The following is a 57106-nucleotide window of genomic DNA, read 5'->3' on the forward strand; positions in this document are numbered from 1 at the left end:
AGGCGCTGAAGTTCTTCGGTGAACTGTATGACGTCGAACGCGAGGTAGCCGAGGCCGACAGCGTCAGCAGACTAGAACTGCGACGACGACGATCAGGGCCGGCAGCCGATGCGCTGCATCAGTGGATGCGCCAGCAGCGACAGAGGATCCCCGATGGATCAGCGACTGCCAAGGCGATCGATTACAGCCTCAAGCGATGGGATGCGCTCACACGCTTCCTGGAAGACGGTGATCTGCCGATCGACAACAACTGGGTAGAAAACCGCATCCGACCGATCGCGCTCGGCCGACAGAACTGGCTGTTCGCCGGATCACTGCGCGCCGGCAAACGAGCCGCCGCTGTCATGAGCCTGATCCACTCGGCCAAGCTCAACGGGCACGACCCGTACGCATACATGCGTGACGTGCTCACCAAGTTGCCGTCACTCCCTGCCAGCCGTACCGAAGAGCTGCTGCCGCATCGCTGGCAGCAGGGCTGATCGCCGAACTCGCCGTCAAGGCGAGTTGCCCGGACGCTTACAGCGGGGCGCCAAAAAGGGGCCAGCAATTCGCCGACGACGCTCAGGTCGTCGCTTCCACGCGCAGCTGCCTTCGCAGAATCTTGCCAACGTTCGTCTTTGGCAGGCTGTCTCTGAATTCGATGTGCTTCGGCCGCTTGTAGCCGGTCAGTTGCTCGTTGCAATAGCGCATCACGGCCTCCTCGGTCAAAGTAGGGTCCTTGCGCACGACAAAGACCTTGATTGCCTCGCCCTGCTTCTCGTCTACGACGCCGATCGCCGCGCACTCGACCACCCCGGGGCACAACGAGATCACATTCTCAAGCTCGTTGGGAAACACGTTGAAGCCGCTCACAAGGATCATGTCCTTCTTGCGGTCGACGATCCGGCTGTAGCCGTCCTCCTGCATGATCGCGATGTCACCAGTCCGCATGAAGCCGTCGCTCGTGAAGGCCGCTGCAGTCTCTGCGGGCTGGTTGTAGTAGCCGACCATCACGTTAGGGCCTTTGATGCAGAGCTCGCCCGCCTGACCCGCCGGCAACGAACGACCTTCGTCGTCCTTGATTGCGATTTCGATGCTTGGCAGGGGCAGGCCAATGGTACCGGTGAAGGCCGTGTTCGAGACAGGATTGTTCGTGCCGATCGCGCAGGTCTCGCTCATGCCCCAGCCCTCGATCATCGGACAGCCCGTAGTCTCGAACCATTTGCGGGCCGTACCCTCAGACGCGGCCATCCCGCCCGCCTGGGAGACAAACAGGTTGGAGAAATCGACGCTCTTGAACTCCGGATGCACCAGGAGCGCATTGAACAAAGTGTTAACCGCCGGCAGCATATGGAAGGGCCGCTTCTTGAGCACGGCGATGAACTTGTCAAAGTCGCGTGGATTGGGGATGAGCGTGAGGTGCGAGCCCTGCCGAATGGCGAGCAAGCACAGCGTCAGCGCGAAGATGTGATAAAGCGGCAGTGCGGCGATGCTGTTGACCTTGGACAGATCGCCCGCCCGCTCCAAGGCCGGCGTGAACCAAGCCTCGGCCTGCATCGTTGCGGCGATGATATTGCGATGCGTCAGCACTGCACCCTTCGAGAGGCCTGTAGTGCCGCCGGTGTACTGCAGGAAGGCAATCGAATCCAGCGTGCTTGTATCCGGCCCGAGCGTTCTCCCTTTGCCTTCCGCGATCACCTTGGGAAAGGGCGTTACCGTGCGGCCCTTGTCGAGCGGAAGCTTGTAGGGCGGGACCATCTTCGCGAGGTGCCGCACTGCCAGCGTGATCCAGGTGCCGTAGAGTCCGCCGAGCAGGTCGCCCATCGATGCGATCACCACATGCTTGATCGGAGTCTGCTCGATCACCTGCTCTAACGTGGCGGCGAAGTTCTCGAGAATGATGATCGCCGTTGCACCGGAATCCTTCAATTGATGCTCGAGCTCGCGCGCCGTGTATAGCGGATTGACGTTGACACAGGTGTACCCCGCGCGCAGAACCCCCGCCATGGTGACGGCGAATTGCGGCACGTTGGGCAGCATGATGGCCACGCGCGCACCCGGCTCGAGAGCTTGCGACTGAAGCCAGGCGCCGAGCGCGCCGGACAGTTCGTCAAGCGCCGCGTAGTTCATCCACCGCTCCATGCATACCGAGAAAGGTCGATTCGCATAGCGCTGAAAGGACTCTTCGAACATGTGGCGCAGCGAACGGTACTGCTCGGGAAAAATCTCGTGCGGCACGCTGGCCGGATAGCTCTTCAAGACGGCTGATTGCATGCGATCTCCTTAGGCGCGGATTGTCGAAGCGAGCGCGGCCATGCCACCAGCGGGCTTGTCCTAGGGGCGCGCCCCGTCTGTCGCGTATGCGATAGTTGGCTGTATGGTCGCGCGTCTACAGCAATGCATCGTTCTGACTTGGCTGCTGGCGGCGATTGCCTGGACCAGCGCGTGGTGGACGCGCTCGCCCTACATGGCTGCGGGCGGATTGCTGGTCTTGGCCCTGGGCCATGCGGCCTTCCTTGCGCTGGAGTTCGTGGCCAGCTACCACGTCAACGGCCGAGACTCCCTGTGCCGCGCTCCTGCCATACAGTGTGTGCGGGCCTGGCTGGCGGAAAGCCGGGTGGCCCTGCAGGTCTTCTGCTGGCAGCAGCCATTTCGATCGCGCGCCGTGGCCGATCATTTGCCCCACGGCAGCCGCTGCCGGGGCGTGGTGCTGGTCCACGGCTTCCTCTGCAACAGGGGCTTCTGGAATCCTTGGATGCGCGAATTGCGCGCCAGGGATCATCCGTTCGTGGCCCCCAATCTGGAGCCGGTCTTCGGTTCGATCGATCAGTATGTGCAGTGCATCGAAGAAGCCATCACGCGCGTAAGCACAGTCACGGGGCGGCCTCCAGTGCTGGTCTGCCACAGCATGGGCGGCCTGGCAGCCCGCTCATGGCTGCGCGGCGCAGATGCGGCGCGCGTGCATCGCATCGTGACGATCGGCACGCCGCATCGGGGAACCTGGCTGGCACGCTTCAGTCGCACGGCCAACGGACGCCAGATGCGAATCGACGGCGATTGGCTGCGGCAGATGGAAATCGAAAACGGCAGCGCCGGCCGACCTCCCTTCACGTGCTGGTACTCGAATTGCGACAACGTCGTGTTCCCGGCCTCGACTGCGACCCTCTCCAACGCAGACAACCGACTTGCAGCGGGTCGCGGTCACGTCGAGCTGGCCTTCGTTCCAAGCCTTCGCCAGCAGACCCTTGCCCTGCTCGAGGACTGATTCAGCCCGCGCTCAGAGCGAGGTTTCCCCCGGCAGGAGCACGCCGGGCTCGATGTCTGGCCGCATGGCGAGCGCCTCGTAGAGCGGCGTGAAGTCTGGCGCCGTCATGTCGAACAGCTGCGCGAAGCTGTCGATCACGAAGTAGTTGGCCTGGTAGGTATCGATCTTGTAGCGCGTGCGCATGGCCCGCAGCAGATCGAGCGGCAAGCGCAGCGGCTCCGCGCTGCGCACTGCATGCCTGAGCTCGCCAACCGAGCTCAGGATGCCTGCGCCATACGCGCGCACGCCCTCTTGCTGGCGGATGAGGCCGAACTCGACCGTGTACCAGTACAGCCGCGCGAGCTTCTCTCCGGCGCCCAGATCATGGGCCTTGATGCCGCCCTGCCCGTAGCGTTGCACGTAATCCGCGAAAGTCGGATCGAAGAGCATCGGCACGTGGCCAAAAAGATCATGGAACACGTCGGGTTCGACGATGTAGTCGAACTCCTCAGGCTTCCGGATCCAGTCTGTGACCGGGAACTTGCGATTCGCCAGCAGCGTGAAGAAGGGCAGCTCCGGAATCAGCCCCGGCACCGCCACGATCTCCCAGCGCGTGGCCTTGTAGAGCCGCTCGTTGATCTCGTCGAAGCGCGGAATACGGTCCTTGACGCCGAGCAAGGGCAGCGACGCGATGAACGCGTCGCAGGCCAGCCCGGACAGTTGGGCGGCCTGCCGTTCATAGAGGCGCCGGTAGGTGTCATGGTCGGCCGGCGTGTAGCTGGCCCAGTCTTGCGGGCAGGTGTAGTCGGCCAGCACTGCGCCGCCGCGCGAATAATCGCCGCGCGGCGGCCGATCCGATTGGCCGTAGACGGCGGGCATGACCGCACCTGTAGGCGTCTCCATGAAAAGCTCCAAGAAGTTTTTACTTGAGCCAGCGGTCCATCACGCGCTGGAACTCGCCGCCGGCTTGTGCCAGGTGCAGCCACTGGTCGACGTAGGCCTTGAAGGCGATGTCGTCGCGCGGCAGCATCCAGGCCATTTCGCCGTACTGCAGCGGCTTTTCCGGATTGACCGCGCACAGTCCCGGTTTGAGCTTCTGCTGCGTGATCGCCTCCGCCGCTTCGGTCACGAAGACGTCGGCCCGATTGGCGAGGATCTCGTCGAAGATCGTCACGTTCTCCCCGTGCATCGTGAGCCTGGCGCGCTTGAAGTTGGCGCGCGCGAAGCGCTCGTTGCTGCCGCCGGGGTTGAAGATCACCCGCACCTCGGGCTTGTCGATCGCGGCCACGCTCTGGTACTTGGCGACGTCGGCGCAGCGCGCGACCGGCGTCTTGCCGTTGACCATATAGGGTGCGCTGAAGAATGCGCGCTTCTGCCGCTCGGTGGTCACGGAGACGCCGCCCACCGCGACATCGCACTTGCCCGCTGTGAGATCGGGCAGCAGGTTGGCCCAGGTTGTCTTGACCCATTCCGGCTTCGCATTGAGGGTGCCGCTGAAGCTCGTCATCAGATCGACGTCGATGCCTTCATAGCTCGCGTCGGCTTTCTGAAAGCTGAAGGGCTTGTAGTCGCCCGGCGTGCAGATGCGCAGCACGCCGGCCTTCTGCACTGCGTCGAGGTGCGACGCACTCGTCCCGTGCGGCGGCTGTTGTTGCGCATTCATCGCACAGCCGCCGAGAGCGAGGACCGCAGCCGCGATCGAGGACGAGCGAATCCAAAAGCCGAGAAGACGCATTCCTTACTCCTATGTGTGGTTGGAGCAACTATTGTGCGGCGCTCAAAACCCCGCGGCGCATCTGATCGAGTTCGATGCTTTCGAACAGCGCCTTGAAATTGCCGTTGCCGAAGCCGTCATCACCCTTGCGCTGGATGAACTCGAAGAAGATCGGGCCCAGCTGGTTCTCGCTGAAGATCTGCAGCAACAGCGCATCCTTCTTGCCATCGATGAGGATCTTTCGCTTCTGCAGCTCCTCGACGCTTTCGCCGTGGCCCGGGATGCGCTTGTCCACCAACTCGTAGTAGGTGTCGATGGTGTCGAGCAGCTTGACGCCGTTGGCGCGCAGCGCGTCGACGGTCTTGTAGAGGTTGTCCGAGCCCATTGCGATGTGCTGGATGCCTTCGCCGTGATAGAGATCCAGGTATTCCTGGATCTGACCCGCCTGCTCCTTGCCCTCCTCATTGATCGGGATGCGGATCTTGCCGCACGGGCTGGTCATGGCCTTGCTCTTCACCCCGGTCACCTGGCCTTCGATGTCGAAATACTTGATCTCGCGGAAGTTGAACAGGCGCTCGTAGAAGTCGGCCCATTCGTTCATGCGGCCGCGGTGGACGTTGTGCGTCAGGTGATCGATGTAGGTCAGGCCATTGCCTTCCGGGGCCAGCGCCTGCTGCGCCGTCAGTCCGGGCAGCGCCTCGAAGTCGACGTCGTAGAAGCCGATGTTGCCGATGTCCCCAGGCTGCGCGCCGTTCTTGCCGCGCCAGCGGTCGACCAGGTAGATCAAGCTGTCGCCGATGCCCTTGATAGCAGGGATGTTCAACTCACCGGGCCCGGCCTTGTCGGCAAAGCCCCAGGCCCCGAGGGAGGTGGCGCGCTCGTAAGCAGCCTTTGCGTCCTGGACCCGGAAGGCAATGGCGCAGACGCTGGGGCCATGCTGGCGCGCGAAGCGCTGGGCGAAGGAATCCGGCTCGGCGTTGACGATGAAGTTGATCGTGCCCTGGCGGTACAGGAGCACGTTCTTGTGGCGGTGCTTGGCCACCGCCTTGAAGCCCATGCGCTCGAACACCTGGCCCATGGCTGCCGGATCGGGCGCCGCATATTCGATGAATTCGAAGCCGTCAGTGCCCATGGGGTTGTCCCAAGGGGGGACGGCGGCGGAGTCGGCGGTGCTCATAGGTGTCTCCAAGGAAGGATTGCTGGGATGTTCAGCGTGGCCTCGAGGGTGCGCCGGCCACGCCTGGAACTGTAAGAGCGGCGACGCTCATGATTTCGGCGTTGTCAGCCTGATGTGACCTCGACACGCATGAAAACTGCGAAAATTCCGACATGGACGCACTTGACAAGCTGGACAGACTCATTTTGCGCACGCTGCAAAGCGATGGCCGCGCCACCTACGACCAACTGGCCGAGAAGGTCAGCCTCTCGCCCAGCGCAGTGCTGCGGCGTGTTCGCCGTCTGGAGGAAAGTGGCGTCATCGACCGCTACGTGGCCCTGGTCAAGCCCGAGGCGGTGGGCCTGGGACTGACGGCGTACCTCAATGTACGCCTCGAAAAGCACACGGAAACCCATAAGCGCAACCCCATGGACCTGTTCCGTGCCAGCGTGGTGACTTGGCCGGAGGTGGTGGAATGCGCCGCGCTGACGGGCGAAATGGACTACCTGCTGCGGGTCGTTGTCGCCGATATGGCGCACTACAGCCGTTTCATCATGGACACGCTACTCAAGCATCCGAGCGTGCAGGACTGCAAGACCAGCTTCGTGCTTGACCGAGTCAAAGCCACGACAGCCATGCCGATATAGCAGCTTGGGGGCGATTTGCGCCTCGGGACATCGACTTGTATTCTTATGAATTACTTTTTAGTCCTTGCTAACCCGTCAGTTAGGGGAAAACCCTTATATTGGGGGCATGCATACCGCCAAGGCACTCTTCAAAGCCTCGCTCGGCCTCGGCTCTTTCCTGAAAGCGCCCATGGTTGAAGCCCTGCCGCAGGCCGCTGCGCCCGCCCCCGTCATGGTCCCGATCCGCTCCATCGGGCCGCGTGAGCGCGAGCGCATCGCGCAGCACCTGATGGCCCTCAAGCCCCACGACCGCTACCTGCGTTTCGGGTACGCCGCCTCCGACGAGCAGATTCAACGCTATGTCGACGGGCTCGATTTCGACCGCGACGAGCTGTTCGGCATCTACAACCGGCGGCTCGACCTGATTGCAGTGGCCCACCTGGCCTTCGCGCCCGACGACCAGCTCAAGGACTGCGCCGAATTCGGCGTCTCGGTCGCCGAGCACGCCCGGGGCCGCGGCTACGGCGCGCGCCTTTTCGAGCGCGCGGCGGTGATGGCTCGCAACGAAGGCGTCGGCATGCTCTTCATCCACGCGCTGAGCGAGAACACGGCCATGCTCAAGATCGCGCGCAATGCAGGCGCCACCGTGGTGCGCAGCGGGTCCGAATCCGAAGCCCACCTGCAGCTGCCCCATGCCACCCTGGACAGCCGTATGAGCGAGATCGCGCTGGAGCACTACGCCGAGGTCGACTTCCAGCTCAAGACGCGCGCCAAGCAGTTCTGGGCCTTCCTGGCCACCGTGCAGGAGATCCGTAGCGGCGTGCGCGCCGCGCGCGACCAGTCCTCGCCTTGAGCCGTCCCAAGGCAGGCGACTGAGGGCGCGCGCCACGGACGGGTTCCGGTATCCTTGTGATCCCGCAACTCCGCCCTCCCGCAGTGGCTGACCCTCACCCCGACCGCGTGCCCGCTGAACGCGAGGACAAGCGCAGTTTTCTGCAAAAGCTCGCCGAGTTCATCCATCCCGGACCGGACTCCCGCGATGAGCTGATCGAGACCCTCGCCGATGCCGAGGACAACGACGTGATCGGCGCCGAATCCCGCGTCATGCTCGAAGGCGTGCTGCGCATGGCCGACATGAGCGCCGGCGACGTGATGGTGGCCGCGCCGCGCATGGACCTGATCAACATCGACGCGCCCTACGAGTCGCTGTTGAACCTGGTGATCGATACGGCGCACTCGCGCTTCCCGGTTTACGAGGGCGAGAAGGAAAACATCATCGGCATCCTGCTCGCGAAGGACCTGCTCAAGCTCCAGCGAGCGCCGGGACTGAACATCCGCGCACTCCTGCGTCCCGCCACCTTCGTGCCCGAGAGCAAGGGGCTCAACGATCTCCTGCGCGAGTTCCGCGGCAACCGCAATCACCTCGCGATCGTGATCGACGAGTTCGGCCGCGTGGCCGGGCTCATCACCATCGAAGACGTGCTGGAGCAGATCGTCGGCGAGATCGAGGACGAATTCGACATTGCCGAGGACGAGGGCGACATCTTCGGCCTGGCCGACCGCACCTACCGCGTCTCCGGCGACACGCCGATCGAGCGCGTGGCGGAGGCCTTCGGCATCGTCTTCAACGAGGAGATGCTGAGCGAAGACTTCGACACCATCGGCGGCCTGATCGCTCATGAGATGGGCCATGTGCCCAAGCGCGGCGAGCACTATGCGCTGGGCGCCTTCGACTTCGTCGTACTCCACACGAAGGGCGGCGCCGTCCGCTGGTTCAAGGTCTCGCCGGCTCGCGGCGACGACGCCGCGGATTGAAAACGCTGGCGCGCGCGCTCGGCTTCGGACTTGCGGGGCTCGCGCAGGCCGCATCGGTCGCAACGCCCTGGAGCGGCCAGCCGCTGTGGTGGCTGCAGCTGATCTCGCTGGCCGCGCTGGCCTGGCAGCTCGACACGCTCCGGGAACGCGCGCAGCCGCGGCCCGCGTGGCGCAGCGCTGCGCTTCACGCATGGCTGTTCTCGACCGCCTGGCTGTGCGGCACCTTCTGGTGGCTCTTCGTCTCGATGCACACCTACGGCGGACTTCCGGCGCCGCTGGCTGCCATCGCCGTGCTGGCGCTGTCCGCCGCCCTGTCTCTGTACTACGCCGCAGCCGCCGCCTTCTATGTGGCCTTCGCGCCCGTTCGACGGACCGGTGCGGTACTGCTGTTCGCTGCGGGCTGGACCTTCGCCGAACTGCTGCGGAACAGCTTGTTCACCGGCTTTCCCTGGGGGGCGGGCGGCTACGCCCATGTCGATGGTCCGCTCGCCGCCTATGCGCCGTGGCTGGGCGTATATGGCGTTGGCGCGGTCGCTGCTGCGATCGCGGCGCTCGCTGCGGCGGCGCTTCGAGCTCCGCGGGGCGGAACGCGGGCGATGGAACTCGGCCTGGCGTTGGTCTTCCTTGCCGTGCCGGCGCTGATCGCTGCCGTTCGCGGTGCTCCCGATGAAGCGGCGCGCTCGCGCGGCCGCCTGGAGGTCGCGCTGTTGCAGGGCAACATCCCGCAGGACGAGAAGTTCATCCCCGGCGGCGGCGTCGCTACCGCGCTCCAGTGGTACGGCGAGCAGTTGCAGCGCGCCACCGCGCCGCTCGTGATCACGCCTGAAACCGCGCTGCCCCTGTTGCCCCCGCAACTGCCTCCCGGCTATCTCGATGCCCTCGCGGCGCGCTACGCGAGCAGCACGCAGACCGCCATCGTAGGCCTGCCGCTGGGCGATGGCGGCGTCTACACCAACACGGTGCTGGGCTTCGGTCCGGGGCGCAGCACCCCCTACCGCTACGACAAGCACCACCTGGTGCCTTTCGGCGAATTCGTGCCGCGCCTGTTCCGCTGGTTCACCGACCTGATGAACATCCCGCTCGGCGACTTCCAGAGCGGTGGCCTTGCGCAGCCGCCGCTGGTGTGGAAGGGGCAGCGCATTGCGCCCAACATCTGCTACGAGGACCTGTTCGGCGACGAGATCGGCGCCAACTTCCGTGATGAGGCGCAGGCGCCCACCGTGCTTCTCAACGTGAGCAACATCGCCTGGTTCGGGGACACGGTCGCGATCGATCAGCACCTGGCCATCTCGCGCATGCGTGCGCTGGAGTTCCAGCGGCCGATGGTGCGCGCCACCAACACTGGGGCGACCGCTGTGATCGACCATCGCGGCCGCGTCACGCAAGCGTTGCCCCGGCTGACGCGTGGCGTCCTGGTGGCGACCGTCGAAGGGCGCGCCGGTCTCACGCCCTACGCCTTCTGGGTCTCGCGCTTCGGACTCTGGCCCCTGTGGGGTCTGGCGCTGGCAACCATGGCGGCCGCGCTCTTCGCTGCGCAGCGAAGAGCCGGCCGCGCAGCGCCCCGGGGTTGAGCGGGCCCCGCGGGTCCAGGCACTTCAGGCCTCGTCTCCGCCCTCCGGCATCGCCGCATGCGCAGGAAGCATTTCAGGCGTGTGACGACGGCTCGCGCTTCCGTTATCGTCCCTGCGCTTCGTGAAATTCTTCACGCCAACAGGAGCCTCCATGTTCTTCGTCCCCCGCTTCCGGGCCTTCGCGGCCGTCGCGGCGCTGACTGCCGCCGCAGCCATCGCCCATGCCCAGCAGGCCTTGCCCAATGTCGTGATCCTGGCCACCGGCGGCACCATCGCCGGCGCCGGCGCCTCGGCCGCCAACAGCGCCACCTACGCGGCCGCCAAAGTGCCGGTCGACAAGCTGATCGCCGGCCTGCCCGAGATCTCCAAGGTCGCCAACGTTCGCGGCGAACAAGTGTTCCAGATCGCCTCCGAGAGCTTCACCAACGACAACCTCATGGGCCTGGCCAAGCGCGTATCGGCCCTGTCCAAGCAGGCCGACGTCGACGGCATCGTGATCACCCATGGCACCGACACGCTGGAAGAGACCGCCTATTTCCTGAACCTGGTGGTGCGCACCTCCAAGCCGATCGTGGTGGTCGGCTCGATGCGCCCGGGCACCGCCCTGTCGGCCGACGGCGCGCTCAACCTCTACGACGCCGTCAACGTCGCCGCCAGCAAGGACGCGTCCGGCAAGGGCGTGCTGGTGACCATGAACGACGAGATCCAGAGCGGGCGCGACGTCAGCAAGGTCGTCAACATCAAGACCGAGGCCTTCAAGAGCCAGTGGGGCCCGCTGGGCATGGTCGTGGAGGGCAAGAACTACTGGTTCCGCGCGCCGGTGAAGCGCCACACGACCCAGTCCGAGTTCAACATCGACGAGATCACGGCGCTGCCGGCGGTCGACATCGTCTACGGCTATGGCAACGTGCCCTCCACGGCGATCGATGCCCTCGGCAAGAGCGGCGTGAAGGCGCTGGTGCACGCCGGCACCGGCAACGGCTCCGTGGCCGACCGCATCGTGCCCGTGCTGCAGAAACTGCGCGGCGACGGCGTGCAGATCATCCGCAGCTCGCGCGTGTCCGACGGGTTCGTGATCCGCAACGCCGAGCAGCCGGACGACAAGTACGACTGGGTGACAGCGCATGATTTGAAGCCGCAGAAGGCGCGCATCCTGGCGATGGTGGCTTTGACCAAGACCAACGACTCGAAGGAACTTCAGCGGATCTTCTGGGAGTACTAGACCGCAACGAGGGCTGAGCCCCGCAACGGCCGCAGCGGCGCACGCCCTGCGGCCGTTGTCATTTCCGCGCGCTCTTAAAATGCCCGGTTCGCCGCGTCGAGGATTCGATCGGCCACCAAGCCCACCCATGCTCACCTTCCAACAAATCATTCTCAAGCTGCAGTCCTACTGGGACGCCCAGGGCTGCGCGCTGCTGCAACCCTACGACATGGAGGTGGGGGCCGGCACCTCGCACACCGCGACCTTCCTGCGCGCGCTCGGCCCGGAGCCCTGGAAGGCCGCTTACGTGCAGCCCAGCCGCCGGCCCAAGGACGGCCGCTATGGCGAGAACCCCAACCGCCTGCAGCACTACTACCAATACCAGGTCGTGCTCAAGCCGGCGCCCGCCGACATCCTCGAGCTCTACCTGGGTTCGCTCGAGGCGCTGGGCTTCGATCTCAAGAAAAACGACATCCGCTTCGTCGAGGACGATTGGGAGAACCCCACCCTCGGCGCCTGGGGCCTGGGCTGGGAGGTCTGGCTCAACGGCATGGAGGTGACGCAGTTCACCTACTTCCAGCAGGTGGGCGGCATCGACTGCCGGCCCATCACGGGCGAGATCACCTATGGCCTTGAGCGGCTGGCGATGTACATCCAGGGCAAGGAGAGCATCTTCGACCTGGAATGGGCGCCCGGCATCAGCTACGGTGATGTCTATCACCAGAACGAGGTCGAGCAGTCGACCTACAACTTCGAGCACAGCGACGCGGACTTCCTCTTCACCGCCTTCGCGGCGCACGAGAAGCAGGCGAAGCACCTGATGGAGCAGAAGCTGGCACTGCCGGCCTACGAGCAGGTGCTCAAGGCAGCCCACAGCTTCAACCTGCTGGATGCGCGCGGCGCGATCAGCGTGACCGAGCGCGCCGCCTACATCGGCCGCATCCGCAACCTCGCGCGCAGCGTGGCGCAGAGCTACTACGAGAGCCGCGAGCGACTTGGCTTCCCCATGGCGCCGCGCGAATGGGTGGCCGAGATGACGAAGAAGGTGGCCTGAGCGATGCGTACCCAGAACAACCTGCTCGTCGAGCTCTTCGTCGAGGAACTGCCCCCCAGGGCACTCAAGAAACTGGGCGACGCCTTCGCAGGCGTGCTGCGCGACCAGCTGGTGGGCCTGGGCCTGGTCGACGCGGCCTCCGTGCTGACGGCTTACGCCTCGCCGCGCCGCCTGGCGGCGCACCTCACCCATGTGAGCGCGCAAGCCGCCGATCGCGCGGTCTCGCAGAAGCTGATGCCGGTGGCGGTCGGCCTCGATGCGGCAGGGCAAGCGACGCCGGCGCTGCTCAAGAAGCTCGCTTCGCTGGGCGCCGACGCTGCGGCCGTACCCGGCTTGCGCCGTGCGATGGACGGCAAGGCCGAGGCCCTGTTCCTGGACAGCAACGCCAAGGGCGCGACGCTGGCCGAGGGCCTGCAGAAGGCGCTTGCCGAGGCCATCGCGAAGCTGCCCATTCCCAAAGTCATGAGCTACCAATTGGAGTCCGGCTGCGCGCTGCCCGGCTGGACCAGCGTGAGCTTCGTGCGTCCGGCGCACGGGCTGGTCGCGCTCCATGGCGATGCCGTCGTGCCGGTCGAAGCCCTGGGTCTCCAGGCCGGGCGCGAAACCCACGGCCACCGCTTCGAGGCCCAGCGCGACCCCATCCTGCTGCGCGATGCCAACAGCTACGCGGTGCAACTCGAAGAAGAGGGGGCGGTGATCGCCGGCTTCGAGGCGCGCCGCTTCGAGATCGCGCGCCAGCTGGCCGAGGCGGCATTGTCGGTCGGTGCCGGCGCACAGCCGATCGACGACGACGCCCTGCTCGACGAAGTCACCGCGCTGGTGGAGCGCCCCAACGTGCTGGTCTGCGAGTTCGAGCGCGAGTTCCTCGGCGTGCCGCAGGAATGCCTCATCCTCACGATGAAGGCCAACCAGAAGTACTTTCCGCTGCTCGACGCCGCTGGCCGATTGACGAACAAGTTCCTGGTGGTCAGTAACGTCCGCCCCGATGATGCCAGCGCCGTGATCGGCGGCAACGAGCGCGTAGTGCGCCCGCGCCTGGCGGACGCCAAGTTCTTCTTCGACCAGGACCGCAAGAAGTCGCTGGCCTCGCGCGTCGAGGCGCTGGGCAAGGTGGTCTATCACAACAAGCTGGGCACGCAGGGCGAACGCGTGGAGCGCGTGATGCGCATCGCGCACGCCATCGGCGAGCAACTGGGCGCCGCTTCGGGCGATCACGCGCTGGCCCGGCGCGCCGTGCAGGCAGCCCAGCTCGCCAAGGCAGACCTGGTGACCGACATGGTCGGCGAGTTCCCCGAGCTGCAGGGCATCATGGGCCGCTACTACGCGCTGCATGACGGCCTCGAGCACGCCGTGGCCGACGCCATCGAAGACCACTACAAGCCCCGTTTCGCCGGCGACGCACTGCCGCGCGGACCGGTCGGCATCGTGGTCGCCCTGGCCGACAAGCTCGAGACCCTGGTGGGCATGTTCGGCATCGGCAACCTGCCCACCGGCGACCGCGATCCCTTCGCATTGCGCCGCCATGCGCTGGGCGTGATCCGCATGCTGGCCGAGCGCCACCTTCCCCTGGACCTGCGCGCCCTCATCGGTCAGGCCTATGCGGCCTTCGGCGCGCCCAAGGCCGGCGACCATCCGCTGGCCGACCCGACGGAAGCCCTGGAGGCGTTCATGTACGACCGCCTGGCCGGCAGCCTGCGCGAGCAGGGCGCCAGTGCCCAGGAGGTCGAGGCGGTGCTCGCGCCCGCGCCGCAGCGACTGGGCGAGGTGCCCAAACTGCTGGCGGCGGTGCGCGCCTTTGCCGTCCTGCCCGAGGCGCCGGCGCTGGCCGCGGCCAACAAGCGCATCGGCAATATCCTCAAGAAATCGCCCGAGGCCGATGCGCATGTGAGCGAACTGCTGCTGAAGGAGCCGGCCGAGAAGGCGCTGCACGCCGCGATGCAGGAGGTCGTGCCCACGGCCAATGCACGCTTCGATGCCGGCGACTACACCGCCTCGCTGCAGACGCTCGCCGCGCTGCGCGCGCCGGTGGATGCCTTCTTCGACGACGTGATGGTCAATGCCGAGCAGTCGGATCTGCGCCTGAATCGCCTCGGCCTGCTGATGCTGCTGCACCGGGCGATGAACCGGGTGGCGCAGTTGGAACGGCTGGCTGCTGCCTGATCGAGTCACCCATGAAAATCGTCATCCTCGACCGCAACGGCACGCTCAACGTCCACCGTGAGGACTTCGTCAAGAGCGACATCGAGTGGACGCCGCTGCCCGGCGCGCTGGAGGCGGTGGCGCGGCTCAACCATGCGGGCTGGCATGTGGTGATCGCGTCCAACCAGTCCGGGCTCGGCCGCGGGCTGTTCGACATGGCGTCGCTCAACGCCATGCACGCCAAGATGCACAAGATGCTGGCAGCCGTCGGCGGCCGCGTGGATGCGGTGTTCTACTGCCCGCACAGCCCCGACGAGAACTGCGAATGCCGCAAGCCCAAGCCGGGCCTGTTTCTGCAGATCGCCGAGCGCTACGGCGTGGACCTGGCTCATGTACCGACCGCCGGCGACAGCTTGCGCGACATGCAGGCCGGCGCTGCGGCCGGCTGCGAGCCGCACCTGCTGCTGACCGGCATGGGCGCAGCCTGCCGCGGCGTACCGCTGCCGCCCGAATACCCCCCCAACACCCGCGTGCACGAAGATTTGGCGGCCTTCGTCGACTTCCTGCTGGAGCGCGAAGAGCGCAACGCCTCGAACCTGGCCGCCTGATGTCCCTCCTGCGATCCATCGTCCATGCCCTGTGGATGCTCGTCACCGTGGTGCCCTGGGCCCTGATCATGATGGTCAGTTCGCTGTGGAAGCGTGGCGTGCCGCTGTACTGGATGGCCGCGCGCTGGCTCGGCTGGGCGATCGGCGGCGCCCGGCTGCTGCTGGGCATCGAAACGCGCGTCAGCGGCATGGAGAACCTGCCCCAGGACAAGCTCGCCGGCTGCGTGCTGCTGGTGAAGCACCAGTCGACCTTCGAGACCTTCCTGATGCCCACGCTGATGCCGCATCCGCTGGCCTATGTGTTCAAGAAGGAATTGATCTACGTGCCCTTTTTCGGCTGGGCCATGGCGAGGCTGGACATGATCCACATCGACCGGTCCCAGCGCACCCGGGCCTTCAACAAGGTGGTGGCGCAGGGCCGCGCCCTGCTGGCCCAGGGCATCTGGGTCATCATGTTCCCGGAAGGCACACGCATCCCGCGCGGGCAGCAGGGCATCTACAAGACCGGCGGCACGCGGCTGGCTTGCGAGACCGGCGTGCCGGTGATCCCGATCGCCGTGACCTCGGCCAGGGTCTGGCCGCGCAAGGCCTTCATCAAGCATCCCGGCGTGGTGGATGTGTCGATCGGCCCGGCCATCTCCAGTGTCGGGCGCAAGCCCGACGAACTGATGCGCGAGGTCGAGGCCTGGATCGAGGCCGAGATGCGCCGCCTCGACCCCGAGGCCTACGTTGCGGCGGAGACGGTGTCGGCCTGAAGGCTGAGGCCTCGAACATCATGCGCGGCCTGCTGCAGTTCACGCTCGACCTGTTCGACGCGCCGGTGCCGCCGCAAGCACCTGCCCCGGCCGGGCCCTCGGCGCCAGACGGCGCCGCGCCGCCCGCCATCCCCCTGGCCGACGCGATGAGCCCGGCCAGCTTCGTCCACCCGCGTGCCACGCGCGAGCTCACGCTGGGCAACGCTCGCGTGGCCTTCGAATTCACCCGGGGCAAGCGGCGCACCATCGGCTTCATCGTCGGCGCCGAGGGACTGACGGTGCGCGCGCCACGATGGGTGCCGCTGCGCGACGTCGATGCGGCCGTGAAGGAGAAGGCCGACTGGATCCTGCGCAAGCTTGCAGAAACGCGGCAGCGCCACGCGAAGCTGGAGGCGGCGCGCATCGATTGGCGCGACGGCGTGAGCTTCCCTTTTCTGGGCGAGCCGGTGCTCGTGCGGCTCGATCCCCACCACGGCTTCGAGACCGCGGGCGCGATGCTCGACGTGGGCACGGGCGCGGAGACGCGCGTCCTGCGCCTCGCGCTCGCGAACAACGCCAGCGCGACCCAGATCCGCGATGCCGCACAGGCCTGGCTGATGCGCCAGGCGCGGCGCATCTTCACCGAGCGGCTGGACCATTTCGCGCCGCGCCTCGGCGTGGCCTGGCACAAGCTGACCCTGTCGAACGCCTCGACGCGCTGGGGCAGCGCCAGCGCCGACGGCGCGATCCGCCTGCACTGGCGCCTGGTGCATTTCCGGATGCCGGTCATCGACTACGTGGTCGCCCACGAGCTCGCCCATTTGCGCGTGATGGACCACAGCCCGCGCTTCTGGGAGACCGTGGAGACGGTGGTGCCGGACTATGGCGACTTGCGGCAGCAGCTCAAGGACCAGCCGGTTCCCAAGTGGTGATTGCGGAGCCGAACAAGGCAGACATGCGTACCCGAAGGATGCGAAGGTTTCGGTTCCCGTGTTTCCACCCGCGCTACCGCGCGTGCGTCACGCCCCCATCGACCACCAGGGTCGACCCCAGCACGTAGTCTCCCGCCCGCGAAGCGAGGTAGATGGCCGCTGCCGCCATGTCCTCCGGCTCGCCGATGCGGCCGGCCGGGATGCGGTCCTTGATCTCGTCGCCGTGGTCGCGCGCGACCTTGTTCATGTCGGAGGCGAAGGCGCCCGGTGCGATGGCGCTGACGACGATGCGCTCCTGGGCCAGCCGCAGCGCCATGCGGCGCGTGAGCTGGATCAGGCCAGCCTTGCTCGCCGCATACGAATAGGTTTCCTGCGGATTGACGGAGATGCCGTCGATCGACGCGATGTTGATCACCTTCGCGAGGTGGTCGGTCGCTGCCTTCTTGAGCATCGGCGTCAGCGCCTGCGTCAGGAAGAAGGGCGTCTTGAGATTGAGGTCCACCACCTTGTCCCAGCCGCTCTCGGGGAACTCGTCGTAGGGCGCGCCCCAGGCGGCACCGGCGTTGTTGACCAGGATGTCCAGCGTGTCTTCGTGCTTCGCATAGGCCGCGACGAGGGACTTGGCGCCTTCGACTGTCGACACGTCGGCCGGCAGCGAGACGCAATGGCCGAAGGCAGAGAGTTCCCTGGCCGTCCGGTCGCAGGCCTCGGCCTTGCGTGCCGAGATGTAGACGCGCGCGCCCTGCGCCAGGAAGCCTTCGGCGATCATGCGGCCGATGCCGCGCGAGCCGCCGGTGATCAGGGCCGTGCGGCCCGAGAGCGAGAAGAGTCGGGTGGTATCCATGCACTTGTCTCCGATGTGTCGAAGACAAGCTTAGAGCGGATGGACGCCTGCGCGCGTCACCTAGGCGCCACGGCCTCCGACGCCTCCTCGTCCAGCGCCAGCACCACTTCCTGCAGCGTGCGCGCGAGCCTGTTGCCGTCCAGCGGCTTGTGCAGGATGCGCGCCGCCACGGTCGAGAGCTCGCGAAAGCGCGAGGGCGCGGTCTCGCCGGTCACGATCACCGCCGGCAGCAATGGCCGGCGCGAGCGCACGCGCTCGATCACGTCCAGGCCGGTTTCCTCGCGCAGCCGGTAGTCCACCACCATCACGTCGGGCTCGAAGCCCTCGGCCAGGGCCTGCTCCGCCTTGGCGCCGGTGGCAACGCCCTTGACCGACCAGCCCAGCTGGTGCAGGTAGGTGCACATCGCCGACAGCACCTCGGCCTCGTCGTCCACCAGCAGCACAGCCAGGCGCGTGCCGTCGAAGGAGCGCGCCAGAGCGGTCGCGACTTCCGGAGGGCTTTCGCCCATCGGCGCGGCGGGGGCGATGTGCAGGGTGAAGGTGGTGCCGCTGCCCGTCGCGCTGTCCAGGCCGATCTCGATCTTCAGCAGCTCGGCCGTGCGCCGCACGATGGCCAGGCCGAGGCCCAGGCCCTGGCTGCGGTCGCGCGAGGGATTGCCGATCTGATAGAACTCCTCGAACACCCGCTCGCGCTCGCTTTCCGGGATGCCGGGGCCGGTGTCGCTCACCCGCACCCGCACACGGCCGTCGCCGGCGGCTTCGGCCGACAGCGTCACGCCGCCGTGGGTGGTGAACTTGATCGCGTTGTTCACCAGGTTGCCGACGATGCGGATCAGCTGGTCGGCATCCGTCAGCCCCCACAACGGCGTCTCCGGCGCCGTCACCTTGAGGAACAACCCCTGCTGCGCCGCCAGTGCAGCGTACTCGTCGCGCGAGGCGCGCAGCACCGCGCCGATGTCGTGCGGCGCAAACCGGGCTTCGATGGTGTGGGCGTCCAGGCGCGAGATGTCCAGCAAGCCGTCGAGCAGGCCACTGCTCTGCCGCAGTGCGCTGCCGATGCCGCGGCTCACCTCCTTGAGCAGCGGATCGGGTGAGCGGCGCGCCAGGATGTCCAGCGTGGTCGCGTTGATCGACAGCGCGTGCAGCGGCTGGCGCAGGTCATGGCTGGCCGCCGCGAAGAAGCGGGTCTTGGCCTCGCTGGCGGCAGTGGCGCGGTCGCGCTCCTGGCGCACGACCTCGGACAGCAGGGCGTTGTCATCGAGCACGCTCATGAGCTTGTGCAGCATGCGGCCCTGGTCCCGCACGGTGGCGAGCAGCATGAAGTACACGAGCACGATGCCGGCCGCGAACATGAAGCCCACGGCGCTGCCGCGCCAGGCCCAGCCGCCCGCGAGAAAACAGAAGGTCAAGGTGCAGAAGCCGACGAAGGCGCGCTGCGAGCCGGCGACCGAGGCTGCGCCGATGGTGCAGCCGGCCATCAGCACGGCGGCCACGGCCATTGGCGCGAAGTCCCCGGGCGCGTAGAAGGCGAAGGGGACGATGCTGGCGGTCGACACGCCGTTGAAGTCGAAGCCGCGCAGAAGCCGCGGCAGGTACTGCAGTTGGAGCTCGGGCTCGACGCGCTCCACTGCCAGGCCCAGGCGCCAGCGATACACCATGACGGCGCCGGTCAGCGCCAGCCAGAGCCACGGCCAGAGCTGCACGCCCTGGCGCCAGACGATGAAGGCGACCAGGATGTAGCCGAGGTAGTTGAGCGGCAGGCGCCGCGAATATTCGAGGATCAGCTGCAGACGGCGCTCCAGGATGCGCCGTCCGATGCGCGCTTCGCGCGAGGTCCCGGCCAGCGGCAGCGGCGCCGATGCGGCTTCAGTCAATGCGCACGCCCTCGCGCGAGGCCTGGTAGGCGGCCTCGGTCCTGTTGCGCACGCCCAGGGCCATGTAGACGGCAGTGAGGTGGGCCTTGACGGTGGATTCGGCGATGTCGAGCTGGCGCGCGATCAGCTTGTTGGGCAGGCCGCGCGCGGCCGCGCGATAGACGTCCATCTGGCGCGGGGTGAGGCCGGCGAGCCGCGGGTCGGGGCTCGCCGACGCGGGGTTTTCCACCGCAGGCGGAGGCGCCGCGTTGAGGGTTTCCAGCGGCAGGAAGATGCGGCCGGCCAGCACCTGCTGAAGGGCCGCGACCATCATTTCCGAGCTGTACTTCTTGGGGATGAAGCCCGCCGCGCCGAGGTCGACGGTGTTGCGGATCATGGTGGCGTTGGTGTCGCCGGACAGCACCACGATGCGCGCCATGCAGCCTGCGTCGCGCAGGCGGCGGATCGATTCCTCGCCATTGCAGTCGGCCAGGTGCCAGTCCAGCAGCACGAGGTCGTACTCGGCCAGTTCCACCAGCTTGATCGCATTGCTCATGTCGCCGGCGGTCTCCACGCGCAGCTCGGGGACCAGGACGTTCAGCAGGTTCTTCATGCCCTGCAGGAACATCACGTGGTCGTCGATCATCAGTACGTTCATCGAAATCGGAGTATTCATCAGAACAGGCCCGGATTGAACGGGCTAAGACTTTGGTCGAACCGGGTTTGTCGGGAGCGATGGGACGCGTTCACAGGAAGAGCGAGCGGGGGCTTTCGAACGCGCGCGGCCGCCCGTCGAGCGGATCGCAAAAGGCCAGCGATTTGGCCAGCAGCTGCAGCGGCCGGTCGAAGTCTTCGGCACCCTCGGGCAGCAGCGTTGGATAGAGGGTGTCGTCGCGGATCGGCAGGCCCAGTGCGGCGCAGTGCACCCGCAGCTGATGGCGCCGGCCGGTCACCGGCGAAAGACGCAGTCGGGCCCAGCCATCGCGGGCTTCCAGCAGTTCGAAACGGGTCTCGCTGTTGGGCTCGCCTTCCACCTCGCGCATGCGCATGAAATGCGTGTCGTCCACCAGGCGGCTGCGGCGCACGGCGGGCAGGGCCGGCGTGCCGTGCCAGGTGACGATGGCCTCGTAGTGCTTGGCAATGGCGCGCTCGGCAAAGAGCGCATGGTAGGCATGGCGCGTGGCCGGCTGCACCGAGAACAGCACCACGCCGGCGGTCTCCCGGTCGATGCGGTGCAGCGGTGCGAGCTGGTCCAGGCCCAACTTGCGCTGCAGGCGCACCAGCAGGCTCTGCTGCACGTACTTGCCCACCGGCGCCACGGCCAGGAAATGCGGCTTGTCCACCGCGAGCAGGTGCTCGTCGCGGAAGAGCACCGTCTCCTCGAAGGGCACGGGTCGCTCGCTGTCGAGCGAGCGGTAGTAGAAAACGTGCAGCCGCGGCTGGTAGGGGCGCGTCGGTGTGACGGGGACGCCGTGCTGGTCCACCACTTCGCCTGCGCGAATGCGCGCTTCCCAGGTGGCGCGCGGGATGGCCGCGAAGCGCTGCACCAGGAATTCGGCGATGGTGCCCCACGGACCCGGCGGCAGCGCGACGCGGCTGGGGCCGACGCCGTCGCGGGTGGGGAGCGGCGCGGCGGCCATGCAGGCGGCCTCAGTCGGCGGCCAGGGCCGCGGCGATCTCGTCCAGCAGGGGCCGCGCGCCGGCTTGAGGCTGGGTGCAGCGTGCCTGGAGCTCGGCCCATCGCGCCAGCACGGCGCGCTCCGAATCATCCGCAGGCCGGCAGCGCGAGCGCAGCTCTTCCAGCAGCAGGCCGAAGGCGCGCGCCTCGACGCGTTGCAGCGCCAGGGCCTGCTCGGACCCGTCGAGCGGCAGGAAGGAAGCGGCGCCGTAGTCGCCCAGCAGGCCGTTGCCTTCACCGTCCCACAGGATGTTGTGGGCGTAGAGGTCACCGTGCAGGATGCCGTGGGCATGCAGCTGCGCGGCGGCCGAGGCGATGCCGCACGCCAGCCGCCGCGCGGCCGCCAGCGGCCAGGCGGCCTCCTCGGCATAGACGTCGCGGCTGCAGGACGCCAGGCTTGGCGGCCCGGCCAGGTTGCGGAAGCGCGGGTCCACCAGGGCCAGCACGAGGCCGGACGTGCCTTCGGGGTGGTCGTGGATGCGGCCTTCGACGCCGATCAGGTTCGGATGCGCGCCGGCGGCGATGCAGGCGGCCATCTCGCTGTGCGGCCAGCCATCGCTGGTCACCGCGCCCTTGAACAGCTTCACGGCCACCGGCCGGGCGCGGCCGTCCGGCTGCATCCAGTCGGCGCGGCGGATCACGCCGGACGCGCCTTCGCCCAAGGTGTCGCGCAGCGACAGGCGCCGCCAGTCGATCGCCGGGATCGTCGCGGCCTCCACCGCGGCCGTCTCGGCGCGATCGTCGAAAGGGTTGCCTGCGAAGGCCAGCCATGCGAGCCGTGGCAGGGCCGGCAGCCAGTCCGGAAGGGCCTCGAGCCGGTTGGCCGAGATGCGCACCAGCTCCAGCGCGCGGCAGGCCGCGAGCTCGGCCGGCAGGGCCTGAAGGCGATTGCCGGCCAGCATCAACTTCTGCAGCCGGGTGCAGCGACCGATGGCGGGCGGCAGCGCCTCGATCTCGTTGTCGGTGAGGATCAGCCAGCGCAGGGCGGGGGGCAGCGCCTCTCCCGGCACCTTGCGAATGCGATTCGCCTTGAAGCCGACCATGTCGAGGCTGCCGCACCGGCCCAGCGCGGCGGGCAACTCGGTGAAACGGTTGTTCGAGCAGAAGAGCACGCGCAAGCGATGCAGCCTGCCGAGGTCCTCGGGCAGCGTCGACAGTGCATTGCCCGAGAGGTCGAGCGCCTCCAGCGTGTCGGCCAGCGCGAAGATCTCGCGCGGAAATTCGGTGAGACCGCAGCGCAGGACCAGCCGTCGCGCGCCGGCCAGCTCGCCACGACGCAACTGGTGCAGGGTGGTCGGGGAACCTTCGTCTTCGCCTGTGGCTGCGGTGCGATCGCCCCCGGGCGGCCGAGCGGCGATCATGAAGGGACGCCGAAGCGCCAGACGCCGTCCTCTCCCTTGCGCCGCTGCAGCAGTCCGTCGAACCACAGCAGGTGCAGGTGCGCCACGGTTTCGCCCAGGGCGAAGGTGGTCTGGTGCACGTCGAGCGCGCGCTTGAACAGGATCGGCAGGCCCTCCGCGCCGCTGAGAGGCCGGGCCGTGCAGGCCTCCAGCAGTTCGGCCAGGCGGTCGCGGTGGTGGTCCTGCAGCTGCTTCACGCGCTGGTGGATGCCGGTGAAGGGCTTGCCGTGGGAGGGCAGCCCCAGCGTGTCGGCCGGCAGCGCGTTGAAGCGTTCGATGCTGTCGAGAAACAAGCGCAGCGGGTTGGCCTCGGGCTCGCCCGCATGAACGCTCACGTTGGTGGAGATGCGCGGCAGCATCATGTCGCCACCCAGCAGGGCTTGGATCTCCTCGCAGTACAGCGAGATGTGCTCCGGCGCATGGCCGTAGCCGCTGATGCAGCGCCAGTCGCGCCCGCCGATGCGGACCGTGGCGCCGTCGAGCAGGCGCACGAAGCGTGCCGGTACCGAGGGCACCATGTCCGCGTAGTAGCTGGAGCGGCCGCGGATGACCGCCAGCGCCCCGGCATCGGCCAGGCCATGCGACACGAAGAAGTCCGCCGCCGCGTCGCCGCCCGCCAGCGTGTCGCCGCTGCCGGTGAGCACGCGCGCCACGTGGTAGTCGGTCGAGCTGATCCACAGCGGCGCATTCCAGCGCTGGCACAGCCAATCGGCCAGGCCGATGTGATCGGGGTGCATGTGCGTCACGATCACGCGCAGGATCGGCAGCCCCTCGAGTTCCTGCGCGAAGATCTGCTCCCACTGCGCGCGCGAGGCCTCGTGCGCGATACAGCAGTCCACCACCGTCCAGCCCTCCACGCCGTCGATGCTGTCGCGCAGCAGCCAGAGGTTGATGTGGTCGAGCGCAAAGGGCAGTGCCATGCGAAGCCAGCGCACGCCCGGTGCCACCTCGAAGGTCCGGCCCGGCGCCGGCAGCGTGTCGCCGTAGGGGTAGTGGAGTTCGCGTTCGAGCAAGTTCATGTAGGATTGACGTTAACGTAAACGTCATGGGAAGACCCATCATTGTAGGCAGTCGGGCCCGAAACTGCTGTCACCCGCGATATTCCGACCGAACGCATGTCCTCGCAGACCTTCACCATCGGCGAACTCGCCAGGGAGTTCGACCTCACCACGCGCGCGATCCGCTTCTACGAGGACATGGGCCTGCTCGCCCCCCAGCGCGCCGGGCAGCAGCGCGTCTACACCGCGCGCGACCGGGCGCGCCTCACGCTCACGCTGCGCGCCAAGCGCCTGGGCCTGAAGCTGAACGAAGCCAAGGAAATCCTCGACATGTACGACAGCCCGCGCGACACCGCGCCGCAGCTGCAGCGCTTCCTCGGGGTGCTCGGCAGCCACCGCGCTCAGCTCGAGGCGCAGCTGGAAGAACTGCAAGCCAACCTCGCCGAAATCCGCACCCAGGAAAAGCAGGCCCGCGCCGCACTCGCGCGGGCTGCCAGATCTGCCAAGGCGCGATAAGGCCCATTCCCCTTCAACCAACACGCAAAGACCATGGACAACAACGAACCCGGCAACCTCGAGGATCTGTTCGCCCACAACCGCACCTGGGCGGCGCGCATGGAGCGTGATCGTCCCGGCTTCTTCACCAGCCTGGTGAAGCAGCAGACACCGAGGTACATGTGGATCGGCTGCTCCGACAGCCGCGTGCCCGCCAACCAGATCACTGGGCTGGAGCCCGGCGAGGTGTTCGTGCACCGCAACGTCGCCAACATCGTGGTGCACTCCGACCTCAATGCGCTGTCGGCGATCCAGTTCGCGGTCGAGCGGCTCAAGGTCCAGCACATCATGGTGGTGGGCCACTACGGTTGCGCGGGCGTCAAGGCGGCGCTCGAGGGCGCGCGCATCGGACTGGCCGACAACTGGATCCGCCACATCCAGGACGTGCGCGACCGGCATCGCGTGCTGCTCAATTCCCTGCCGGAAGAACTGCGTGCCGATGCCTTGTGCGAGCTCAACGTGACGGAGCAGGTGGTCAATGTGGCGGTCAGCACCGTGATGGAAGACGCCTGGAGCCGTGGACAGTCCGCGTCCATCCATGGCTGGGCCTTCGGCGTGCACGACGGGCTGCTGCAGGACCTCGGCATGACGATCAACGGGATCAAGCCGATCGATTCGCTGTACAAGGCCGCCGTGCAGCGCATCCGCTACAAATGGAGCAAGCGGGCCGAGGAGCCCCAGAGCGATGCCGATCCGGCACAAGCCGAGGCCTGATTCCGAGCCATGTTCCCGCAGCGCCTCGATTCACCGCTCGCCTATGACATCGCCAAGGCGATGCGCGACGGCTTCGACCGGCACTACCGCCTGTTCCGCGCCGAGTCGGCACGCGCCAAGCACCGCTTCGAGACCGCCGACTGGCACGGGCAGCAGCGGGCGCAGCGCGAGCGCATCGAGTTCTACGACCTGCGCGTGAGCGAGGCCGTGGCCCGGCTCGAGAAGGAGTTCAAGGCCGGCGAGCAGCCCATGGACGTCTGGCACCAGGTCAAGCTGCACTTCATCGGCCTGCTGGTCGAGCACCATCAGCCCGAGCTGGCCGAAACCTTCTTCAATTCGGTCACCACCAAGATCCTGCACCGCGCCTACTTCCAGAACGACTTCATCTTCGTGCGCCCGGCGATCAGCACCGAGTACCTCGAGCCGCGCGGCGCGCCCACCTATCGCGCCTACTACCCTCAGCAGCACACGCTGGCCGACACGGTGCGCCAGCTGCTGGAGGACTACGCGCTGCAGGGCCGTTTCGCCGACATTGCGCGTGATGCCGAGCGCGTCGCGGCCGCCATCCTCGGGCGCTTCCACCAGGTCAAGCTGCGTGCCAACTTCCAGCTGCAGGTGCTGTCGGGGCTGTTCTATCGCAACAAGGGCGCCTACGTGGTGGGCAAGATCATCAACGGCTTCATGGAGCTGCCGTTCGCGCTGCCGATCCTGCACGACCGCGCCGGCAAGTTCTACATCGACGCGGCGCTCTTCGGCGAGGAAGACCTGCAGATGCTCTTCAGCTTCGCGCGGGCCTACTTCATGGTCGACATGGAGGTGCCGTCGGCCTTCGTGCAGTTCCTGCGCTCGCTGATGCCGAGGAAGCCGCGCGCAGAAATTTACAACGCCCTCGGCCTGGCCAAGCAGGGCAAGACGCTCTTCTACCGCGACTTCCTCTACCACCTGAACTATTCGACGGACCGCTTCCGCAGCGCGCCCGGCATCAAGGGCATGGTGATGCTGGTGTTCGACCTGCCTTCCTTCCCCTACGTGTTCAAGGTCATCAAGGATTTCTACCCGCCTCAGAAGGACACCACCCGCGAGCAGATCAAGAGCAAGTACATGCTGGTCAAGCAGCACGACCGCGTGGGCCGCATGGCCGATACCCTGGAGTACAGCGACGTCGGTTTCCCGATGGACCGCTTCGAGCCGGAGCTGATCGAGGAGATCAGGCAGTTCGCGCCCAGCCAGCTCGAGATCGGCGACCGCGATGGCAACGGGGAAATGGAAGTGGTGCTCAAGCACGTCTACATCGAGCGCCGGATGATCCCGCTCAACATCTACCTGCAGGAGGCCTTCGACCAGCTCGAGCATCCCGAGCACGCCCACCGGGCGAGCAAGCAGCTGGAGCACGCGGTCATCGAATACGGCAATGCCATCAAGGACATGGTCGCGGCCAACATCTTCCCCGGCGACATGCTGTGGAAGAACTTCGGCGTCACGCGCGGGGGGAAGGTGGTGTTCTACGACTACGACGAGATCGAGTACCTCACCGAGTGCAATTTCCGCCGCGTGCCGGTCGCGCGCTACGAGGAGGACGAGTTGAGCGGCGAGGTCTGGTACTCGGTCGGCCCGAAGGACGTGTTCCCCGAGACCTTCGGCCCCTTCCTGCTCGGCAACCCGGCGGTGCGCGATGCCTTCATGGCCCATCACGCCGACCTGCTCGACGCCGCTTTCTGGCAGAGCCACAAGGAGCGAATCCTGGCTGGGCAGATGCTCGATGTTTTTCCCTACGACGAGGCGCAGCGCTTTCAGCATGATGGCCACGCGCCGTACTTCTGAATTTTTTTCGACTTCACAAGGAGCTTTTCATGTCCGAATCCATCGTCATCGTCGGCGCCGCCCGCACCCCCATGGGCGGCTTCCAGGGCGACTTCTCATCCCTCGCCGCGCACGACCTGGGCGGGGTGGCGATCAAGGCGGCCGTCGAACGCGCGGGCATCGCGCCCGACACGGTCGGCGAGGTGCTGTTCGGCAACTGCCTGATGGCCGGCCAGGGCCAGGCCCCGGCACGCCAGGCGGCCTACAAGGGCGGCCTGCCGGACAGCGCAGGCGCCGTCACCCTCAGCAAGATGTGCGGCTCGGCCATGAAGGCTGCGATGCTCGCGCACGACCTGCTGCTCGCCGGCACGCACGAGGTGATGGTGGCCGGCGGCATGGAGAGCATGACCAACGCGCCCTACCTGATGCTCAAGGGCCGCGGCGGCTACCGCATGGGCCACGACCGCATCTTCGACCACATGATGCTCGACGGCCTGGAAGACGCCTACCAGCCCGGCCGCTCCATGGGCACCTTCGGCGAGGACTGCGCGGCCAAGTACAAGTTCACGCGCCAGCAGCAGGACGAGTTCGCGATCGCCTCCGTGGAGCGCGCCAAGGCCGCCACCACCTCGGGTGCCTTCAAAGCCGAGATCGCGCCGGTGCTGGTCAAGGGCCGCGGCGGCGAGACGCTGGTCGAGATCGACGAAGGCCCGGGCAAGGTCAAGCTCGACAAGATCCCCACCCTCAAGCCGGCCTTCAAGAAAGAGGGCGGCACCATCACCGCCGCTTCCAGCTCTTCCATCAACGACGGCGCCGCCGCGCTGGTGATGATGACCGAGAGCACCGCGAAGAAGCTGGGCGCCAAGCCGATCGCGCGCCTGGTCGGCCATGCCACGCACGCGCAGCAGCCCGAGTGGTTCTCGACCGCGCCGGTGGGCGCCGTGGCCAAGCTCTTCAAGAAGACAGGCTGGGGCGTCAAGGACGTGGACCTGTGGGAGGTCAACGAGGCCTTCGCCGTCGTGCCGATGGCGCTGATGCACGAACTCGACGTCTCGCATGCGGCGGTCAACGTGCATGGCGGCGCCTGCGCACTGGGCCACCCGATCGGCGCCAGCGGCGCGCGCATCATGGTCACGCTCATCCATGCGCTCCAGCAAAAGGGCAAGAAGCGCGGCGTCGCCACGCTGTGCATCGGCGGCGGCGAGGGCACGGCCGTGGCGCTCGAACTGGTCTGAAACGGGCGTGGGCACGAATACTGCAGTTGCGGCAGTGCGAAGGCGCTGTCCGACCCTCGAAAAAAGGACGCCGTCCTTCGATGCGCAACTTGCCGATGCTGGAGTTCTTGTCTATGCCCTCACCGATTTCGCAGGCCCAGTTCAAGAAGGTTCGCCTGATGCTCGGTCAAGGGCGCGTCGCCTCGGTCTACAGCTATCTCGCGGATCGTGGCTTTCACTATGCGTGCTGGGCTGCGGGCGATGTCGGCGGCGACGGCGGGGCTTCGGCATACGCCGGCACGGTGCCCGGCCTGCGTCTCGAAACCGCGCAGGGGCTGAAGGCTGCCGAGCTCACGCAGATCCGCCTTGCCATGGCCTGCGCCTACCTCGACGCGCTGGCCTTGCAGTTCGACCATGGACCCTTGGTCACCCGCGACGTCACGGCGGAAGAGACCGCAGAATTCCATGGCGAGGTCTTTCGCGCTCATTTTCTCGGCCTCACCGATTGGTCGCTCCACATCCCTTTCGAGCAGCAGGAGAAGGCCGGCGGCCTCGCGGCCGTCGAGCGCTACTGGCAGGGCGTGCTGCGCACCTCGGCGCAGCTGAACGCGAGGGCCATCGCGCGCGCCGCCGCGGCCCTGCTGGCAGCCTGACGGAATCCCGCACCGACTGACACTTTTTGCCGTTTCTTCGGCAGCCCATGACATTTCTTGGCCCGCGGCGCGCCGGGTCGAGACAGGGCGAACGCTTTCTAGAATGACCCATTCCCCACTCTCGGAGACATCCTTCATGCATCCGGCCTTCCACCGCAAGGCGCTCGCCGCGCTGCTCGCCACCGCTTCCGTCGAGGAGTCGCCGTGCTGCTGACCTCCGACCAGGAAGCCATCCGCGACGCGGTGCGCGCCTTCGCGCAGGCCGAGCTCTGGCCGAACGCGCCGCGCTGGGACCGCGAGCACCTCTTTCCGAGGGAAGCCCACGCGGGCCTCGCGGCGCTGGGCGCCTACGGCATCTGCGTGCCGGAAGAAGACGGCGGAGCCGGCCTCGATTACCTCACGCTGGCCCTCGTGCTGGAGGAGATCGCAGCCGGCGACGGCGGCACCAGCACCGCCATCAGCGTCACCAACTGTCCCGTCAACGCCATCCTCATGCGCTACGGCAACGCGCAGCAGAAGAAGCAATGGCTGCAGCCGCTGGCGCAGGGCCAGATGCTGGGCGCCTTCTGCCTGACCGAGCCGCAGGCCGGCAGCGATGCCTCGTCGCTGCGCACCACTGCGCGCAAGGATGCCGACGGCTGGGTGATCGACGGCGTCAAGCAGTTCATCACCAGCGGCAAGAACGGGCAGGTCGCGATCGTGATCGCCGTCACCGACAAGGGCGCGGGCAAGCGCGGCATGAGCGCCTTCATCGTGCCGACCGACGCGCCGGGCTACACCGTCGCACGGCTGGAGGACAAGTTGGGCCAGCACTCCAGCGACACCGCGCAGATCAACTTCGACGCCTGCCGCATCCCGCCCGAGAACCTGATCGGCCAGGAAGGCGAGGGCTACAAGATCGCGCTCGGCGCGCTGGAGGGCGGCCGCATCGGCATCGCCGCGCAGAGCGTGGGCATGGCACGCAGCGCCTTCGAGGTGGCGCTGGCCTATGCCAAGGAGCGCCAGGCCTTCGGCAATCCGATCTTCGAGCAGCAGGCCGTGGGCTTCAGGCTGGCGGACTGCGCGACGCAGCTGGAGGCCGCGCGCCAGCTGATCTGGCATGCGGCCAGCCTGCGCGACGCCGGGCGGCCCTGCCTGAAGGAAGCGGCCATGGCCAAGCTCTTCGCCAGCGAGATGGCCGAGCGTGTCTGCAGCGCCGCCATCCAGACGCTGGGCGGGTATGGCTACGTCAACGACTTTCCGCTGGAGCGCATCTACCGCGACGTGCGGGTGTGCCAGATCTACGAAGGCACGTCCGACATCCAGAAGCTGCTGATCCAGCGCGCGCTGGCCTGAGACCCGGCAAGCGCTGTCATCGATACGGATGACAGACAAGCACGGCGCGGCGGCGCACCATCGGGCCTTCGTTCCACGGAGGCGTCCGCCATGCCCATCGACCCCGGCTTCCCATCCGTCCGCACCGCGGCGCTCGCGCTGTGCGCTGCCGCCTTCGCTTCGTCCGTGTGCGCGCAGGACGCGCCGCTGGACATCGCCACGCTGACGGCCAGCGAAGCCGCGCAGCGCCTCTGCGCCGGCTCGCTGACCAGCGAGCAACTGGTGATGGCCTATCTCGCCCAGGCCAAGGCCAAGCCGCAGCTCAATGCCTTCATCACGCTGGACGAGGCGGGTGCCCTGAAGGCGGCGCGGGCTGCCGATGCGGCGCGCCGCCGTGGCGGCCCTTGCAAGCCGCTGGGCGGGCTGCCGGTGGTGATCAAGGACAACATCCAGGTCCAGGGCCTGCCGGCCAGCGCCGGCACGCCTGCGCTCAAGGGCTTCGTGGCGCGCGCGGACGCGCCGGTGGTCGCCAAGCTGCGCGCGGCCGGCGCCGTGGTGCTGGGCAAGACCCACATGCACGAACTGGCCTTCGGTGTCAGCGGCTACAACCCGGCCTTTCAGACCGGGCCCGAGGTGGGCGTGCGCAACGCCTATGACGCGACTCGCGTGGCCGGCGGCTCCTCGTCCGGCAACGGCGCGGCGCTGGGCGCGCGCATGGCGCCGGCGGCGCTGGGCACCGACACCGGCGGCTCGGTGCGCATCCCCTGCGCCTTCAACGGCTGCGCCGCGCTGCGTCCTACCGTGGGCCGCTATTCGCAGCAGGGCATCGTGCCGATCTCGCACACCCGCGACACCGCCGGGCCGATGGCGCTCTCGGTGGCGGACCTCGCGCTCCTCGATCGCGTGATCGCGGGCGGCGCGCCGGTGGTTCCGGCGGATCTCAAGCGTGTCCGCTTGGGCGTCGCGCAGGGCTTCTACGCCAACCTCGACGAGGACACCCGCGCGGCCACCGAGGCGGCGCTGGCCAAGCTGCGCAGCGCGGGCGTCACGCTGGTCGACGTCGAGATGCCGCAGCTGGCCGAACTCAATGGCGCCGTCAGCTTCCCCGTCGCGCTCTAAGAAATTCATGACGACCTCGCCGCCTACCTGCAGAAGTACGGGGCCGGCGTCGATATCCGCCAGGTGGCCGCGGCCATCGCCAGTCCGGACGTCAAGGGCACCTTCGAAGGCCTGGTGCTGCCGCGCAAGCTGCCGGCCGCCCAGGGCGTTGTCGATGCCAGGCCGGCCTACGACAACGCGATGCGCAAGGCGCGGCCCGCGCTGCAGAAGCTCTACCGCGACACCTTCAAGAAGCACCGGCTCGACGCGTTGGTCTTCCCCACCGTGCCGCGCGTTGCGCTCCCCGCCACGCCCGAGTCCAGCAGCATCGAGAACTTCGGCTTGCTGATTCAGAACACCGATCCCGGCAGCAACGCGGGCGTTCCGGGGCTGCAGCTGCCCGCCGGCCTGGGCGCCACGAGCGGCCTGCCGGTGGGACTGGAGATCGACGGGCCGGCCGGCGGCGATCGCCGGCTGTTGGCGGTGGGGCTGGCTATCGAGGCTGTGCTGGGTCGATTGCCGCCGCCGAAGTAAGCGCCAGGGTGGCGCCGAGGCGCCGAAGCCTCAGCGCCCCGGCGCCCAGGCCGCCAGCGCCGAGCGCCGCTCGATGCCCAGCTTGCCGAAGATGCGCCGCAGGTAGGTCCGTACGGTCGGTACGCCGACGCCGATGCGGCGCGCGATCTCCTTGTCGGTCAACCCTTCGCACACCGCTTGCGCGACCTGCTGCTCGCGCGCACTCAGGCCGACCCAGGGGGCCTCCCGCGGGGCGACGGGCGAGGCCTTTTGCTGCGCGCGCTGCAACGCGCCGACGAAGGCCGGCTCGACCAGGTCCAGCAGCCCCTTCTCGTGCGCGCCGAAGTCTCCGCGCCCCCGTCGCCGCCAGATCCGCAGATCGCCGAGCGCTCGCTCGCCCTCAAAGGCATGCAGGTTCATGCCCCAATGCAGGCCGTCGCGCGACAGGAAGTCGTTGAAGAAGGCGGTTCGCATCAGCGCGCGCTGTGGCATGACCTCCGTCACGCGGGTCGCACGGCGGCGCGACTGCAGCACGAAGGTGATGGGGTCGTGGTGCTGGTGCCACTGCGCATAGCGGTCGAGATTGCTGGGCGCCATGTTGAGCGCGACGCACTTCCCGAAAGTGCCGCTTTCCGCATCCCACACGAAGGAGGCGAACTGGTCGGCACGCAGCAGGTCCAGCAGCGCCCAACCCACGCGCTCGCGGATCTCGCGCTCGCCCGCGTTCTCCGCGAGCAGCGCGAAGATGCCGCGCAGCGCCAACTGTTCCGAAGCCTTCAGGTACATGAGCGTTCTCCTCGTCCGGGCTGGAGCCTATGACTCGAGCAAGCAACGCGCCATCGGGCGATTCATGGGTTGCACAATGCGCCAACCTGCCGAAGCCTCATGCCCCGACCCACGCCCGATCCTTGCCCCTGCGGTCGCCGCGACCGCCGTGGTGACGTGCTCGCCTATGCCGCCTGTTGCGGCCGCTACCTGGACGACTTCGCGCGCACGCCGGCCCCCGACGCCGAAACGCTGATGCGCTCCCGCTACACCGCTTTCGTGCGCGAGCGGGCGGACTACCTGCTGGCCACCTGGCATCCCTCGCATCGCCCGGAGCATCTCGACTTCGAGCCCGGCGCGAAATGGCTGGGCCTGGAGGTGCGCGGGCATGTCGAGCGGGATGCCGATCACGCCGAAGTCGAATTCGTGGCGCGCCAGCGCAGCCGTTCGGGCACGGCCACACGGCTTGCGGAGCGCAGCCGCTTCGTGCGCGAGGAAAGGGAGGGCGGTCTCCTCCGTTGGTACTACCTCGATGGGGTGATGCGCTGAGTCGACCCTGCGCCTGAAAATTGCCGGTGCGTGCCTGATCCCGCCTGGACTCATTGCTGCGAATTCGATAGCAGGCCAGGGCATTGTGCGCAAATCGGAGACAGTCCGATTCCTTTTGGCTACTTTATGCGCGGCACGTCCGGCCTCACACTCCCTCCATTCTCAGAAAGAACTCCGACTCCGAGGGCACCATGGCGACAAAGTACAGCACGATCATCCCGACCGCATCCCGCTGGATTGGCGCGATGCCGGCCGCCGCTGTCGCCGCCGTCGCCCTCTGGCTGGCCGCGCCTGCTGTCCATGCCGACGAGGTCGTGGTCACGCCTTTCTCCAGCGCCCACGGCGCCCAGGCGCCCCAGCCCTGGCGCTTCACCAGCCTGCCCAACAAGACGCCGACCCGCTTCGAGGTGGTCCAGGAGGGCGCCCAGAAGGTGCTCAAGGTTGAAGCCGACCAGTCCTACGGCAACCTGGTGCACGCCACCCGCGTGCCCCTCAACCCCTCCACCACGCTCGCGTGGCGGTGGCGCGTCGACACCTTCGTGGAGGACGCCGACCTGCGCACCCGTTCCGGCGACGATGGCGCCGCCAAGCTCTGCGTCTTCTTCGACCTGCCCGTCGAGCGCCTTTCCCTGGGCGAACGTACCCGCCTGGCGCTGGCGCGCCGCACCACCGGCGAGCAAGTGCCGAGCGAGGCCCTGTGCTACGTGTGGGACAAGAAGGAAGCCAAGGGCAGCACCCTGGTCAACGCCTTTACCCAGCGCATGCGCATGGTGGTGCTCGAGTCCGGTGCCGCGGCCAACAAGGCGGCCTTCGTGAGCGAACGCCGCAACCTGCTGGCCGACTACAAGCGCGCCTTCGGTGACGAGGCCGGCGACACCCTGCCCGATGTGGTGGCGGTCGCGGTCTCGGCCGACGCCGACAACACCCAGGGCCATGGCCTGGCTTATTTCTCGGACATCGACCTGCGCAGCATCACGACGACGCGCAGCGCCGGGGTCGATTCACCGCCGGGACGCGCCGGCTCGGCGGAATAGCAATGAACGATCTCGTCGCTCTTCTCTCCGCACAGGGCACCGCCGTGGTCTTTCTGGTCACGCTGGCGACCCGGCTGGGCGCGCCGGTACCGGCTGCGCCTTTTCTCGTCGTGGCCGGCGGGCTGGCCATCGGCGGACAGCTGTCCTTCATCGCCGTGCTGCTGGCCGCCGTGCTCGGCAACATCCTCGGCGACGGCGCCTGGTTCCTGGCCGGGCGCCGCTGGGGCTACCGGGTCATGCGCTTCCTCTGCCGCATCTCGCTGTCGGCCGATACCTGCGTGCGGCGCAGCGAGTCCATCCTGGGACGCTGGGGCGGCCTCTCGCTGATCGCGGCCAAGTTCGTGCCGGGCGTCTCGGTGGTCGCGCCACCCATGGCCGGCGCGCTGGGCATGTCGAACACGCGCTTCCTGGCCTACGAGACGCTGGCGGCGCTGATCTGGGCGCTGGGCTTCCTGGCGCTCGGCGGGATGTTCCATGCCGCCATCCAGGATGTGCTGGCGGTGATGTCCAGCGTCGGGCTCACGGCCTCGGTGGTCGGCGCGCTGCTGCTCGCCGTCTTCATCGCCTGGCGCTATCGCGAGCGGCGCATCGCGCGGCAGCAGGCCGAGGACGTCCAGCACATCGAGGCCGCTGCGCTGCGCGAGGCCTTCGCCGGGGGTGCCAGCCTCACCGTGGTCGACCTGCGCTCGGTCGAAACGCGCCGGATCGACGACCGCGTCCTGCCCGGCGCCGTCGGCATCACCTACGGCGAGCTGCCGGATCGCCTCGCCGAGCTCCGGGCCGCGCGCGAGCTGGTGGTGTTCTGCGACTGCCCCAACGAAGAGACGGCCATCGCCGCCGCGCGACTGCTGGAGAAGGCCGGCCTGCCGCGCGTGCGCGTGCTGGCCGGCGGCATCGCCGCCTGGGCCGCTGCCGAGGCGGTGGCCTCGGCGCCGGCACCGCTCGAGGCCGGCACACCCGACATCGCCGCACATCCCGCTTGATCCTTCGCCCAGGGCGGGCCTAGAATCGGTCCCGCTCCGGGGTGCGCGCACGATGCGTGCTGAGATGGCCAACCGGCCGAACCCGCGAACTTGATCTGGTTCATACCAGCGGAAGAAGAGCTGCGACTCCCCGGCCACGGATACCCTCATTTCCGCCGCGCCGATCCTGGAGCGATCGCGGAGCACCCATCCAACCGAAGGAGTGCCCCCGCATGAATGCCCCTGACAAGTTCGCCTCTCTGCTCACGCTGACGCGCGAGCCCTTCCCCGCCTCCACCAAGAGCGCCATCACGAGCGCGCGGCGGCCCGATGTGCGGGTGCCGGTGCGCGACGTGCTGCTGACCAACGGCGAGACCGTCTCGCTCTACGACACCTCCGGCCCTTACAGCGACCCGTCCGCCGACATCGACGTGCGCCGCGGCCTGTCCAGCGTGCGCGGCGCCTGGATCGCCGAGCGCAACGACACCGAAGCCTATATCGGCCGCATCCGCCAGATGCTCGACGACGGCGCCACCCATGCCGACCGCGATGCGCAGAAGCTCGCCGAACTGCGCGCCGCCGCCTCCGGGCTGCAGCGCCAGCCGCGCCGCGCCTTGCCCGGGCGCAACGTGAGCCAGATGCACTATGCGCGCCGCGGCATCGTCACGCCCGAGATGGAGTACGTGGCTCTGCGCGAGAACGGCAAGCGCGAATGGATGGCCGAGTACATGGCCGACGCCGCGCGCGAAAAGCGGCTGGCCGGCAACCCGATGGGCGCACAGATTCCCAAGCTCATCACGCCCGAGTTCGTGCGCGACGAGGTGGCCCGCGGCCGCGCCATCATTCCCGCCAACATCAACCACCCCGAGGTGGAGCCGATGGCGATCGGGCGCAATTTCCTGGTGAAGATCAACGCCAACATCGGCAACTCGGCCGTCACCTCCAGCATCGAGGAAGAGGTGGAAAAGCTGGTGTGGGCGATCCGCTGGGGCGCTGACAACGTGATGGACCTGTCCACCGGCCGCAACATCCACACCACCCGCGACTGGATCGTGCGCAACAGCCCGGTGCCGATCGGCACGGTGCCGATCTACCAGGCGCTCGAAAAGGTGGGCGGCGTGGCGGAAGACCTCACCTGGGAGATCTACCGCGACACGCTGATCGAGCAGGCCGAGCAGGGCGTGGACTACTTCACCATCCACGCGGGCCTGCGCCTGCCCTTCATCCACCTCACCGCCGACCGCCGCACCGGCATCGTCTCGCGCGGCGGCTCGATCATGGCCAAGTGGTGCATCGCGCATCACAAGGAGAGCTTCCTCTACACCCACTTCGAGGACATCTGCGAGATCATGAAGGCCTACGACGTGAGCTTCTCGCTCGGCGACGGCCTGCGCCCCGGCTGCGCGGCGGACGCCAACGACGAGGCCCAGTTCGCCGAGCTGCGCACCCTGGGCGAGCTGACGCAGATCGCCTGGAAGCACGACGTGCAGACCATGATCGAAGGCCCCGGCCACGTGCCCATGCACATGATCCAGGCCAACATGGACGAGCAGCTCAAGCACTGCCACGAAGCGCCCTTCTATACGCTCGGCCCGCTGACCATCGACATCGCGCCCGGCTACGACCACATCGCCAGTGCGATCGGCGCCGCGATGATCGGCTGGGCCGGCACCGCGATGCTGTGCTACGTCACGCCCAAGGAGCACCTGGGCCTGCCGGACCGCGAGGACGTGAAGCAGGGGATCATCGCGTACAAGATCGCGGCCCATGCCGCCGACGTGGCCAAGGGCCATCCGGGCGCGCGGGCGCGCGACGATGCACTGTCGCAGGCCCGCTTCGAGTTCCGCTGGCAGGACCAGTTCAACCTCGGCCTCGATCCCGACACCGCCCGTGAATTCCATGACGAGACCCTGCCCAAGGACTCGAGCAAGGTGGCTCACTTCTGCTCCATGTGCGGCCCGAAGTTCTGCTCGATGAAGATCACGCAGGAAGTGCGCGAGTACGCTGCCTCGCGTGGCCTGGCCGAAGAAGAGGCGGTGGTCGACGGCATGGCCGGCAAGTCGGCCGAGTTCAAGGCTGCGGGCGGCGAGATGTACATCCCGATCCAGCCGGCTGCCTGAGCGCGGAACAGGGATCGGACATTCGGACGGATGTCCGACCCCGCTCCCCGTCCTCGCATCGGAGGGGCCTTACCATCGCCCGATGCCCTCCATCCCCTTCGATGCCGTCCTCTTCGATTGCGACGGCGTCCTCGTCGACTCCGAACCCATCACCAACCGCGTGCTGGCTGAAATGCTCGGCGAGCTGGGCTGGCAGCTCACGGTGGAGGAGGCGATGCGCACCTTCACCGGCAAGGCCGTCAAGGACGAGACGGCGCTGATCGAGGCCAGAACGGGTTTCACCGTCACGCCCGATTGGCTCGATGCGTTTCGGGAGCGGCGCAATGCGGCGCTGGACCGCGAGCTCATCGAGATCGCCGGCGCGCCGGTCGCCGTGCGCGCCCTGCATCGTGCCCTCGGAGGCCGCATCGCCTGCGCCTCGGGTGCCGACCGGGTCAAGGTCCGGCTGCAGCTGGAGAAGATCGGCCTGCTCGACGCGTTCGAGGGCCGGATCTTCAGCGGCCATGAGACGCCGCGCTCCAAGCCGGCGCCCGACGTCTACCTGGCCGCGGCCGCGGCCCTGGGCGTGGACCCGGTGCGCTGCGCGGTGGTCGAGGACACGGTCACCGGCGCCACGGCCGGGGTCGCGGCCGGCGCCACCGTGTTCGGCTACAGCCCCTCCGACCAGGGCCACAGCGGGCCCGAGGCGCTGCGTGCGGCGGGGGTGGCGCATGTGTTCAGCGACATGGCGGCGTTGCCGGCCTTGCTAGCCGGCTGGCAAGGCCCCTCGGCCTGAGGCGTGCAGCGTGAAGGTGCTGCGCTGAGGGCGGAGAACGGGGTCAGCCGCGACGCTCGGTGGCGGCCTTGGCCATCGCGCCCAGCGCCTCGGTCATGGCATGGGCGCGTGCGGACCAGAAATGAGCGATGAGCTGGTCGGCGTTCTTTTCGACGTTGGGATGGCTGCGCGAACGTCCCGACGTGGCGGCGAACTCAACCAAGGCCGCGTATTCGGAAGTGTCGGTGTCGGGAATGTGCATGCCTCGATCCTAGGGCGAGAAAACGGGTTCGGAGCCCGCAGGACCAGCGGCAGCCGGCGCCGCGTCGAACTTTGTCACGGATTGCCATCGGCCGGCAAGCCCTCGCCGGCGCCTGTTGCGCCGGCGCGCCGGAATGCGCCCGGGGTGACGCCGGCCCAGGCCCGGAAGGCCCGTGAAAAGCTTTTCTCATTGCGAAAACCCACCGCCAGCGCGATCTTCTTGATGGGCCGCTCGGTGCGGCGCAACTGCTCGGCCGCCTGCTCGTGGCGCACCGCGTCCTTGAGCTGCTGGAGCGAGACGCCTTCCTCCAGCAACTGGCGGTGCAGGGTGCGGGCCGAGACGTTCAGGATCTGCGCCAGCGACTCGGCCGTCGCCGCCTGCCGGCCACGGGCGCGCAGCAGCTCGCGCACGCGCTGGCCCAGCAGCCGGTCGCGCCGGTACTGCAGCACCGTCAGCGGCAGGGCGCGCCGCAGCATGGTCCGCAACGCCTGCTCGTCGCGGCGCAGCGGCAGCGCCAGGTAGCGCTCGTCGAAGCTGTAGCTGGCAGCCTTGGCGCCGAAGTGCAGCTCGCCGCCGAACATCAGCGGATAGGCATCGCGATGCGGCGGCGGATCGAACGGAAAGCTGGCCGCGCGCAGCGACACCCGCGAGTCGATCACCCAGGAGGCATAGCCGTGCAGGAAGCGCAGATTGGAGACCAGGCAGAACTCGCGCAACGCGCCCAGCGCGACGTGCTCATGGATCGAGACGGTGGCCACGCCGCCCGCCACCTTGAGCTCGAGGCCGATGTCTTCGGTCAGCAGGCGGTGATGGCGGCACCAGCGCCGGATGGCCACCCCGAGGTCAGGCGAACTCAGCGAAGCACGGCAGAGCATGCCGTAGGTGCCCCAGGGCAGGCGGCGGCTGAACCAGCCCAGCGCCTCGTCGTCGAGCTCCTGCATCGCATAGCCCGACAGCGTCTCGAACTGGGCCGCGGTCACGCGAGCCTGCTCGTTTGCCAGGTCTCGCGGCGCAATCTGTGCCTGTGCGAGCGCCCGGGACGGGTCCTTGCCGTAGCGTTCGTAGCCCAGCACGATCGCTCGGACGAAGGCCATGGGCGTGGCCGCGCGGCGGGCAGGCTTGAGAGGCGAGGAGCTCATGAAGGGGCGCGAAGCGGATGGCGCAATATGCAACCATTGTGACGCCAAATGCAACGGAGGCCGGCGTAAGCTGCGACTGCCCGCGCGGCATTCTTCCGCGCACGAGCCGACCCCGTATCCAGGAGACACCCCCATGCATGATCCCGGCCTCAATTTCGATCTCGGCGAAACCATCGACTCGCTGCGCGACGCGGTGGCGGACTTCGCCGCCCACGAGATCGCGCCGCGCGCCGCCGAGATCGACCGCGAGAACCTGTTCCCCCACGACCTCTGGAAGAAGCTCGGCGAGCTGGGCCTGCACGGGATGACGGTGAAGGAGGAATACGGCGGCACCGAGCTGGGCTACCTGGCCCACATCGTCGCCATGGAAGAAGTCTCGCGCGCCTCGGCCTCGGTGGGTCTCTCGTACGGCGCGCATTCCAATCTCTGCGTCAACCAGATCCACCGCAACGGCAGCGAGGCGCAGAAGAAGAAGTACCTGCCGAAGCTGGTCAGCGGCGAGCACGTCGGCGCCCTCGCGATGAGCGAACCCAACGCCGGCTCCGATGTGGTCAGCATGAAGCTGCGCGCCGAGAAGAAGGGCGACCGCTACGTGCTCAACGGCGGCAAGATGTGGATCACCAACGGCGGCGATGCCGACACCCTGGTCATCTACGCCAAGACCGAGCCCGAGATGGGCGCCCGCGGCATGACGGCCTTCATCGTGGAGAAGGGCTTCAAGGGCTTCTCGGCCGGCACCAAGCTCGACAAGCTGGGCATGCGCGGCTCCAACACCTTCCCGCTCTTCTTCGACAACTGCGAGGTGCCCGAGGAAAACGTGCTGGGCGGCGAGGGCCAGGGCGCCAGGGTGCTGATGAGCGGGCTCGATTACGAGCGCGCAGTGCTTTCCGGCGGCCCGCTCGGCATCATGGCCGCCTGCATGGATGCCGTGCTGCCCTTCATTCACGAGCGCAAGCAGTTCGGCCAGAGCATCGGCGAGTTCCAGCTGATGCAGGGCAAGCTGGCCGACATGTACGCCACCTGGCAGGCCACCCGCGCCTACGTCTACGCGGTGGGCAAGGCCTGCGACCGCAATGACCATGCACGCACCTTCCGCAAGGACGCGGCCGGTGCCATCCTCTATTCCGCCGAGAAGGCGACCTGGATGGCCGGCGAGGCGATTCAGGCGCTGGGCGGCGTGGGCTACACCAAGGAGTTTCCGGTCGAGCGGCTGTGGCGCGATGCCAAGCTGTACGAAATCGGGGCGGGAACCAGCGAGATCCGGCGCATGCTGATCGGGCGCGAGTTGTTCGCGGAGACGGCATAGGGAAATTCGGGAACGAACGCAGCGGGCGCAGCAAAAAACTCCCGGCCTTTTCTGCGCCCTCTGCGTAACCTTCGCGATTTCTGCGTTCGGCACCCGTATTCGAAGAACCTGAAAGGAGACCACATGCCACTGACTGAAAGCATGGACAAGGGCGCCACCGATGTCCCGCTGATCGAGCAGACCATCGGCGATTTCTTCGACGACATGGCGCGGCGCCAGGGCGATCGCGAAGCGCTCGTCAGCGCGCACGAGCAACGGCGCCTGAGCTACCTCGAGCTGCAGCGCGAATCGAACCGCCTCGCCGGCGCGCTGCTCCAGCTGGGCCTCGCGCCCGGCGACCGCGTCGGCATCTGGTCGCACAACAACGTGCCCTGGGTGCTCATGCAGGTTGCGACCGCCAAGGTCGGCCTCGTCCTGGTCAACATCAACCCGGCCTACCGCACCTCCGAGCTCGAATACGCGCTCAACAAGGTGGGCTGCAAGGCGCTGGTCACGATGCAGCGCTTCAAGACCAGCGACTACGTCGGCATGCTGCGCGAGCTGGCGCCCGAGCTCGCGAGCGCGCAGCCCGGCGCGCTGCAGGCCGCGCGCCTGCCGCAGTTGCGCACCGTCGCCTGGATCGACCGGGCCGGCGAGGGCGGGGAACTGCCGGGCCTCATGCGCTTCTCCGCCTTGCTCGAGAAGGGCAAGGCCGACGACCCGCGCGTGGCCGACATCGCCAAGACCCTGAAGGCGACCGATCCGGTCAACATCCAGTTCACCAGTGGCACCACCGGCTTCCCCAAGGGCGCGACGCTGACCCACCGCAACATCCTCAACAACGGCTTCTTCATCGGCGAGTGCATGAAGCTCACGCCCGAAGACCGGCTGTGCATCCCGGTGCCGCTCTACCACTGCTTCGGCATGGTGCTGGGCAACCTGGCCTGCCTGACGCACGGCGCGACCATCGTCTATCCCAACGACGGTTTCGACCCGCTGACCGTGATGCAAACGGTGCAGGACGAGCGCTGCACCGGCCTGCACGGCGTGCCCACCATGTTCATCGCCGAGCTGGACCATCCGCGCTTCAAGGAGTTCGATTTCTCGACGCTGCGCACCGGCATCATGGCCGGCTCGCCCTGTCCCACCGAGGTGATGAAGCGCGTCGTCGGCCAGATGCACCTGCGCGACATCACCATCGCCTACGGCATGACCGAGACCAGCCCGGTGAGCTGCCAGAGCTCCACCGATACGCCGCTGGACAAGCGCGTCTCCACCGTCGGCAAGGTGCAGCCGCATCTCGAGATCAAGATCGTCGACCCCGAGATCGGCGCCATCGTGCCGAGGGGCGTTTCGGGCGAGTTCTGCACCCGCGGCTATTCCGTGATGCACGGCTACTGGGACGACGAAGAGAAGACCCGCGAGGCGATCGACGCCGAGGGCTGGATGCACACCGGCGACCTTGCCACCATGGACGCAGAGGGCTACGTCAACATCGTCGGCCGCATCAAGGACCTGGTGATCCGCGGCGGCGAGAACATCTACCCGCGAGAGATCGAGGAATTCCTCTACCGCCACCCGAAGATCCAGGACGTGCAGGTGGTCGGCCTTCCCGACAAGAAGTACGGCGAAGAGCTCTGCGCGTGGGTCATTCCGAAGCCGGGCCAGCAGCTCACGACCGATGAGGTGCGCGAGTTCTGCAAGGGCCAGATCGCGCACTACAAGATCCCGCGCTACATCGAGTTCGTGAAGGAGTTCCCCATGACCGTGACCGGCAAGATCCAGAAATTCAAGATCCGCGAGGCGATGAAGGAACAGCTGGGATTGGGAGAGGAGAAGACGGCGTGACCTTCGCGTCCTTCGCGTACGGATGTCCGTCTTCACCCGCCAAACCATGACCAAACTAGAAACCAAACTCAACGCCCGCTCCGCGGAGTTCCAGGCCAATGCCGCGGCCATGCGTGCCTTGGTCGAGGACCTGCACGCCCAGTTCGCCAAGGTCGAGGCCGGCGGCGGCGAGGCCGCGCGCAGCAAGCACACCGCGCGCGGCAAGCTGCTGCCGCGCGATCGCGTGGCGCAGCTCCTGGACCCGGGCACGCCTTTCCTCGAGATCGCGCCGCTCGCGGCCCATGCGATGTACCACGGCGCGGCGCCCGGCGCGGGCCTGATCGCCGGCATCGGACGCGTGAGCGGCGTGGACTGCATGATCGTGTGCAACGACGCCACCGTGAAGGGCGGCACCTACTATCCCGTCACCGTCAAGAAGCACCTGCGCGCACAGGAGATCGCCGAGCAGAACCGCCTGCCCTGCATCTACCTGGTGGACTCGGGCGGCGCCAACCTGCCGAACCAGGACGAGGTCTTCCCCGACCGCGATCACTTCGGCCGGATCTTCTACAACCAGGCGAACATGAGCGCCCAGGGCATCGCGCAAATCGCGGTGGTCATGGGCTCCTGCACCGCCGGCGGCGCCTATGTGCCCGCGATGAGCGACGAGTCGATCATCGTCAAGGAGCAGGGCACCATCTTCCTGGGAGGCCCCCCGCTGGTGAAGGCGGCCACCGGCGAAGTGGTGACGGCCGAGGACCTGGGCGGCGGCGACGTGCACACGCGGCTGTCCGGCGTGGCCGACCATCTGGCACAGAACGACCTGCATGCGCTGGCCCTGGCGCGTACCGCGGTGGAGAACCTGAATCGAGACCGCGCGCAAGCGCCCGGTCCTTCGGCGGCGAGCGCCCCCTGCTACGCAGCGGAAGAACTCTACGGCGTGATCCCCACCGATACCCGCAAGCCCTTCGACGTGCGCGAGATCATCGCCCGCATCGTCGACGGCAGCGAGTTCCACGAGTTCAAGGCCCGCTTCGGCGCGACGCTGGTGTGCGGCTTCGCCAACATCGAGGGCATGCCGGTGGGCATCGTGGCCAACAACGGCATCCTGTTCTCCGAGTCGGCGCAGAAGGGCGCGCACTTCATCGAGCTCTGCTGCCAGCGCAAGACGCCGCTGGTGTTCCTGCAGAACATCACCGGCTTCATGGTCGGGCGCAAGTACGAGAACGAAGGCATCGCGCGCCACGGCGCCAAGATGGTGACGGCCGTGGCCACCGCCAGCGTCCCGAAGTTCACGGTCATCATCGGCGGCAGCTTCGGCGCCGGCAACTACGGCATGTGCGGCCGCGCCTACTCGCCGCGCTTCCTCTGGATGTGGCCCAACGCGCGAATCAGCGTCATGGGCGGCGAGCAGGCCGCGAGCGTGCTGGCCACCGTCAAGCGAGACGGCATCGAGGCCAAGGGCGGGCAGTGGAGCGCCGAGGAGGAAGAAGCCTTCAAGGCGCCGATCCGCCAGCAATACGAGCAGCAGGGCCACCCTTACTACGCCACCGCGCGGCTGTGGGACGACGGCATCATCGACCCGGCCGACACGCGGCGCGTGCTGGCGCTGGGCCTGGCGGCCGCGCGCCATGCGCCGATTCCGGAGCCGAAATTCGGCATCTTCCGCATGTGATACCAAGGAGAAGCGCATGTCGTTGCCGAACTACTTCGCAAGCCTGGGGCGCTACCACGTCTGGGCCACGAACAAGCTGCTGACGTCCAACCTGAAGAGCCTGTCGGATGCGGACTGGCGCCGCGACTGCGGCCTCTTCTTCCGCTCGGTGCACGGCACGCTCAACCACCTGCTGCTCGCCGACAACCTCTGGTATGCGCGCTTCGCCGAAGGCCGCTCCCCACGCATCCCGCTCGACACCGAGCTGCACTCCGAGCGCGCGGCCGTGTGCGAGGCGCTGGCGCAAGCCGTGACGCGCTGGAGCCCGTGGCTCGCCACGCTCGCGCCAGAGCGCTACGACGGCGAGCTGGCCTACACGCGCAACAACGGCGAGCAGGTCCGCATTCCCTTCGCGCCGGCGCTCGGTCATGTGTTCAACCACGCGACCCACCACCGCGGCCAGCTCACGGCCGCGCTCACGGGCATGGTCCAGCCGGGCCCCGAGCTCGACTGGGTCTATCTGCTGCAACAGGAGGCAAAGTCCCCATGAGCGCATCCTTCAATACGCTGGCGCTGAGCTTCGACGGCGCCATCGCGCGCATCTGGCTCGACCGGCCCGAGCTGCGCAATGCCTTCGACGACGTCGTCATTCGCGAGCTGAGCGAAGCCTTCTCGCAGGCCGGCGCTGCGAACGATGTGCGCGTCATCGTGCTGGGCGGCAACGGCCCCGCTTTCTGCGCCGGCGCCAACCTCAACTGGATGCGCCGCGCGGCCGGGTTCACCCACGAGCAGAACCTCGCCGACGCGGGCGGCCTGGCCGAGATGCTGCGCACCATCCACGAGAGCCCCAAGCCGGTGATCGCGCGCGTTCAGGGCGATGTCTATGCCGGCGGCATGGGGCTGGTGGCGGCCTGCGACGTCGCGGTGAGCGTGGACACCGCCTCGTATTGCCTGAGCGAAGTGAAGATCGGCCTGATCCCCGCCACCATCAGCCCGTACGTGCTGCGGGCCATGGGCACGCGAGCCGCGCAGCGCTACTTCCTGAGCGCCGAGCGCTTCAGCGCGGCCGAGGCGCATCGCATCGGGTTCGTGCACGAGGTGGTAACGGCCGATGCGCTCGATGCCAAGGTGGCCGAGATCGCGAAGGCCTTCACCGGCGCCAGCCCGGCAGCGGTGCGCGCCTGCAAGCAGCTGATCGCCGACGTGGCGGGCCGCCAGATCGACGATGCGCTCATCGCGAAGACGGTGCAGGGCATCGCCGACATCCGCGCGAGCGAGGAGGGCCGCGAAGGCGTGCAAGCCTTCCTGCAGAAGCGCAAGCCTTCGTGGCTTGCGGGATGAAGGCATCGCGCCATGGACACGCTCGACCTGCCTCAGCTGCTCGCCCTGTCTGCCGCCATCGGCTGGGCCAGCGGCGTGCGCCTGTACCTGGTCGTGCTGCTCACCGGCCTGGCCGGCTACCTGGGCTGGGTGCCGTTGCCGGGCGGGCTGCAGATGCTCGCGCATCCGGTCGTGATCGCGGCCAGCGGCTTCATGGTCTTCATCGAATTCTTCGCCGACAAGATCCCCGGCCTCGATTCGCTATGGGACATGGTGCACACGGTGATCCGCATCCCCGCGGGCGCCGCGCTGGCGGCCAGCGTCTTCGGCGCCGACCATGCGGTGATGGCGATCGTCGCCGCGCTGCTCGGGGGCAGCTTCGCGGCCACGGCGCACGTGGCGAAGGCCACCACGCGCGCCGCCATCAACACCTCGCCCGAACCCTTCACCAACGTGGGCGCCTCGCTGGTCGAGGACGGGCTCGTGCCGGCCGGGCTGTGGCTGGCGGTGGCGCACCCGCTCGTGTTCCTGCTGCTCTTCGTCGCGTTGCTGGCGCTCTCCGTCTGGTTGATCCGCAAGAGCTGGCGCTTCCTGCGCGCGCTCTTCGGCCGGCTGGCGAGCATCTTCAGCGGCCGTGCCGATCCCGGCGTGACGCCCGCCTTCCGCCTGCACCGGCGCGAGGACGGGCCGCTCTAGCTTTTTTTGTAACAGCACGGACGGCGAAATGCCGGACCGTTGCACGACGTTGAGGCAAAGATGATTCATACGGCAGCGAACGTCGCGCAAGCGGCGCGCATCTCGCAGGCGATGGCCCGATTGCGGCGCTGCGCCGGGCTGCCTACGATGCCCGGCCCGAACGAACGAGGAACGTCCCTGTGTTGAGTCCTGCTTCTCCGTCCCCTTCGCCCACCGCTGCCTCGCGCAATGCCGACTGGCAGCAGCGCAGCCGGCGCCATGTGTGGCACCCCTGCACCCAGAGCAGTCGCCTCGACGCCGTGCCGCCGCTGCCGATCGCGCGCGGCGAAGGCGTCTGGCTGATCGACCACGATGGGCGCCGCTACCTCGATGCCACCAGTTCCTGGTGGGTCAACCTGTTCGGCCATGCGCATCCGGCCATCAATGCCGCGCTGAAGCAGCAGGTCGATGTGCTGCCGCATGTGATGCTGGCCGGCTGCACCCACGCGCCCGCGGTCGAGCTGGCCGAGCGCCTCGGCGCGCTGACCGGCGGCGTGCTGGGCCACTGCTTCTATGCCTCCGACGGGGCCTCGGCCGTCGAGATCGCGCTGAAGATGAGCTTCCATGCCTGGCGCAATGCCGGCCGCGGCGGCAAGCGGCGCTTCGTGGCGCTGCGCCAGGGCTACCACGGCGAAACGCTGGGCGCGCTGCACGTGACCGACGTCGCCGTGTTCCGCGATGCCTATGCGCCGCTCTTGGGCGATGCGCATCTCGTGCCTTCGCCCGACGCGCGCGGCGCGCAGCCGGGCGAGGACGCCGCCGCCGTGGCGCAGCGCGCGGCCGATGCGCTGGGCGCGCTCCTGGCCGAGCAGCACGACGGCATCGCCGCCGTGATCGTCGAGCCGCTGGTGCAATGCGCCGCCGGCATGGCGATGCACGACCCCGAGTACCTGCGCCGGGTGCGCGCCCTGTGCGACCGCTACGGCGTGCACCTGATCGCCGACGAGATCGCGGTGGGCTGCGGGCGCAGCGGCAGCTTCTTCGCCTGCGAGCAGGCCGGCATCTGGCCCGACTTCCTGTGCCTGTCCAAGGGCATCAGCGGCGGCTACCTGCCACTGGCGCTGGTGATGACGCGCGAGGCCATCTACCAGGGCTTCGTCGACGACGACGTGGCACGCAGCTTCCTGCATTCGCATTCCTACACGGGCAATGCGCTCGCCTGCCGTGCGGCGCTGGCCACGCTCGATCTGTTCGAGCGCGAGGACGTGCTGAACCGCAACCGCACCCGCGCCGCGCGCATCCTGCAGCGCTTGCAGGAGGGGCTGGGCGTGCGCCCGGTCGACCACCTGCGCCAGCGCGGCATGATCACCGCCTTCGACGTGCGCGAGCCCGGGGAGCGCTTCGCCGAGCGCTTCCACCTCGCCGCGAGGAGCGAGGGCCTGCTGATGCGTCCGATCGGTGGCACCGTCTACCTGATGCCGCCCTACGCGATCGGCGACGGCGAGATCGATCGCCTGGTCGAGGGCACGCTGGCCACCCTGGACGCGGTCGCCGCGCCGCATGCAGCCAAGGAGGCCCGCGATGTCGCGCTTGCTTGACCGCCTCCAGCACGAGCTCGCCGCGATCGATGCGCAGGCGCTGCGCCGCCGCCGGCTGATCGCCGAGACGCCCTGCGCCCCCGAGCAGCTTCTCACGCTGGCCGGCGCCGCGGCGCCGCGCCGCATGCTGGCCTTCAGCAGCAACGACTACCTCGGCCTGGCCGCGCATCCGGCGCTGGCGGCCGCGCTGGCCGACGGCGCATCGCGCTACGGCGCGGGCAGCGGCGGCTCGCACCTGATCCTCGGCCATTCGCGGGCGCATGCGCAGCTCGAGGAGCGCCTGGCCGGCTGGATGGCGCCGCACATCCCCGAGGCGCGCAGCCTGTTCTTCTGCACCGGGTACATGGCCAACCTCGCGGTGCTGTCGACGCTGGGCGGCGCCGAGGCCGTGATCTTCTCCGAGACCCTCAACCATGCCTCGCTGATCGACGGCGCGCGGCTGGCCAAGGCCCATGTCGAGCGCTATCCGCACTGCGACCTGCAGGCGCTCGACGCACAGCTCGCGGCCTGCGATGCGCCGGTCAAGCTGATCGTGAGCGATGCCGTGTTCAGCATGGACGGCGACATCGCCCCAGTGGCCGGCCTGCTGGCGCTGGCCGAGCGCCACGACGCCTGGCTGGTGCTCGACGATGCGCATGGCTTCGGCGTGCTCGGCGCGAACGGGCACGGCGTGCTGGAAGCCACGGGCCTGCGCTCCGAGCGGCTGGTGCTGGTCGGCACGCTCGGCAAGGCCGCCGGCGTCTCGGGCGCCTTCGTCGCCGCGCACCGCACCGTGATCGACTACCTGGTGCAGCGCGCGCGGCCCTACATCTTCACCACCGCCGCGCCGCCGGCCATCGCGCATGCGTTGCTCGCCAGCCTGGACCTGATCGAAGGCGAGGAAGGGGCGCGGCGCCGCGCGCAGCTGCAGGCGCGCATCGCGCAACTGCGCACGGGCCTGCAACGCGTGCTGCCCGCGGACGGCAACGCCTGGCTGCCCAATTCGCCGACTGCCATCCAGCCGCTGATCGTGGGCGACAACACGCGCGCGATGCGGTTGTCGGCGCAGCTCGACGCCCTGGGCCTGCGGGTCGGCGCGATCCGGCCGCCCACGGTGCCGGCCGGCACCGCGCGCCTTCGCATCGCGCTGTCGGCCAGCCATGGCGCAGACGACGTCGCGCGGCTGATCGAGGCGCTGGGGCAGGTGCTCGCCCAGCCCTCGCGGGAGGCTGCATGACGCATCACTGTTTCGTCACCGGCACCGACACGGGTGTCGGCAAGACGCTGGTCAGCAGCGCCATGCTGTCGCTTCTGGCCGCATCGGGGCTGCGCGCGGTCGGCATGAAGCCGGTGGCCGCGGGCCTCGAAGCAATCGACGGGACATGGTGTAACGAAGACGTGCGGCGGCTCGAGACCGCGGGCAACGTCGATGCACCGCTGGCGCTGCGTTGTCCCTATTTGCTGCGCGCGCCGATGTCGCCCCACCTGGCTGCCCAGGAAGAGGGCGTCCGCATCGAGCTTCCGACCCTGCGCGCGGCCTTCGAGGCCTTGGCGCGACGTGCCGATGCGGTGGTGGTCGAAGGCGCCGGTGGCTTTCGCGTGCCCTTGGCCGAGGCGCTCGACGGAGCCGATCTCGCCATGGCGCTGGGCTTGCCGGTGGTGCTCGTGGTGGGCTTGCGCCTCGGCTGTCTCAACCATGCGCTGCTGACCGCCGAGGCGATCCGCGCGCGCGGGCTGGCGTTGGCCGGCTGGGTCGGCAGCACCATCGATCCCCACATGCTGGCGCTGCAAAGCAATGTCGACACCTTGCGCCGGCGCCTCGATGCGCCGCTGCTCGGCGTGCTGCCGCACCTGGCTTCTCCCGAGGCGGCTGTCGCAGCCCGTCATCTCGACCTGCGCGCGCTGCGCAGCACCGCGGCCCTGGCCGCCTGACGCGAACACATCCACAGAAACATCCATGGAACAGACCCTCAATTTCATCGATCGCAAGGCAGCCCGCCATGCCATCTCCGACAGTGCCGACTGGAGCGTCGCCGCCGTCGCGGCCCTGTTCGACCTGCCCTTCAACGACCTGCTGTTCCGTGCCCAGCAGGTGCATCGCGCCAACTTCGACGCCAACACCGTGCAGCTCTCGACCCTTCTGTCGATCAAGACCGGCGGCTGCGAGGAGGACTGCGGCTACTGCCCGCAGAGCGCGCACCACGACACCGGCCTGCAGGCCAGCAAGCTGATGGCGCTGGACGAGGTGCTGGCGGCGGCGCAGGCCGCCAAGGACCACGGTGCCACCCGCTTCTGCATGGGCGCGGCCTGGCGCAGCCCGAAGGACCGGCACCTGGAGCCCGTCATCGAGATGGTGCGCGGCGTCAAGGCCATGGGGCTGGAGACCTGCGTCACCCTCGGCATGCTGGAGGCCGAGCAGGCGCTGCAGCTCAAGGACGCGGGCCTGGACTACTACAACCACAACCTCGATTCCGCTCCGGAGTTCTACGACAAGATCATCACGACCCGGAGTTACCAGGACCGGCTCGACACCCTCGGCCATGTGCGCGAAGCCGGCATCCACGTGTGCTGCGGCGGCATCGTCGGCATGGGCGAGTCGCGCCTGGAGCGCGCCGGCCTGATCGCCCAATTGGCCAACCTCGACCCGTACCCGGAGTCGGTGCCCATCAACAACCTGGTGCAGGTCGAGGGCACGCCGCTGGCCGGCACCGAGCCGCTGGACCCCTTCGAGTTCGTGCGCACCATCGCCGTGGCCCGGATCACCATGCCGAGGACCATGGTGCGCCTGTCGGCCGGCCGCGAGCAGATGGACGAAGCCTTGCAATCGCTGTGCTTCCTCGCCGGCGCCAACTCCATCTTCTACGGCGATCGCCTGCTGACCACCGCCAACCCCCAAGCCGCGAAGGACCGCGCGCTGCTGGCGCGATTGGGCATGCGCAGCGACGCCTGAACCACGCCTCACTACAAGAAAGCCGCCCCATGTTCCAGAAGATCCTGATCGCCAGCCGCGGTGACCAGCCGCGAAGCGTCGCAGCGGCGAAGCCAAACTGCAGGGCACGCATCGCGTGCGCAGGCGATTTCACCGCGGAGATGCACCATGTTTAAAAAGATCCTCATTGCCAACCGCGGTGAAATTGCCTGCCGCGTTGCCGCCACGGCGCGCCGCATGGCCATCCGCACGGTCGCCGTCTATTCCGATGCCGACGCGCACGCCAACCATGTGCGTGCCTGCGACGAGTCGGTGCACCTGGGCGGCAGCGCACCCAAGGACAGCTATCTGCGCTGGGAGAAGATCCTGGAGGCCGCCAAGGCGACCGGCGCGCAGGCGGTGCATCCGGGCTACGGCTTCCTGAGCGAGAACGAGGATTTCGCCCGCGCCTGTGCCGAGGCCGGCCTGGTCTTCATCGGCCCGCCGCCCTCCGCCATCCAGGCCATGGGGCTGAAGGCCGAATCCAAGCAGCTGATGGAAAAGGCCGGCGTGCCGCTGGTGCCCGGCTACCACGGCAAGGACCAGAACCCGGCCCTGCTCGCGCACGAGGCCGAGCGCATCGGCTACCCGGTGCTGATCAAGGCCAGCGCCGGCGGCGGCGGCAAGGGCATGCGGGTGGTCGAGAAGCACGCCGACTTCGCTGCCGCGCTCGCCTCCTGCCAGCGCGAGGCCATCAACAGCTTCGGCGACGACGCGGTACTGATCGAGAAGTACGTCCAGCGCCCGCGCCATATCGAGATCCAGGTCTTCGGCGACACCCACGGCAATTACGTCTACCTGTTCGAGCGCGACTGCTCGGTGCAGCGGCGCCACCAGAAGGTGCTGGAGGAGGCGCCGGCGCCGGGCTTGACGGAGGCCATGCGCCGCGAGATGGGCGAGGCCGCGGTGGCGGCCGCGCGCGCGGTGAAGTACGTGGGTGCGGGCACGGTGGAGTTCATCGTCGAGCAGCGCAGCGAGGGGCTGTCGAGCGCAGGTGCCGACATGACCTTCTTCTTCATGGAGATGAACACGCGTTTGCAGGTGGAGCATCCGGTGACCGAAGCCATCACCGGGCTGGACCTGGTGGAGTGGCAACTGCGCGTGGCGTCGGGCGAGCCGCTGCCCCTGAAGCAGGAGCAGCTGCAGATCAATGGCCATGCCATCGAGGCGCGCATCTGCGCCGAGAACCCCGACAACAACTTCCTGCCGGCCACCGGCACGCTGCGGGTCTACCGCAAGCCGCAGCACACCTCATTCCAGCGCAGCCGCGTGCGCATCGACGACGGCGTGCGCGAGGGCGATGCGATCTCGCCCTTCTACGACTCGATGATCGCCAAGCTGATCGTGCACGGTGCGACGCGCGAGGAGGCGCTGGCACGGCTGGACGCGGCGCTGGCGCAGACGCACATCGTCGGCGTTGCGACCAACGTGCAGTTCCTGCGCGGCGTGCTGCGCACCGATTCCTTTGCCCATGCCAGGCTGGACACCGCGCTGATCGAGCGCGAGCGCGCCGTGCTCTTCGACCGCGAGCCGCTCGGCCTGCCGCTGGCGGCGGCCGCCGCCATCGCGCGCGCCTTGCTCGCCGAGCGCGCCTCGGCCGCGACGGCCGATCCCTTCACCCGCCGCGACGGCTGGCGCGGCTTCGGCGAATACCAGCGCCGCTTCGATTTCGAGTTCCGCGGCCAGGAGCAGCAGGCGCTGCTGCGCTACAAGCGCGACGGCAGCCTGTGGCTGCAGGCGGGCGGCGTGGAAGGCGCGCTGGTCGTCGATGAACTGCCCGCGGGCCAGCTCGAACTCCAGTTCAACGGGCTGCGCCGCACCCTCGATGTCTACGAGGAGGGCGCCGCCACCCATGTCTTCGCGCCCGAAGGCGCCACCCGCATCGCGACGCTCGACCGCATGGCCCATGCCGGCGACACGCATGCGGAGGCCGGCCGGCTCACGGCGCCCATGCCGGGCAAGGTCGTGTCCTTCGCCGTCAAGGCCGGCGACAAGGTCAGCCGCGGCCAGGCGCTGGCGGTGATGGAGGCGATGAAGATGGAGCACACCATCGCCGCGCCGGCCGACGGCACCGTGGAGGAACTGCTCTACGTGCCGGGCGACCAGGTGGCCGAAGGCGCGGAGTTGCTCCGCATTGCGGCTTAAGCTTGCAGGCATGCGAATCACCGTCTGCCTCACCGACAACCGCCCCGACGCATGGATCGCGGGCTTGCGCGAGGCGCTGCCCGGCGCCGATGTCCAGAACTGGACGCCCGGCGCCCCGCAGGCCGACCATGCCGTGGTCTGGTCGCCCCCCCAGGCCTTCATCGACGAGCAGCCGGGGCTGCGCGGCATCTTCAACATCGGCGCGGGCGTCGACGCGCTGTTCAAGCTGAAGCTGCCGCCCGGTGCCACGGTGGTGCGCCTGGACGACGCGGGCATGTCGGTGCAGATGGCCGAGTACGTGTGCCATGCGCTGATCCGTCATTTCCGCGAGTTCGATCTGTACGAGGCTGATGCGCGCGAGGGCCGCTGGGGCTTCCGCAAGCCGCGCGAGCGCGAGGACTTTCCCGTCGGCGTGATGGGTCTCGGCGTGCTGGGCGAGCGCGTCGCGAAGGCCATCGCACAGTTCGAGTTCCCGGTCAACGGCTGGAGCCGCACACCGAAGCACATCGAAGGCCTGCGCGCCTTTGCAGGCGACGCGGAGTTCGGCGCCTTCCTCGGCGCCAGCCGCGTGCTGGTCAACCTGCTGCCGCTCACCGACGCCACGCGCGGCATCCTGAATCGCGAAACGCTGTCGCGCCTGAACGGCGGAAAGCCGGGCGGCTATCTGATCAACGTGGCGCGCGGCGCGCACCTGGTCGAAGCCGACCTGATCCCCCTGCTCGACGCAGGCGTGCTCGCCGGCGCGACGCTCGATGTCTTCGAGGTCGAGCCGCTGCCCGCGGCGCATCCCTTCTGGCGCCACCCGAAGATCACCGTGACCCCGCACGGCTCGGCACGCACGGTCCGCGGCGCCTCCGTCGCACAGATCGCCCGCAAGATCCAGGCGATGGAGCGCGGTGAGCCTGTCGCGGGCGTGGTCGGATGGGAACGCGGATACTGAAATCGCGGACGGATGTCCGCATCCCCGAAGCATTGAACGAGGCCTGCCGATGAAACTCCCCACCCAAGTCAAGCTCGTCGACGTCGGTCCGCGCGACGGCCTGCAGAACGAAAAGCAGGCCGTGCCGGCCGAAGTCAAGATCGGCCTGGTCCATCGCCTGCAGGAGGCCGGGCTCAAGGAGATCGAGGTCACGAGCTTCGTCAGCCCCAAGTGGGTTCCGCAGATGGCCGACAACGCGCAGGTGATGCACGGCCTCCGCCGCAAGCCCGGCGTGCGCTATTCGGTGCTCACGCCCAACATGAAGGGCTTCGAGGCGGCGATCGCCGCGCCGCGCGAGGAGTGGCCCGACGAGATCGTGGTCTTCGGCGCTGCCAGCGAGGCCTTCAGCCAGAAGAACATCAACTGCTCCATCGCCGAGAGCATCGAGCGCTTCCGGCCGGTGGCCGAGGCAGCGCGCGAGAAGGGCATCCACGTGCGCGGCGCCATGTCGTGCACCGTCGGCTGCCCCTACGAGGGCGAGGTCGCGCCCGAGCGCGTGGGCATGCTGGCGAAGCTGATGAAGGACATCGGCGTGCAGCACGTCGGCGTGGCCGACACGATCGGCGTCGGCACGCCCCTCAAAGTGCGGCGCGCACTGGAGGCGACGCTCGCACACTTCGGCATCGACGACATCTCCGGCCACTTCCACGACACCTATGGCCAGGCGCTCTCCAACACGCTCGCCAGCCTCGAGCTGGGCGTGTGGCAGTTCGACACCTCGGTCGGCGGCTTGGGCGGCTGTCCCTTCGCCAAGGGCGCGACCGGCAATGTCGCGACCGAGGACGTGGTCTACATGCTGCACGGCATGGGCATCGAGACCGGCATCGACCTCGACCGGTTGATCGACGCCGGCGTCTACATCAACGAGGCGCTGGGCCGCGAGCCGAACTCGCGCGTGTCCAAGGCGATCCGGACGAAGCGCGCGGGGTGAAGCCGATGAAGACGGACATGTCAGTACGCGGACCCGATTTCGGCCATGTGCGGCGCTGAATTGACCTCCCTCCCCGAAGGCGTGCAGCGCGTCGCGCGCCTGCTGCAGCAACGCGGCCATCCGCATCCGCCGCGCATGCTCGACGACGCCTGCCGCACCGCGCAGCAGGCGGCCGATGCGCTCGGCATCTCGGTGGCGCAGATCGCCAAGAGCATCGTGTTCCGCCGCAAGAGCGACGAGGCGGCGGTGCTCGTCGTGACCTCGGGCGACAAGCGGGTCGACGAGAAGAAGGTCGAGGCGCTGGTCGGCGGCAAGCTGGGGCGCGCCGATGCCGACTTCGTCAAGCGCATGACCGGCTTCTCGATCGGCGGTGTCTCGCCCTTCGCCCATGCGACGGCGCCGGTGATGCTGATCGATCGCGAGCTGTTCCGCTTCGACGAGGTCTGGGCGGCCGCCGGGCACCCGCATGCGGTGGTGCAACTGCGTCCGCAGGAGCTCGAGGCGCTGACCGGCGCGCCGATCGCCGAGGTGGTGGTGTGATGGCGGTGGCGTCGCCCTGCATCTCGGTGTGCCGCATGAATGCGCAGAGCGGCCTTTGCGAAGGATGCCTGCGCACACTCGACGAGATCGCCGCCTGGAGCACGATGGACGACGAGGGCAAGCGCGCCGTCTGGGCATCGATCGCACGACGGGCAGATCGTCTTTCCGGACCTTGTCGCGGCAGCGAGAGGAAGCCGACCGGCTGCGCAGCACCATGAAGCACATCACCTTCCATCTCGACTTCATCTCTCCCTACGCCTATCTGGCGTTCGAGCACCTGCCGCAGGCGCTCGAAGGGCTGAGCCACAGCGTGACCTACCGGCCGGTATTGCTGGGCGCGCTGCTCAAGCAACACGGCCAGCTCGGGCCGGCCGAGATCCCGTCGAAGCGGGCGTGGACCTACCGCCAGGTGCTGTGGCTGGGCCAGGCGCACGGCATTGCGATCGATTTGCCGGCGTCGCATCCCTACAACCCGCTGCCGCATCTGCGGCTCGCGCTCGCGACCACCACGGATGGCGACATCAACCGCCATGTGGCCGAGACGATCTTTCGCGATGTCTGGCAAGGCGGCGGCGAGGCCGGCGATGCTGCCCGGCTGGCGGCGCTCGCGGCGCGGCTGCGCCTGCAGCGCGATCCCGCCAGCGAGGAGGTCAAGGCCCAGCTCAAGGCGAACACCGAGGAAGCGGTCGCGCGCGGCATCTTCGGCGTGCCCACCTGCGAAGTCGACGGCCGCCAGTTCTGGGGCTTCGACGGCCTGGCCATGATGCGCGATTACCTGCGCGGCAATCCCTGGTTCGAGGGGCCGGACTGGGAGGCCGCGCCCCGCCGCCCCGCGCTGCTGCGCAGCAGCAATCGCTGATTTCTTACAACCTGAAACGCGTGCCGCGGGTTTCACCCTAAATCGTCAGAATCGATTCAGTTTCGCGAAAGCCCCGGGTCAGTCGTCGCTCCAAGAATCCATCACGCCCCACGCCGTGGGAAAAAAAGGAGACGACCAATGGCAGCCACACTTGATTCACGGGGAGTGCCGCACGGCGCGCCCCGTCCCATGTCCGCGGAGGAGAAGAAGGTCATCTTCGCGTCCTCGCTCGGCACCGTGTTCGAGTGGTACGACTTCTATCTCTACGGTTCGCTGGCGGCGATCGTCGCCAAGCAGTTCTTCAGCGGCCTGGATGCGGGTGCGGCCTTCATCTTCGCACTGCTGGCCTTCGCCGCGGGCTTCCTGGTGCGGCCCTTCGGCGCCATCGTGTTCGGCCGCCTCGGCGACATGATCGGTCGCAAGTACACCTTCCTGGTCACCATCCTGATCATGGGCCTGTCGACCTTCATCGTCGGCCTGCTGCCCAGCTACGCGACCATCGGCGTGGCAGCGCCGGTGATCCTGATCGCCCTGCGCATGCTGCAAGGCCTGGCGCTCGGCGGCGAGTACGGCGGTGCCGCCACCTACGTGGCCGAGCACTCCCCGCACGGCAAGCGCGGCGCGTATACCTCGTGGATCCAGACCACGGCCACGCTGGGCTTGTTCCTGAGCCTGCTGGTCATCCTCGGCGTGCGCACCTGGCTCGGCGAGGACGCCTTCGCGGCCTGGGGCTGGCGTGTGCCTTTCCTGGTCTCGATCGCGCTGCTGGCGGTGTCGGTGTGGATTCGCCTGTCGCTGTCCGAGTCGCCGGCCTTCCAGAAGATGAAGGCCGAAGGCAAGACCTCGAAGGCGCCGCTGTCGGAGTCCTTCGGCGAATGGAAGAACCTCAAGATCGTCATCCTCGCGCTGATCGGCCTGACCGCCGGCCAGGCCGTGGTGTGGTACTCGGGCCAGTTCTACGCGCTCTTCTTCCTGACGCAGCAGCTCAAGGTCGATGCGACCACTGCCAACCTGATGATCGCGGCCGCGCTGTTGATCGGCACGCCCTTCTTCGTGGTCTTCGGCACGCTGTCGGACAAGATCGGCCGCAAGCCGATCATCATGGCCGGTTGCCTGCTGGCCGTGGTGACCTACTTCCCGGTCTTCAAGATGCTGACCGAGTACGCCAACCCCGACCTGGCCAAGGCCCAGGCCACCGCCGGCGTGACGGTGACGGCCGACCCCGGCTCCTGCTCCTTCCAGGGCAACCCGGTGGCGCGCGAAATCGACTTCAAGAGCTCCTGCGACATCGCCAAGCGCTACCTGGTGCAGAACTCGGTGAGCTATGACAACGTCGCAGGCGCACCGGGCTCCA

At 68.0% G+C, this 57106-nt stretch carries 54 protein-coding genes, 1 pseudogene and 1 riboswitch (1 of these 56 cut by a window edge); of the genes and pseudogenes, 42 read left to right on the forward strand and 13 right to left on the reverse strand.

All coding sequences use genetic code 11. The features are described from left to right. On the forward strand, positions 1-479 hold a 479-nt coding region (locus tag J2739_RS22345), incomplete at its 5' end, for an IS66 family transposase (protein ID WP_309905733.1). An 82-nt stretch (positions 480-561) separates the two neighbouring features. Here J2739_RS22345 and J2739_RS22350 read toward each other — a convergent pair. Then, a complete protein-coding gene (locus J2739_RS22350) occupies positions 562-2253 on the reverse strand; it encodes an AMP-binding protein (protein ID WP_309905734.1) in 1692 nt (563 codons plus the stop codon). A gap of 217 nt (positions 2254-2470) precedes the next feature. Here J2739_RS22350 and J2739_RS22355 point away from each other — a divergent pair, with 217 nt between their 5' ends. Then, positions 2471-3244, forward strand: coding sequence for an esterase/lipase family protein (locus J2739_RS22355; protein WP_309905736.1), 774 nt, complete (start codon positions 2471-2473; stop codon positions 3242-3244). Positions 3245-3256: 12 nt separating this feature from the next. Here the strand turns inward: J2739_RS22355 and phhA are convergent, their stop codons facing one another. The 3 genes from phhA to hppD form a co-directional block, all read right to left on the reverse strand. After that, positions 3257-4126 (reverse strand): phenylalanine 4-monooxygenase, encoded by an 870-nt coding sequence (phhA, locus tag J2739_RS22360; RefSeq protein WP_309905738.1) that lies wholly within the window; start codon positions 4124-4126, stop codon positions 3257-3259. A gap of 19 nt (positions 4127-4145) precedes the next feature. Continuing rightward, entirely contained in the window at positions 4146-4886 is a 741-nt protein-coding gene (locus J2739_RS22365) for a transporter substrate-binding domain-containing protein (protein WP_309905740.1), read from the reverse strand. A gap of 100 nt (positions 4887-4986) precedes the next feature. Then, on the reverse strand, positions 4987-6114 hold the full coding sequence (gene hppD, locus J2739_RS22370; protein ID WP_309905742.1) for a 4-hydroxyphenylpyruvate dioxygenase: 1128 nt from the start codon (positions 6112-6114) through the stop codon (positions 4987-4989). A gap of 152 nt (positions 6115-6266) precedes the next feature. Here hppD and J2739_RS22375 point away from each other — a divergent pair, with 152 nt between their 5' ends. From J2739_RS22375 to J2739_RS22420, 10 genes are all read left to right on the forward strand, one after another. Next, positions 6267-6740, forward strand: a complete 474-nt coding sequence (locus J2739_RS22375; RefSeq protein WP_309905744.1) for an Lrp/AsnC family transcriptional regulator — start codon at positions 6267-6269, stop codon at positions 6738-6740. Positions 6741-6846: 106 nt separating this feature from the next. Continuing rightward, on the forward strand, positions 6847-7572 hold the full coding sequence (locus J2739_RS22380; protein ID WP_309905746.1) for a GNAT family N-acetyltransferase: 726 nt from the start codon (positions 6847-6849) through the stop codon (positions 7570-7572). 83 nt (positions 7573-7655) lie between these two features. Further along, entirely contained in the window at positions 7656-8534 is an 879-nt protein-coding gene (locus J2739_RS22385; RefSeq protein ID WP_309905748.1) for an HlyC/CorC family transporter, read from the forward strand. After that, a complete protein-coding gene (gene lnt, locus J2739_RS22390) occupies positions 8531-10105 on the forward strand; it encodes an apolipoprotein N-acyltransferase (RefSeq protein ID WP_309905751.1) in 1575 nt (524 codons plus the stop codon). The genes J2739_RS22385 and lnt overlap by 4 nt, the downstream gene beginning before the upstream one ends. Before the next feature lie 151 nt (positions 10106-10256). Beyond that, the gene (locus tag J2739_RS22395; RefSeq protein WP_309905752.1) at positions 10257-11327 is read left to right on the forward strand and encodes a type II asparaginase; all 1071 of its coding nucleotides are present in this window, start codon (positions 10257-10259) and stop codon (positions 11325-11327) included. A gap of 127 nt (positions 11328-11454) precedes the next feature. Then, positions 11455-12360 (forward strand): glycine--tRNA ligase subunit alpha, encoded by a 906-nt coding sequence (gene glyQ, locus J2739_RS22400; RefSeq protein ID WP_309905754.1) that lies wholly within the window; start codon positions 11455-11457, stop codon positions 12358-12360. A 3-nt stretch (positions 12361-12363) separates the two neighbouring features. Next, the gene (glyS, locus tag J2739_RS22405) at positions 12364-14520 is read left to right on the forward strand and encodes a glycine--tRNA ligase subunit beta (protein ID WP_309905756.1); all 2157 of its coding nucleotides are present in this window, start codon (positions 12364-12366) and stop codon (positions 14518-14520) included. Between the two features lie 11 nt (positions 14521-14531). Next, on the forward strand, positions 14532-15107 hold the full coding sequence (gmhB, locus tag J2739_RS22410) for a D-glycero-beta-D-manno-heptose 1,7-bisphosphate 7-phosphatase (RefSeq protein WP_309905759.1): 576 nt from the start codon (positions 14532-14534) through the stop codon (positions 15105-15107). Continuing rightward, positions 15107-15862 (forward strand): lysophospholipid acyltransferase family protein, encoded by a 756-nt coding sequence (locus tag J2739_RS22415; protein ID WP_309905760.1) that lies wholly within the window; start codon positions 15107-15109, stop codon positions 15860-15862. Before gmhB ends, J2739_RS22415 begins: the two co-directional genes overlap by 1 nt. Before the next feature lie 20 nt (positions 15863-15882). Next, complete coding sequence (locus tag J2739_RS22420; protein ID WP_309905762.1) at positions 15883-16773, forward strand: M48 family metallopeptidase; 891 nt, start codon at positions 15883-15885, stop codon at positions 16771-16773. Positions 16774-16846: 73 nt separating this feature from the next. On the opposite strand, the gene J2739_RS22425 is transcribed toward J2739_RS22420, so the two are convergent. The 6 genes from J2739_RS22425 to J2739_RS22450 form a co-directional block, all read right to left on the reverse strand. Beyond that, positions 16847-17617 (reverse strand): SDR family oxidoreductase, encoded by a 771-nt coding sequence (locus J2739_RS22425; protein WP_309905765.1) that lies wholly within the window; start codon positions 17615-17617, stop codon positions 16847-16849. A 56-nt stretch (positions 17618-17673) separates the two neighbouring features. Next, positions 17674-19491: an ATP-binding response regulator gene (locus J2739_RS22430; protein WP_309905767.1), complete on the reverse strand. Its 1818-nt coding sequence runs from the start codon at positions 19489-19491 to the stop codon at positions 17674-17676. Further along, positions 19484-20146 carry a response regulator gene (locus tag J2739_RS22435; RefSeq protein ID WP_309905770.1) on the reverse strand — a complete coding sequence of 221 codons (663 nt, stop codon included), beginning with the start codon at positions 20144-20146 and terminating at the stop codon, positions 19484-19486. Before J2739_RS22435 ends, J2739_RS22430 begins: the two co-directional genes overlap by 8 nt. 70 nt (positions 20147-20216) lie before the next feature. After that, the gene (locus tag J2739_RS22440) at positions 20217-21110 is read right to left on the reverse strand and encodes a pseudouridine synthase (RefSeq protein WP_309905772.1); all 894 of its coding nucleotides are present in this window, start codon (positions 21108-21110) and stop codon (positions 20217-20219) included. Between the two features lie 10 nt (positions 21111-21120). Further along, on the reverse strand, positions 21121-22509 hold the full coding sequence (locus J2739_RS22445) for a leucine-rich repeat-containing protein kinase family protein (RefSeq protein WP_309905774.1): 1389 nt from the start codon (positions 22507-22509) through the stop codon (positions 21121-21123). Continuing rightward, positions 22506-23567 carry an MBL fold metallo-hydrolase gene (locus J2739_RS22450; protein WP_309905776.1) on the reverse strand — a complete coding sequence of 354 codons (1062 nt, stop codon included), beginning with the start codon at positions 23565-23567 and terminating at the stop codon, positions 22506-22508. The genes J2739_RS22445 and J2739_RS22450 overlap by 4 nt, the downstream gene beginning before the upstream one ends. A 96-nt stretch (positions 23568-23663) precedes the next feature. Between J2739_RS22450 and J2739_RS22455 the strand changes: the two genes are divergently transcribed. The 7 genes and pseudogenes from J2739_RS22455 (at position 23664) to iaaH (ending at position 31428) form a co-directional block, all read left to right on the forward strand. After that, positions 23664-24062 carry a MerR family transcriptional regulator gene (locus tag J2739_RS22455; protein ID WP_309905778.1) on the forward strand — a complete coding sequence of 133 codons (399 nt, stop codon included), beginning with the start codon at positions 23664-23666 and terminating at the stop codon, positions 24060-24062. A 33-nt stretch (positions 24063-24095) separates the two neighbouring features. Then, the gene (gene can, locus J2739_RS22460) at positions 24096-24815 is read left to right on the forward strand and encodes a carbonate dehydratase (protein ID WP_309905780.1); all 720 of its coding nucleotides are present in this window, start codon (positions 24096-24098) and stop codon (positions 24813-24815) included. A 9-nt stretch (positions 24816-24824) separates the two neighbouring features. After that, on the forward strand, positions 24825-26636 hold the full coding sequence (aceK, locus tag J2739_RS22465) for a bifunctional isocitrate dehydrogenase kinase/phosphatase (protein WP_309905782.1): 1812 nt from the start codon (positions 24825-24827) through the stop codon (positions 26634-26636). Positions 26637-26665: 29 nt separating this feature from the next. Continuing rightward, positions 26666-27850, forward strand: coding sequence for an acetyl-CoA C-acyltransferase (locus J2739_RS22470; protein ID WP_309905784.1), 1185 nt, complete (start codon positions 26666-26668; stop codon positions 27848-27850). A gap of 113 nt (positions 27851-27963) precedes the next feature. Next, positions 27964-28482 (forward strand): hypothetical protein, encoded by a 519-nt coding sequence (locus J2739_RS22475; protein WP_309905785.1) that lies wholly within the window; start codon positions 27964-27966, stop codon positions 28480-28482. 204 nt (positions 28483-28686) lie between these two features. Continuing rightward, positions 28687-29817: an acyl-CoA dehydrogenase family protein gene (locus J2739_RS22480; RefSeq protein ID WP_309905787.1), complete on the forward strand. Its 1131-nt coding sequence runs from the start codon at positions 28687-28689 to the stop codon at positions 29815-29817. A gap of 90 nt (positions 29818-29907) precedes the next feature. Further along, a pseudogene (iaaH, locus tag J2739_RS22485) lies at positions 29908-31428 on the forward strand (indoleacetamide hydrolase). Between the two features lie 30 nt (positions 31429-31458). Here iaaH and J2739_RS22490 read toward each other — a convergent pair. Continuing rightward, positions 31459-32193, reverse strand: a complete 735-nt coding sequence (locus J2739_RS22490; protein WP_309905789.1) for a helix-turn-helix transcriptional regulator — start codon at positions 32191-32193, stop codon at positions 31459-31461. Between the two features lie 99 nt (positions 32194-32292). Between J2739_RS22490 and J2739_RS22495 the strand changes: the two genes are divergently transcribed. The 5 genes from J2739_RS22495 (at position 32293) to J2739_RS22515 (ending at position 37612) form a co-directional block, all read left to right on the forward strand. Then, on the forward strand, positions 32293-32721 hold the full coding sequence (locus tag J2739_RS22495; RefSeq protein ID WP_309905792.1) for a YchJ family protein: 429 nt from the start codon (positions 32293-32295) through the stop codon (positions 32719-32721). Between the two features lie 191 nt (positions 32722-32912). Next, positions 32913-33755, forward strand: a complete 843-nt coding sequence (locus J2739_RS22500) for a DUF3047 domain-containing protein (RefSeq protein WP_309905794.1) — start codon at positions 32913-32915, stop codon at positions 33753-33755. Between the two features lie 2 nt (positions 33756-33757). Beyond that, complete coding sequence (locus J2739_RS22505; RefSeq protein WP_309905796.1) at positions 33758-34738, forward strand: VTT domain-containing protein; 981 nt, start codon at positions 33758-33760, stop codon at positions 34736-34738. Positions 34739-34765: 27 nt separating this feature from the next. Beyond that, positions 34766-34872, forward strand: a riboswitch (TPP riboswitch). 78 nt (positions 34873-34950) lie between these two features. Next, a complete protein-coding gene (thiC, locus tag J2739_RS22510; RefSeq protein WP_309905798.1) occupies positions 34951-36837 on the forward strand; it encodes a phosphomethylpyrimidine synthase ThiC in 1887 nt (628 codons plus the stop codon). Between the two features lie 82 nt (positions 36838-36919). Continuing rightward, positions 36920-37612 (forward strand): HAD family hydrolase, encoded by a 693-nt coding sequence (locus J2739_RS22515; RefSeq protein WP_309905800.1) that lies wholly within the window; start codon positions 36920-36922, stop codon positions 37610-37612. Between the two features lie 43 nt (positions 37613-37655). Here the strand turns inward: J2739_RS22515 and J2739_RS22520 are convergent, their stop codons facing one another. Beyond that, positions 37656-37853, reverse strand: a complete 198-nt coding sequence (locus J2739_RS22520) for a hypothetical protein (protein ID WP_309905802.1) — start codon at positions 37851-37853, stop codon at positions 37656-37658. 74 nt (positions 37854-37927) lie between these two features. Further along, complete coding sequence (locus tag J2739_RS22525) at positions 37928-38992, reverse strand: AraC family transcriptional regulator (RefSeq protein WP_309905804.1); 1065 nt, start codon at positions 38990-38992, stop codon at positions 37928-37930. 133 nt (positions 38993-39125) lie between these two features. Here J2739_RS22525 and J2739_RS22530 point away from each other — a divergent pair, with 133 nt between their 5' ends. From J2739_RS22530 to J2739_RS22615, 18 genes are all read left to right on the forward strand, one after another. Next, positions 39126-40298 (forward strand): isovaleryl-CoA dehydrogenase, encoded by a 1173-nt coding sequence (locus J2739_RS22530; RefSeq protein ID WP_309905807.1) that lies wholly within the window; start codon positions 39126-39128, stop codon positions 40296-40298. A 123-nt stretch (positions 40299-40421) separates the two neighbouring features. Next, a complete protein-coding gene (locus J2739_RS22535) occupies positions 40422-42125 on the forward strand; it encodes an AMP-binding protein (protein ID WP_309905809.1) in 1704 nt (567 codons plus the stop codon). A gap of 46 nt (positions 42126-42171) precedes the next feature. Further along, the gene (locus tag J2739_RS22540) at positions 42172-43779 is read left to right on the forward strand and encodes a carboxyl transferase domain-containing protein (protein WP_309905811.1); all 1608 of its coding nucleotides are present in this window, start codon (positions 42172-42174) and stop codon (positions 43777-43779) included. A gap of 16 nt (positions 43780-43795) precedes the next feature. Beyond that, positions 43796-44308: a DinB family protein gene (locus tag J2739_RS22545; RefSeq protein WP_309905813.1), complete on the forward strand. Its 513-nt coding sequence runs from the start codon at positions 43796-43798 to the stop codon at positions 44306-44308. Further along, positions 44305-45099, forward strand: coding sequence for an enoyl-CoA hydratase/isomerase family protein (locus J2739_RS22550; RefSeq protein ID WP_309905815.1), 795 nt, complete (start codon positions 44305-44307; stop codon positions 45097-45099). Before J2739_RS22545 ends, J2739_RS22550 begins: the two co-directional genes overlap by 4 nt. Before the next feature lie 12 nt (positions 45100-45111). Then, positions 45112-45774, forward strand: a complete 663-nt coding sequence (locus tag J2739_RS22555) for a DUF4126 domain-containing protein (protein ID WP_309905817.1) — start codon at positions 45112-45114, stop codon at positions 45772-45774. Positions 45775-45953: 179 nt separating this feature from the next. Further along, positions 45954-47351, forward strand: coding sequence for an adenosylmethionine--8-amino-7-oxononanoate transaminase (gene bioA, locus J2739_RS22560; RefSeq protein ID WP_405053931.1), 1398 nt, complete (start codon positions 45954-45956; stop codon positions 47349-47351). Beyond that, on the forward strand, positions 47335-48567 hold the full coding sequence (gene bioF / locus J2739_RS22565; protein WP_309905821.1) for an 8-amino-7-oxononanoate synthase: 1233 nt from the start codon (positions 47335-47337) through the stop codon (positions 48565-48567). Before bioA ends, bioF begins: the two co-directional genes overlap by 17 nt. Beyond that, positions 48564-49262 (forward strand): dethiobiotin synthase, encoded by a 699-nt coding sequence (gene bioD, locus J2739_RS22570; RefSeq protein ID WP_309905823.1) that lies wholly within the window; start codon positions 48564-48566, stop codon positions 49260-49262. The genes bioF and bioD overlap by 4 nt, the downstream gene beginning before the upstream one ends. A gap of 25 nt (positions 49263-49287) precedes the next feature. Next, positions 49288-50280 (forward strand): biotin synthase BioB, encoded by a 993-nt coding sequence (gene bioB, locus J2739_RS22575; protein ID WP_309905825.1) that lies wholly within the window; start codon positions 49288-49290, stop codon positions 50278-50280. Between the two features lie 29 nt (positions 50281-50309). Then, positions 50310-50435, forward strand: coding sequence for a hypothetical protein (locus J2739_RS22580; RefSeq protein WP_309905827.1), 126 nt, complete (start codon positions 50310-50312; stop codon positions 50433-50435). Next, a complete protein-coding gene (locus tag J2739_RS22585; RefSeq protein WP_309905829.1) occupies positions 50428-52443 on the forward strand; it encodes an acetyl-CoA carboxylase biotin carboxylase subunit in 2016 nt (671 codons plus the stop codon). The genes J2739_RS22580 and J2739_RS22585 overlap by 8 nt, the downstream gene beginning before the upstream one ends. A 10-nt stretch (positions 52444-52453) precedes the next feature. Beyond that, positions 52454-53383, forward strand: coding sequence for a 2-hydroxyacid dehydrogenase (locus J2739_RS22590; protein WP_309905830.1), 930 nt, complete (start codon positions 52454-52456; stop codon positions 53381-53383). Positions 53384-53432: 49 nt separating this feature from the next. Further along, entirely contained in the window at positions 53433-54353 is a 921-nt protein-coding gene (locus tag J2739_RS22595) for a hydroxymethylglutaryl-CoA lyase (protein WP_309905832.1), read from the forward strand. Between the two features lie 45 nt (positions 54354-54398). Continuing rightward, positions 54399-54893 (forward strand): YbaK/EbsC family protein, encoded by a 495-nt coding sequence (locus tag J2739_RS22600; RefSeq protein ID WP_309905834.1) that lies wholly within the window; start codon positions 54399-54401, stop codon positions 54891-54893. Next, complete coding sequence (locus J2739_RS22605; protein WP_309905836.1) at positions 54893-55111, forward strand: DUF1289 domain-containing protein; 219 nt, start codon at positions 54893-54895, stop codon at positions 55109-55111. Before J2739_RS22600 ends, J2739_RS22605 begins: the two co-directional genes overlap by 1 nt. Beyond that, positions 55108-55752 carry a 2-hydroxychromene-2-carboxylate isomerase gene (locus tag J2739_RS22610; protein WP_309905837.1) on the forward strand — a complete coding sequence of 215 codons (645 nt, stop codon included), beginning with the start codon at positions 55108-55110 and terminating at the stop codon, positions 55750-55752. The genes J2739_RS22605 and J2739_RS22610 overlap by 4 nt, the downstream gene beginning before the upstream one ends. A gap of 138 nt (positions 55753-55890) precedes the next feature. Next, positions 55891-57106, forward strand: the 5' portion of a protein-coding gene (locus J2739_RS22615) for an MFS transporter (protein WP_309905839.1). It continues 479 nt past the right edge of the window; the window shows 1216 of its 1695 coding nt (coding positions 1-1216); it begins with the start codon at positions 55891-55893; its stop codon lies beyond the right edge, outside the window.

This window comes from Variovorax soli (assembly GCF_031454625.1).
Taxonomy (GTDB): domain Bacteria; phylum Pseudomonadota; class Gammaproteobacteria; order Burkholderiales; family Burkholderiaceae_C; genus Variovorax; species Variovorax soli_A.

Coding starts and splice junctions, on each gene's coding strand:
- J2739_RS22545 (WP_309905813.1), top strand. CDS start 43,796: ATGTCGTTGCCGAACTACTTCGCAAGCCTGGGGCGCTACCACGTCTGG.
- J2739_RS22515 (WP_309905800.1), top strand. CDS start 36,920: ATGCCCTCCATCCCCTTCGATGCCGTCCTCTTCGATTGCGACGGCGTC.
- J2739_RS22610 (WP_309905837.1), top strand. CDS start 55,108: ATGAAGCACATCACCTTCCATCTCGACTTCATCTCTCCCTACGCCTAT.
- gmhB (WP_309905759.1), top strand. CDS start 14,532: ATGAAAATCGTCATCCTCGACCGCAACGGCACGCTCAACGTCCACCGT.
- J2739_RS22380 (WP_309905746.1), top strand. CDS start 6,847: ATGCATACCGCCAAGGCACTCTTCAAAGCCTCGCTCGGCCTCGGCTCT.
- aceK (WP_309905782.1), top strand. CDS start 24,825: ATGTTCCCGCAGCGCCTCGATTCACCGCTCGCCTATGACATCGCCAAG.
- J2739_RS22420 (WP_309905762.1), top strand. CDS start 15,883: ATGCGCGGCCTGCTGCAGTTCACGCTCGACCTGTTCGACGCGCCGGTG.
- J2739_RS22590 (WP_309905830.1), top strand. CDS start 52,454: ATGCGAATCACCGTCTGCCTCACCGACAACCGCCCCGACGCATGGATC.
- J2739_RS22440 (WP_309905772.1), bottom strand. CDS start 21,110: ATGGCCGCCGCGCCGCTCCCCACCCGCGACGGCGTCGGCCCCAGCCGC.
- bioD (WP_309905823.1), top strand. CDS start 48,564: ATGACGCATCACTGTTTCGTCACCGGCACCGACACGGGTGTCGGCAAG.
- J2739_RS22365 (WP_309905740.1), bottom strand. CDS start 4,886: ATGAATGCGCAACAACAGCCGCCGCACGGGACGAGTGCGTCGCACCTC.
- J2739_RS22490 (WP_309905789.1), bottom strand. CDS start 32,193: ATGTACCTGAAGGCTTCGGAACAGTTGGCGCTGCGCGGCATCTTCGCG.
- J2739_RS22505 (WP_309905796.1), top strand. CDS start 33,758: ATGAACGATCTCGTCGCTCTTCTCTCCGCACAGGGCACCGCCGTGGTC.
- J2739_RS22435 (WP_309905770.1), bottom strand. CDS start 20,146: ATGAATACTCCGATTTCGATGAACGTACTGATGATCGACGACCACGTG.
- J2739_RS22425 (WP_309905765.1), bottom strand. CDS start 17,617: ATGGATACCACCCGACTCTTCTCGCTCTCGGGCCGCACGGCCCTGATC.
- J2739_RS22600 (WP_309905834.1), top strand. CDS start 54,399: ATGTGCGGCGCTGAATTGACCTCCCTCCCCGAAGGCGTGCAGCGCGTC.
- J2739_RS22535 (WP_309905809.1), top strand. CDS start 40,422: ATGCCACTGACTGAAAGCATGGACAAGGGCGCCACCGATGTCCCGCTG.
- bioB (WP_309905825.1), top strand. CDS start 49,288: ATGGAACAGACCCTCAATTTCATCGATCGCAAGGCAGCCCGCCATGCC.
- J2739_RS22495 (WP_309905792.1), top strand. CDS start 32,293: ATGCCCCGACCCACGCCCGATCCTTGCCCCTGCGGTCGCCGCGACCGC.
- J2739_RS22555 (WP_309905817.1), top strand. CDS start 45,112: ATGGACACGCTCGACCTGCCTCAGCTGCTCGCCCTGTCTGCCGCCATC.
- thiC (WP_309905798.1), top strand. CDS start 34,951: ATGAATGCCCCTGACAAGTTCGCCTCTCTGCTCACGCTGACGCGCGAG.
- glyS (WP_309905756.1), top strand. CDS start 12,364: ATGCGTACCCAGAACAACCTGCTCGTCGAGCTCTTCGTCGAGGAACTG.
- J2739_RS22530 (WP_309905807.1), top strand. CDS start 39,126: ATGCATGATCCCGGCCTCAATTTCGATCTCGGCGAAACCATCGACTCG.
- J2739_RS22580 (WP_309905827.1), top strand. CDS start 50,310: ATGTTCCAGAAGATCCTGATCGCCAGCCGCGGTGACCAGCCGCGAAGC.
- bioF (WP_309905821.1), top strand. CDS start 47,335: ATGTCGCGCTTGCTTGACCGCCTCCAGCACGAGCTCGCCGCGATCGAT.
- J2739_RS22585 (WP_309905829.1), top strand. CDS start 50,428: ATGTTTAAAAAGATCCTCATTGCCAACCGCGGTGAAATTGCCTGCCGC.
- can (WP_309905780.1), top strand. CDS start 24,096: ATGGACAACAACGAACCCGGCAACCTCGAGGATCTGTTCGCCCACAAC.
- J2739_RS22445 (WP_309905774.1), bottom strand. CDS start 22,509: ATGATCGCCGCTCGGCCGCCCGGGGGCGATCGCACCGCAGCCACAGGC.
- J2739_RS22475 (WP_309905785.1), top strand. CDS start 27,964: ATGCCCTCACCGATTTCGCAGGCCCAGTTCAAGAAGGTTCGCCTGATG.
- J2739_RS22525 (WP_309905804.1), bottom strand. CDS start 38,992: ATGAGCTCCTCGCCTCTCAAGCCTGCCCGCCGCGCGGCCACGCCCATG.
- J2739_RS22375 (WP_309905744.1), top strand. CDS start 6,267: ATGGACGCACTTGACAAGCTGGACAGACTCATTTTGCGCACGCTGCAA.
- J2739_RS22520 (WP_309905802.1), bottom strand. CDS start 37,853: ATGCACATTCCCGACACCGACACTTCCGAATACGCGGCCTTGGTTGAG.
- J2739_RS22500 (WP_309905794.1), top strand. CDS start 32,913: ATGGCGACAAAGTACAGCACGATCATCCCGACCGCATCCCGCTGGATT.
- J2739_RS22455 (WP_309905778.1), top strand. CDS start 23,664: ATGTCCTCGCAGACCTTCACCATCGGCGAACTCGCCAGGGAGTTCGAC.
- J2739_RS22595 (WP_309905832.1), top strand. CDS start 53,433: ATGAAACTCCCCACCCAAGTCAAGCTCGTCGACGTCGGTCCGCGCGAC.
- J2739_RS22550 (WP_309905815.1), top strand. CDS start 44,305: ATGAGCGCATCCTTCAATACGCTGGCGCTGAGCTTCGACGGCGCCATC.
- J2739_RS22350 (WP_309905734.1), bottom strand. CDS start 2,253: ATGCAATCAGCCGTCTTGAAGAGCTATCCGGCCAGCGTGCCGCACGAG.
- J2739_RS22395 (WP_309905752.1), top strand. CDS start 10,257: ATGTTCTTCGTCCCCCGCTTCCGGGCCTTCGCGGCCGTCGCGGCGCTG.
- hppD (WP_309905742.1), bottom strand. CDS start 6,114: ATGAGCACCGCCGACTCCGCCGCCGTCCCCCCTTGGGACAACCCCATG.
- glyQ (WP_309905754.1), top strand. CDS start 11,455: ATGCTCACCTTCCAACAAATCATTCTCAAGCTGCAGTCCTACTGGGAC.
- J2739_RS22605 (WP_309905836.1), top strand. CDS start 54,893: ATGGCGGTGGCGTCGCCCTGCATCTCGGTGTGCCGCATGAATGCGCAG.
- J2739_RS22470 (WP_309905784.1), top strand. CDS start 26,666: ATGTCCGAATCCATCGTCATCGTCGGCGCCGCCCGCACCCCCATGGGC.
- J2739_RS22415 (WP_309905760.1), top strand. CDS start 15,107: ATGTCCCTCCTGCGATCCATCGTCCATGCCCTGTGGATGCTCGTCACC.
- phhA (WP_309905738.1), bottom strand. CDS start 4,126: ATGGAGACGCCTACAGGTGCGGTCATGCCCGCCGTCTACGGCCAATCG.
- J2739_RS22450 (WP_309905776.1), bottom strand. CDS start 23,567: ATGAACTTGCTCGAACGCGAACTCCACTACCCCTACGGCGACACGCTG.
- J2739_RS22540 (WP_309905811.1), top strand. CDS start 42,172: ATGACCAAACTAGAAACCAAACTCAACGCCCGCTCCGCGGAGTTCCAG.